This is a genomic window from Nonomuraea sp. NPDC048826 (assembly GCF_043198225.1).
Lineage (GTDB): Bacteria > Actinomycetota > Actinomycetes > Streptosporangiales > Streptosporangiaceae > Nonomuraea.
On sequence record NZ_JBICUQ010000011.1, the window covers coordinates 291169 to 344630 of the forward strand.

A 53462-nucleotide genomic window follows, 5' to 3' on the forward strand; every position below is an offset into this window, starting at 1 on the left:
CCACGCCCGCGCGTTCGAGGCGTTCGCCGCCGACCACGCCGACCTGCTGGGCCTCAGTCCTCGGTGAGCGCGATGAGGATGTGCTCCATGCAGGCGTGCCCGGCCCGCTCGGCGGCGGCGGCGTCACCGGCCGCGATGGCGCGGGCGATCGCGTCGTGCGGGATGTAGGTCTTGTTGAGTGAGGTGCCGGCCGCGGTGATGCTGACCCGCAGCGCCGCCGAGAAGTCTTCGTACAGGTCGATGAGCACCCGGTTGTGTGTGGCGTACGCGACGGCCATGTGGAAGGCCAGGTCGGTCTCCACGAACCGGGTCGGGTCGTCCTGCTCCCAGGCGCGGTCGCGCTCGGCCAGGGCCGCCTCGATGAGCCTGATGTCCTCGTCGGTGCGCCGGGTGGCGGCCAGCCGGGCCGCCTCCACCTCCAGCGCGCGCCGGACCTCGAAGATCTCCAGCTGCTCGGCCTGCCGCAGCCGCCTGAGCATGGCCCCCGACAGCTCGCTGGTCGCGCGGACGTACGTGCCGTCGCCCTGACGGCACTCCAGCAGACCGGCGTGAGTCAGCGCGCGTACGGCTTCACGAACGGTGTTGCGCCCGACCCCGAGCTGCTCCGCGAGCACCGTCTCGGTCGGGATCTTGCCGTTCATCTGCCACGTGCCGGTGGTGATCTGCTCCTTGAGCTGGTCGATCACCTGGTCGACGAGCGAAGCCCGCTGCGCCGTACGCAGACTCACAGTCCGCCTCCTCTGGGGAAACCAATCATCCTATGAGTCAATGACTGGTGAACCCCAGTGTATTCCAGACTCGGGATGCCCGAGTCTGGAACCCCCCAAGATCAGCGGGCGATGGTCGCGTCGACCGGCAGGCCCGCCATCATCGAACGAACCCCGGCTGCTTCCAGGGCCTTACGATACGCGGCGGTCTGCTGCGACCTGTCACCGACCTGGCCATACAGATCGCCCAGCTCACGCCAGCACCTGGCGACGGTCCGGTCGGTGCCGTACGCCTGGTGGCCTGCTCCGTCGAGGACGATGCGGGCGGCGTTGAGGTGGTCGGCCGGGCTCGCCTGGCGGGCCACGGCGAGCGTGGCACGCACCAGATGCGCCTCGGCCGCGGCGGTGCCGCCACCGAGCAGCCCCAGCGCCTCGCCGGTCAGCGTCTCGGCCCGCTCCGGCTGAGCCGCGCGCAGCATGACGCGGGCCAGCACGATGAGGGCCTCGCCGCGCTCGTGCTCGCGGTGGGCCGACGCGAACACGCGCTCGGCCGCCGACGAGAACCGCTCCGCCTCGTCGACGGGAGCCCAGTCGAGCCGGGCCCAGCGCATGGCCGCACGGGCCGCCTGGAGTGCGATCCGCTGGTCGCGACCGGCGTCGATGGCGTCGTCGGCCAGGCGCACGGCCAGCGCGGAGTCCTCTCCCGCGGCGGCCGTGGCGCTCGCCCGCCACAGGGCTCGGACCTCTCCGGAACGGTCCATAATCTCGCCCAAGCCAGCGACGTCGAGGACCCTCTTGACGAAGGCGAGCTCGGCGGAGTCGCCCGTCCGGTCGGAGTGCGCCTCGACCAGCGCGAGTGCCAGGTCGGTGGCGATCTCGCCCTGCTCGATCGACATCCGCTCGGCCTGCTCCAGCGCCTTGGACGCCAGGTCGCGGGCCCGGAGCCGGTCGCCCGCCCGGTGGTAGCAGCGGCTCAGCGCGATGGTGATCGGCAGGTCGGCGAGGCGTTCGGGGTGAGCGGCTGCCTCCCTACGCAGCCGCTCGAAGGCCTCGACGGCCTGCCCGAGCCTCCCCTGAGCCTCCAGTGCGCGAGCCCTGCCGAAGCGGGCCTGCGCCGTCAGCATCGCGTTCTCCTCGTCGGCGACCTTGACGATCTCTGTGTAACGGTCGGCCGCTACGGCGGGGTCGCCGTGCTGCAGTTCGAGCTCGGCATGACGCAGGCCGAGCTCGGTGTCGATACGTTGGCGGGGCTCTATGCCATGCAGGAGGAACTCGGTCGTGCAGCCGAGTCTCTCGGCCAGAAGCCGGGCGACGACAGGAGTCGGCGTGCGCTTGCCCGACTCAATGAGTGAGACATAACTGTCCGACAGGTCGGGTCCGGCCAGCTGGGCCTGCGACATCCGCCTGTTCAGCCGCAATCCTCGGACGCGGTCACCGATGGTTCCCTGACTCGGCATCTCATCTCTCAAGGCGGGGAAGGGTCAACACTCCGCAATGATTGCATGAAGTAGCCGAATGGGGTATACCCGCGTGAAGAATTCTCTACCTGGAGATTAATCGTCGCTGTCGTCCTTGCCAGGGAAAAGCATCGAGCAGACCTCCAGGTACAGGGTCTCCGGGTACGGAATGTACTCCACCGTGGAGAGCGCCTGGTCCTGGCCGGCGGACTCCAGGATGAACTCGCCGTAGCCGAGCATGCGTCCCAGCAGAGATCGCTGGAAGCTCATGTCGGTGACCTTTCCCAGGGGCATCATCGCGACCTTGCGCGTGATCAGACCGGTTGTCAGAAGCATCCTTTTGGACGTGACGACGAAGTAGTCAACAGACCACTCGGCGACCTTCCAGACAAATCGGATCAGCAGCAGCAGCCACAACCACCAGACGACCACGAGGGCGGTGCCGCCTCCGCCCTCGCCGCTGAAGAACCGGCTGAGAAGCCCGGCGACGATCAGGCCGCCGAAGACCTCGGCGACGGGGCGGAGCAGCACGGCGGGGTGGCGCCGCACCATGATGACTTGTTGCTCGTGGGGGAGTAGGTAGCGGTTGACCGACGACGGCGCAGAGTCCCCGTGGGTCACAAGTCTCATGCGAGATTGTTCACGAACTGGGCCAGTGAGTCGGCCGCGGTGAACATGGTGTCGAACGCCCCTCTGACCGCGTCAGCGGCGTCAGCGGGCCGTGCGAACAGGTAGTACGCGACAAAACCGATGCCGCCGTATGTGAGGACCTTTTTGACCTGCACTGTCGCCTCCGTACCGACTTCCCACTCCACCCGCCGTATACACTACCCACCCCCAAGCCGGGGTAAAGGTGACACGACGAGCTAGTTTGGATCTTGCTTAGCCACGGTCGCTGGCCACCAGGGCCAGGACGTGGAGATGCTTGCGGGCGATCCGCTCGACCAGGTTGGGGTGGGCGTAGCCGGTGACCTCCAGCGCGCCGTAGTGGGCCGCCTCGACGCAGCGCGTCACGGTGGCCGAGGAGTGGACGCCGGCGAACTCCTCGCGCAGCGCCGCCTCGACCTCCGCGTACGGGCTCGACTCCGGCTCGGTGTGATCGTTCACGAGCACACCCCGGAGGTCAGACAAACGCTCATGGTGATCCCCCACACCCAGTGTCTTCCTGACTCTTCGTACCCATGCAATCACAGTATGTAACGAAGTGGCCACGTGGGGTGGGGAATTGGCGCAGGTCAGACGACGCCGTAGAGCCGGTCCCCGGCGTCGCCGAGCCCCGGCACGATGTAGCCGCTCTCGTTGAGCCGCTCGTCGAGCGCCGCCGTGACGACCCTGATGGGCTTGCCCGAGTTGGCGAACACCTTGTCCATGTACGCCAGACCCTCGGGGGCGGCCAGCAGGCAGATGGCCGTCACGTCGACCGCGCCCCGGTCGAACAGGAACTTGATCGCCGCCGCGAGCGTGCCGCCGGTGGCGAGCATCGGGTCCACCACGTAGCACTGCCGGCCGGACAGGTCGTCGGGGAGCCGGGTGGCGTACGTCTCCGCCTGCAGCGTCTCCTCGTCGCGGATCATGCCCAGGAACCCGACCTCGGCGGTGGGCAGCAGCCGCGTCATGCCGTCGAGCATGCCCAGGCCGGCCCGCAGGATCGGCACCACCAGCGGGTGCGGCTTGGCCATCCGCAGGCCGCGCGCGGGGGACACGGGGGTCTCGACCGTCACCTCGACGACGCGGACGTCCCGGGTGGCCTCGTATGCCAGCAGCGTCACCAGCTCGTCCGCGAGCCTGCGGAAGGTGGGGGAGTCGGTGCGGACATCGCGCAGCGCGGTGAGCTTGTGCGCCACGAGCGGATGGTCCACGACGAGGGTTTCCATAACGGACAACGCTATCTTGTGTGCTACGTACCAGCACGTCGTGGTCCCGGTTTTGATCACAATTTGGTCGGAGCGGCTCACGGCGGGCAGCCTGTTCTGGAACGATTGGAAAACTGGAGAGGCTCTGGGATCAGGGTCGGGTGGGGGATCGCGATGACAGACGAAGAGGCGCTCGATTTCGCCATCGTGGTCTATCGAGAGGATGACCGCTGGGATGCCGAGCTGCTCCCCGTCGCGCTCACGTCCGACCTGCAGGGGTTGATCAAGGCGCTCCGCCAGCAGCCGAGCGAGAGCGGCACGGTTGGCCTCGTGGCCGTGGGGGATGAGTTCTTCGTGGCGCTGCGGGTCCTGGGTGAGCGGGTCGATGTCTTCCTGTCCGACATCGCCGCCTCGTGGGACTTCCCGCTGGCCACGCAGGTGCTCGACTATCTCGACGTGCCCGTGCCCGACGAGCAGGAGCTCGACGAGATCCTCCAGGACGAGGACACCGCCCTGCCCGCCGGCGACCTGTCGATCTTCGCGGATCTCGGGCTCGACGAGATGGAGCTCGGCATCCTCTCCGGCGACGTCGACCTGCTGCCGGACGAGGTCCTGTCCAGCATCGCGGCGCGGCTCGGGTTCTCGGAGCCGTTCGAGCGCGCCATCGAATCGGTCTTCGACTGACTCTGGAGCGACATGGCGGCCAACACCTTCTCCGCGGCTTTCGTCCAGACTTCTGACGGTTGGAGCGGCGCCGAGGTCGACCTGACCGGCGTCGAGATCGTCGACGACTTCGGCGACGCCGTGACGGAGGCGCTCGGGCTGGCCGGTGACGAGCTGGCGCTGCTCTGCGTCGAGGTCGAGGACGAATGGTTCGCGATCGTGCGCTACCGCGACGAGGAGGAGCCCCGGGTCTTCCTCTCCGACGCCCACGCGATCCTGTCCGACCATCTGGGCGAGCTGTTCGCCGAGTTCGCCGGGGTCGCGCCCGACAAGGAGGGCAACGAGCTGGGCGTGCGCCCGGCCGGCGACTTCGAGCTGCTGAGCGACCTCGGCGTCAGCTCCGAGGAGCTGCTGGAGCTCAGCATGGAAGAGGGAATGCTGCCGGCCGACGTCATCTCGGTGCTGGCCGAGCGGATGGCGTTCGCCGACGAGCTCGACCGCCTGCGGTGACCTGGGCCGCCGCCATGCGGCTGGCGCTCGCCGAGGCGGCCGCCGCGGGCGAGCGCGGGGAGGTGCCCGTCGGCGCGGTGGTGCTGGGCCCGTCCGGCGAGTCGCTCGCCGCCGCGGGCAACGACCGCGAGTCCGCCGCCGACCCCACCGCGCACGCCGAGGTCCTCGCGTTGCGCGAGGCCGCCCGCCGCCGCCGCACCTGGCGGCTCGACGGCTGCACCCTCGTCGTCACGCTCGAACCGTGCACGATGTGCGCGGGCGCCGCCGTCCTGTCCAGGGTCGACCGGATCGTGTACGGGGCCGTCGACGAGAAGGGCGGGGCCGTGGGCTCCCTGTGGGACGTCGTCCGCGACCGCCGGCTCAACCATCGGCCCGAGGTCGTCATGGGGGTGCTCGCCGAGGAGTGCGCGGCCGTACTAAAGAGGTTCTTCGGCACTCGCCGGATCCGGTAAGCTCGTCGACGGTGGTGTCGCCTAGTGGCCGAGGGCGCACGCCTCGAAAGCGTGTGATGGGGCAACTCATCCGTGGGTTCAAATCCCACCACCACCGCCACCCGGAAGGCCCCCGCACCGAGCGGGGGCCTTTCGCCGTTCAGCGCAGCGCCCACTCGCCCTTCTGGTCGGCGAAGCCGCTGTTGAGCCCGAACTGGAACGTCGCGGGTTCGGCCCCGTCGGGCAGCTCGAACACGATCAGCCCCTTGCGCTTGTCTCCGGCGCTCACCGTCACGCTCCCGGCCAGGGACTGCCCTTCCCGCACGTCGTGGTAGGCCGGGCTGTGCTGCTGGTCCTCCGCGTCGATCAGCCGTGCCCCGTTGTACGGCGCGTCCTCGTACGGGCTCTGCGCCTGGTTGGCGAGCGTCACCTGGACGGCGACCAGCCGGTGGCCTGCCTTGGGCTTGATGTACTCGTTCTCCGGTGTCGCGGGCGCGATGAGCTTCTCGACCGTGACGGCCACCTCGGCGCCCTCGAAGCCGGTGAGCGTGAGCGTCTCCCCCAACGCGGCCTTGCCGCCCTGCACGGGCTGCTCGTCGCCCGACGGTTCCGGCGAGGGGTCCTGTGACGGATCCTGCGTGGGCGCCTCGTCCTCGGGGGTCGCGGTGTCCGTCGCCACCGGGGTGCGGCCGGCGTCGGAGGAGGCCAGTGTCAGGAGCACCGCGGCGCACCCGCCCAGCAGCAGCAGCGGCAGTCCGATGGCCAGCACCAGGATCAGCGCCAGGTTGGACTTGCGCGGAGGGGGCGGCGGTGGCGGCCCGTATCCGCCGTACCCATAAGGCGGTTGCTGTCCGGGTGGTGGTCCTGGGGGATATGACACGTGATCTCTCCCGCGTGTGGGGTGAAAGGTGCTGGAGAGACGCGCGAACGGGCCATCCGGTTTGCCGGTAAGAAAAGAAAAAGGCCGCGATTAGCGGCCTTTTTCACTAACTAGGTAGTTCGAGAACTCGCGCATGCAAGATGGACCGCTGATGCAGCGCCGCGCGCAGCGCCCGATGCAGACCGTCTTCCAGATACAGCTCGCCCTGCCACTGCACCACATGCGGAAAGAGATCACCGTAGAACGTCGAATCGGCGGCGAGGAGCGAGTGCAGGTCCAGCATGGCCTTGGTGGTGATCAACGAGTCGAGCCGGACCTGCCGCGGCGGTATCTGGGCCCAATCGCGGTTGGACAATCCATGTTCGGGATAGGGCCGTCCGTCGCCGACCATCTTGAAGATCACCCCACCGATTTTAGGAGAGATTCCGCACGCTTGCGCTCTCCGCGCTGCTCATCCCAGCTCGGAGCCCTCGCAACGGCCCGGATTCCCGGTGTCGTAGCCGAGCTGGAACGCGGCCATGCGCTGCTTCGAGCTGCCGTGCGTGAACGACTCGGGATCCACCCGGCCGCCGCTGCGCTGCTGGATCCGGTCGTCGCCGACCGCGGCCGCCGCGTCGAGCGCCTCGGCGATGTCGGTCTGGGTGAACTCCTTCTCGTAGAAGCCGCCTTCGTACGCCTTCTTCGCCCACACCCCGGCGAAGCAGTCGGCCTGCAGCTCCACCGCCACCGAGCTGCCGGACTCCAGGGCGCCGAGCAGGTTCTGCACGTGGTGACCGTACTCGTGGGCGATCACGTACGCCTGCGCGAACGGGCCGCCCTTGGCCCCGAAGCGCGACTGCAGGTCGTCGAAGAAGGTCAGGTCCAGGTAGACCCGCTGGTCGCCGGGGCAGTAGAACGGGCCGACGGAGGAGTCGGCCGCGCCGCAGGCGGTGCGCACACCGCCGGAGTAGAGCACGGTCTTGGCCGCGCGGTACTCGGCCAGCTCGGTCTTCCAGTAGTCCTGGATGCTGTTGACCACGCCGACGACCTGGCACTTCTCGCTCTGGTCGGCGTCCTTGCCGGTGCGGCACTCCTGGGCCAGGTTGGCCGGCGGCTGCTGCTGCCCGGGCTCGGTCCCCCCGCCGATGTTGTTGAGCACGAAGACCAGGACGAGCGCGATCAGGCTGACGATCCCGCCGCCCCCGACGACCATGCCACCGGGAAACCTGCCGCCGCCGCCTCCACCGCCGCCGCGATCCTCCACCTGTGAGGCGTCGAGGTTGACATTGTCCTTGAAGTCCATCGCCGGAGGTCCTTCCCTGGAGGGTGCTCTACTGCTTCCCCCTGGACAAGGCATGATTCCTCGACCGCCCCTGACGGTCCCGGCATGATTCTCAGGGCAGGTCTCAGGGACTCACCTGAGGACGGCCGGGCCCCGGGTCACGACAATCGGGACATGAACCTGAGACGAGCGGGAGTGATCGCGGGTCTGCTGGGGCTGGCGGCGATGACGACGGCGTGCGGGATCGGCGGCCCCAGGAACGCGGACACGGCCTCCTACGAGGTCACCGACACGGTGAACGCACTCCAGGTCGAGGCGGACTCCGGCGCGATCGAGGTGATCGAGTCGGACCGTGAGGGCGTGCACGTCACCGAGGCCCTCACCTGGAGCAGCGACCGGCAGCCCGAGACCAGCCACGAGGTCAAGGACGGCACCCTGGTGCTCGCCTTCGCCTGCCCGACCGGACTGGGCGCGTTCCACTGCGAGGTCGGCTACAAGGTCGAGGTGCCCCGAGGGGTGCGGGTCAAGGCCGGGACCGACTCCGGCGCGGTGACGCTGCGCGGCCTGTCGGGCGAGGTGGACGCGACCTCCGACTCCGGCCGGATCGAGGCCACCGAGCTGACCGGCAAGAAGGTCGTCGCCCAGACCGACTCGGGCGGCATCACCCTGTCCTTCAAGGCGCCGCCGGACACCGTCGAGACGCAGTCCGACTCCGGGTCGAGCGTCGTGCGCGTGCCCGGGGGCCCGTACGCCATCACCGCCACGACCGACTCGGGCGGCAAGCGGATCGACGCCGCCCACGACGCGGGCGCGCCGCGCACGATCAGCGTGCGCAGCGACTCGGGCGCGCTGGAGGTGCTTCCTGCCTGAGCCGCGGCCCCAGTATGTGCGCAACCGCAACTGCTCAGTCATCTCCGGGTAACACAAGGGGTGAAGGCTGGCCGCGATCACCCGTCTGGGGAGGCGACCGCCATGGACATCGACCACTCGAGCATGGAGAGCAGCGGCCAGGCAATATACGCCGAGGGCGGTGACATCGGCCGCAAGATCGGCCGGCTCCGCACGGAGCTGGAGCCGCTCATCCCGTACTTCGGCAACCCGGAGAGCGACGAGGCCGCAAGGATCTTCCGCAAGGGCGCCGACGGCCACCCCGGCTTCGACAGCGCCTACGCAGACCTGGGCACGGCCATCGACAACATCGTCCAGGCCTACCGGAGCATCGGGTCCGCCGTCGTGGCCATGAGCAAGAACGTCAAGGCGGCCGACTGGGCGAGCATGGTCGACCAGAACGCGTCCGTGCGTGACGTGGTCGCCTACGGCAAGCGCGAGGACGACGAGATCAGCGTGCCCACCACCCCCGTCGAGCGAGCCTGAGAGGGGACGCGCATGGCCGTCGGTCTCGCCACCAAGGTGGCCCTGGGCGGCATGGCCGGGGCCGGCCTCGCCGGGGCGCTGGCGCCCGAGGTGCTGTTCGGCATCTCCTATCTCGAAGGCGACCCGGCGATGATCCGCCGGGCGGCAGACGTCCTGGACGACATGGCCGACGCCGTCGACGAGCACTTCCGTGAGGCGAACGAGGCCGCCAAGACCGTCTGGGAGAAGAGCGCGGACCCGGCGGTCGACGAGTTCAAGAAGTTCTGGGAGAACGAGTACGGTCCCGCGATGCTCGCGATCTCCCTCAAACACCGCAACGCGGCCAACGCCTGCCGGGCGTACGCCGACATGATCGAGAAGGTCAACCACGCGCTGCGCGTGCTGTGCTGGATCCTGACCGTCGACATGATGTACACCATCGGCTATCAGGTGTTCACCTGGAAGCTCTTCCAGGCCATCATGAAGCGGCAGGCGATCCTGCTCAAGCTGAGCGCCCACCGGTTCGTCACCATGCTGCTGCCCATGTTCGCCTACTGGGTGGCCGACAGCGTCGCGTACGCGACGGGCGAGGTGGTGCTGCCCCTGGCGCTCAACCAGGTGGGCGGCATCAAGACCGATCTGTCCGGCAACGACGTCAGGTCGGCCGGCTACAACCTCACGGCCTTCCGCGAGCACTTCGTCGCGAACATGGCCTTCAACGGGGTCATCGACGGCTCGATGGCGCTGATGGCGAAGGTGCCAGGGCTGCGGGCCGTCACCACCAACGTCCGCCTGCCGAACGGCAAGGAGCTGAACACGGGCAACTTCCTGCCCCGGCTGGCCGCCTCGACGACGTACTCCATGACCCTGGACGCCCAGCACGGCGACAACCCCCTGCCCGGCACCGAGCACGGGCTGACCGAGCAGGAGATGTACCAGAAGTTCATCGTGCACGGCACGCGCAGCCTGATCCCGCGGCTCTAGCCCGCCGGCTCACTCGCCGAGGTACGGGCGCGTCACCTCCATGAGGCGGCGCGCCGCGTCCTCCGCCGCGCGCCGCGACAGGTCCATGATCGTGTCGGCCAGCTCCCGCGAGCCCATCCGCATGGCCCGCGGGTCGATGTGCAGCGCGGTGAGCTGGCCGGACGCCGAGACCCGTACCTGGATCCTGTCGTCCTGGGTCGCCGCCCGGCCGACCACCTCGCCGACCTGGCCCATGACGTCGGAGAACTCCTGGGAATTGGCCCGGAACTCCGTCATGAGGCGGTCGAGTTCGGGGTCGCCGGTGGGCTGCTCGCGTTCGGGCATGAGGCATTGTCCTGCCCCGGGATGTCCGGCGTGCTACGAACGTGAAACCGGCGACCTCCTGATCACGCGCCGACGTAGTCCGCGAGGTGCTCGCCGGTGAGCGTGGAGCGGGCGGCGACGAGGTCGGCGGGCGTGCCCTCGAAGACGATCCGGCCGCCGTCGTGACCGGCGCCGGGGCCGAGGTCGACGATCCAGTCGGCGTGCGCCATGACCGCCTGGTGGTGCTCGATGACGATGACCGACCGGCCCCCGTCGACCAGCCGGTCGAGCAGGCCGAGCAGCTGCTCGACGTCGGCGAGGTGGAGGCCGGTGGTCGGCTCGTCCAGGACGTACACAGGACCGGGGCGCGCGGCCCGCGAGCCCGAGCGCGGCGGCGTCTCGGCCAGGTGGGTGGCCAGCTTGAGCCGCTGCCGCTCACCGCCGGACAGCGTGGTGAGCGGCTGGCCCAGGCTGAGGTAGCCGAGCCCGACGTCGGCGAGCCGGTCGAGGATGGCGTGCGCGGCGGGCGTGCGGGCCTCGCCCGCACCGAAGAACTCCCTGGCCTCGGTCACCGGCATCGCGAGCACCTCGCTGATGTCGCGCCCGCCGAAGCGGTAGTCGAGCACCGCGGCCTGGAACCGCTTCCCCTCGCAGTCTTCGCAGGTGGTGGACACGCCGGCCATTATCCCCAGGTCGGTGTAGACGACCCCGGCGCCGTTGCAGGTGGGGCAGGCGCCCTCGGAGTTGGCGCTGAACAACGCCGGCTTCACGCCGTTGGCCTTGGCGAACGCCTTGCGGATCGGGTCGAGCAGGCCGGTGTACGTGGCCGGGTTGCTCCGGCGTGAGCCCTTGATCGGGCTCTGGTCGACGTAGACCACTCCCGCGTCGGCGGGGATCGAGCCGTGGATCAGCGAGCTCTTGCCGGAGCCGGCCACGCCGGTGATCACGCAGAGCACCCCGAGCGGGAGGTCGACGTCCACGTCGCGAAGGTTGTGGCGGTTGGCGCCGCGGATCTCCAGCGCCCCGGTGGGGGTGCGCACCGCCGGCTTGAGCGACGCCCGGTCGTCGAGGTGGCGCCCGGTGACCGTGCCGCCGGCCCGCAGGCCCTCGACGGTCCCCTCGAAGCAGATGGCGCCGCCCGCCGTGCCGGCGCCGGGGCCGAGGTCCACGACGTGGTCGGCGATCGCGATCGTCTCCGGCTTGTGCTCGACGACCAGCACCGTGTTGCCCTTGTCGCGCAGCCGCCGCAGCAGGTCGTTCATCCGCTGGATGTCGTGCGGGTGCAGGCCGATGGTCGGCTCGTCGAAGACGTACGTCACGTCGGTGAGCGCGGAGCCGAGATGGCGGATCATCTTCGTGCGCTGGGCCTCGCCGCCCGACAGCGTGCCCGCCGGCCGCTCCAGCGAGAGGTAGCCCAGCCCGATCTCCACGAACGAGTCGAGCGTGTGCAGCAGCTTGCCGAGCAGCGGCGCCACCGACGGCTCGTCGAGGCTCCGCACCCAGTCGGCCAGGTCGGTGATCTGCATCGCGCAGGCGTCGGCGATGTTGACGCCGCCGATCTTCGAGGATCTGGCCTCCTCGCTGAGCCGGGTGCCGTCGCACTCGGGACAGGTGGTGAACGTGACCGCCCGGTCCACGAACGCCCGGATGTGCGGCTGCATCCCCTCCCTGTCCTTGGAGAGGAACGACTTCTGGATCTTCGGGATCAGGCCCTCGTACGTGAGATTGACGCCGTCGACCTTGACCTTGACCGGCTCCTTGTAGAGGAAGTCCTGGAGCTCCTTCTTGGTGTACTCGCGGATCGGCTTGTCCGGGTCGACGAAGCCCGACTCGGCGTAGACGCGCACCGTCCAGAAGCTGTCGGACTTCCAGCCGGGGATGGTGAACGCGCCCTCGCTGATCGACTTGGAGTCGTCGTAGAGCTGGCTGAGGTCGATGTCGGAAACCGTGCCCCGGCCCTCGCAGCGCGGGCACATGCCGCCGATGCGGGTGAAGGTCGCCCGTTCGGTCTTCCGCGCGCCGCGCTCGACCGTGATCGCGCCGCTCGCCCGTACGGTCGGGACGTTGAAGGAGAAGGCCTGCGGCGAGCCGATGTGCGGCTCGCCGAGCCGGCTGAACAGGATGCGCAGCATCGCGTTGGCGTCGGTGACGGTGCCGACGGTGGAGCGGGGGTCGGCGCCCATCCGCTGCTGGTCGACGATGATCGCGGTCGTCAGCCCGTCGAGCACGTCGACGTCCGGGCGGGCCAGGCTCGGCATGAAGCCCTGGACGAAAGCGCTGTAGGTCTCGTTGATCAGCCGCTGGGACTCGGCGGCGATGGTGCTGAACACCAGCGAGCTCTTGCCCGAGCCGGAGACGCCGGTGAACACCGTCAGCCGGCGCTTCGGGATCTCGACGCTGACGTCCTTGAGGTTGTTCACCCGCGCGCCGTGCACGCGGATCAGGTCGTGACTGTCGGCGGCGTGCGACTCGGGCGACCGCGTTTCCGTTCTCGTGCTCATGCCTATCGCTTCTCCATCTGTTCCGCTCGGTCGCTCGGGTGGCATCGTCGGCTTCGAGCGGTCTTGTTCTGTTCGGGGGGTCTGACTACCCTTTCAGCCCGCTTCCTGGATGCGGATCATGTTGCCCGCGGGGTCGCGGACGGCGCAGTCACGCACCCCGTACGGCTGCTCGGCCGGCTCCTGGATGACCTCCACGGAGTTGGCCCGCAGCCGCTCGAAGAGACCGTCGAGGTCGGTGGTGGCCAGGACGACCCCGGCGTACGTGCCCTTGGCCATCATCTCCGAGATGGTACGACGCTCGTCCTCGGTGAGCCCCGGGTCACCGCTGGGCGGCTGCAGGACGATGGACGTGTCAGGCTGGCCGGCGGGGCCGACCGTGATCCAGCGCATCCCGTCGTAGCCGACGTCGTTGCGCACCTCGAAGCCCAGGACGTCGCGGTAGAAGGCCAGCGAGGCGTCGGGGTCGTCGTGGGGAAGGAAACTCGCGTGAATGGTGATGTCCATGTCCCTCACGCTAAGCGCGGCACGGTGAACGGTGCTTCTCGATTCCTGATCGGGTTGACAACCGTGCCGGTCAACATTCAAGGGTCTCGGCGCCGAGGAACGTAGCGTCCGTGGGGAAGGTGAGACCGGTGATGCTGCTCGCCAGCGCGAATGAGGCCTCGATCCGATGCTCGATGCCCGGGCCGTCGAGGTCGTGGCCGGGATCCAGCCCGACCTCGCGCATCTTCGCGACGAACCGGTCCGGATCACTGCCTGCCCGGTGGTTCGGGCACATCGGATCGAATGAGACGACCGGCACGCCGTCGACGATGTAGGCGAAGGTGTCCTGGGCGTAGTCGTGACGGCAGACCGACACGACCTCGGTTCCACGTGAAACCCTGCCGTAGATCGAGGCGTCGACGGCGAGCTGCCATCCGCCCGGCTCGACCACCACGGTCCAGTCGCCGACCCTGGCCGCGCCGATGAACCCGGCCGCGTCCTCCCTCATCGTGTCCGCCGAGCGCTCGTCCAACTCGTCGAACGTCACCTCTTCCATGGTGTCCTCGTCCACTCCGAACCGGCGCAGGACCTCCTCGGGTGAGACGTCGCGGACGAAGGACACACAGAAGATCTCGCCCAACGTGTCGTATCCGGGAAAGCCGGGGGTCTCCGCCATGGTGCGCTCCTCGGGTCGGGGGGTGAGCGGCATCATGGCAGCCCCCACCGACAGACCGCGGGGTCTCAGGCAGGCGGCGCCAGCCGGCCCACCCGATCGAGAAGCGCATCGTCCGCGTCACCCACGAGCACGCCGTTGCTCACCGAAGGCCGGCAACGGGGAAGGATCCGCACCCAGGCCGGCGGTCCCTCCGCATAACCGAAGTGCAGAAGGAGCATCTCCCGTCGTCTGCCGTCGACTTCCGTGCACGTGTTCCCGCCCGGTCCGGCGTCCAGCGCGTTCAGCTCCGCCGCCAGCGCACGCGCCTGCTGCTCCCCATGCTCCAGCCCGCGAGACGGGCGGGGCGTGGAGCTTCCCCTTTGTTCTTGCCGGCAGACCAGCACCTTGATCGCGCCGTCGGGCGCCATCTGCTCACCCTGTCCCCGCCGTCCCGTCGCGGGGTCACAAGGATTCCTGGGCGGGGGGAGCGTCCAGGTCCCGGTGCGGTAGGCGGCGGTGATGCCGGGCCCGATGGAGGAAGCGCTGACGACTGTGCCGTTGGTGGTCGTGACGCAGGAGTTGACCTCTTCGGCACTGCCCACCCACAGCGTCCGGCCATCGGGGTAGGTGAACCGGATGAGGTAGTTGGTCATCGGTCCGCCCACCAACGTGCACGTGTTCTCGACACGATCAGTGGTGACCGGGAGATACCCCAGGTCGCGGGCCATCGACGCGGCCTGGTCGGTCAAGATTCGTGATCCGGCCAGGGGTTCCCCGCCCGGCTTCGCGTTCTGCCCGGGGTAGGCGCAGATCAACGCGCTCGCCGGTCTCCCGGGCACGAGAGAGTCCTCGGCCCCGTCGACGTCGGCGGCTTCCGGGACCCAGCGGCCGATCTCGTCACTGTCCCATCGCTGCGGACACGGGGCCGGCGCCGGCGGCGCGGGCTCGCGGACCGTGTCCCGGACCAGGACGACGCCGGCGGGAAGCAGGACCGCCGCCACGACGACGCTGATCCAATGGAGGGGCCTCACGCGTCTATGACGTGGTGGGTCCGCCACCGGTTCACCGAACGCGATCTCTGCCCCTTCGACGATGGGGATCAGCTCGGGACCCCGAGGGGTTGCCCCTATACACGCCTTCCAAGTCTGTTGACCTTCGTTCACCGCCGGTCATCAGGGTCTCCAGCTGCGGCAGCGGCTCTCGGCGAACGCCTCCGTACGGGATGAACTGAGACGGAATCGAGCCTGCCTGGCGCAAGATCTGCTGTAACACTCTTTTCTGTGACCAGAGACCGGCCCGGCCGTATCAGCCCCGGCGATATCTACGAGGACTGCGCTTTCCACCCCGTACTCTGCACCTTCAACGATGACGATCAGATCGCGGGGATATCCCTGATCGACGCCTCCATGCCGCGCGCCTGCTCCGTCGGCTTCTGCGGAGTGATCAAACTTTCCATCGATGACGTCATCGCCGCGCGCGCCGACTGGCCTGCCTACCTCGCTCGACGCAAGGCCGAGTTCGAGCAGGAATCCGGCTCAGAAGCCTGACGAAGCCGCCTGGCGCTGCAGCAGACCACCGGTCGCCCCGTCAGCCCCTTCTGGCCCTTGGAGTTCCGAGCGAACCGTGATGGCTGGTCCAGCGGCGGCGTGGCTCGCCGGTGCCGGCAGGTGACTGACAGCATCCTGAACACGGTGGCCAGGCAGGTCGGCGGCCTGCTCCGGGAGGCAGGCGAGGAGGGTCACGAGCTTCCAACTGAGACAGGAAACGACGAAGGGGCCGACTGGGTAGGGTCGGCCCCTTCGCGTAACTGCCTCAACCAGGCGCGGAGGATGGGGGATTTGAACCCCCGAAGGGTTGCCCCTTACACGCTTTCCAAGCGTGCGCCCTCGGCCACTAGGCGAATCCTCCGCCGACGAGCTTACCGGACTCCTCGGGGTCCCGGGACCACCATTTTGGTGGCAGCGAGCACTGCCGGGTGTGGATAGACTGTCCCCGGACCCCTCGCGCGGCGTCATCCTGTGAACCTCCCCAGGGCCGGAAGGCAGCAAGGATAAGCGGGCTCTGGCGGGTGTGCGAGGGGTTCCTTCGTTGGGAGCCCCTCGCAGGCGGGATGGTCGTATGAGCCTTGCGCTGTACCGCAAGTACCGACCCGGCACCTTCGCGGAGGTCAAGGGTCAGGAACACGTCACGGACCCGCTGCGGCAGGCGCTGCGCACCGGCCGCATCAACCACGCCTACCTGTTCAGCGGCCCGCGCGGATGCGGCAAGACCTCCAGCGCGCGCATCCTGGCCAGGTCACTCAACTGCGAGAAGGGCCCGACCCCCGACCCGTGCGGCGTGTGCGAGTCGTGTGTGGCGCTCGCTCCCACCGGTCCCGGCCACCTCGACGTCATCGAGATCGACGCGGCCTCGCACGGCGGCGTCGACGACGCGCGCGACCTGCGCGAACGCGCGTTCTTCGCCCCCGTGTCGGCGCGCTACAAGATCTACATCATCGACGAGGCGCACATGGTGACCCGCGAGGGTTTCAACGCGCTGCTGAAGCTCGTCGAGGAGCCGCCGCCTCACCTGAAGTTCATCTTCGCGACGACCGAGCCGGAAAAGGTCATCGGCACCATCAAGTCGCGTACGCACCACTACCCGTTCCGGCTGATCCCTCCGGCGACGCTGCGCGCCCTGCTGGAGGAGATCCTCGTCGCCGAGGACGTCCCCTACGAGCCGGCCGCGCTGCCGCTGGTCGTGCGCGCCGGAGCCGGCTCGGCCCGCGACTCGCAGTCCATCCTCGACCAGCTCCTCGCCGGCGCGGGCGACGACGGCATCACCTACGCCCGCGCCGTCTCCCTGCTCGGCTACACCGACGCCGACCTCCTGGACGAGGTGGTCAACGCGTTCGCCGCCCGCGACGGCGCCCTGGTCTTCCAGGCAGTCAACCGGGTCATCGAAGGCGGCCACGACCCGCGCCGGTTCGCCTCCGACCTGCTCGAACGCTTCCGTGACCTGGTCATCCTGGCCAACGTCCCCGAGGCGGCCACCAACGGCCTGCTCGACCGTCCTGCCGACGAGCTGGAACGGCTCGTCCAGCAGGCGTCCTCGATGGGGCCCGCCGAGCTGACCCGCGCGGCCGAGATCTTCAACGCCGGGCTGACGGAGATGCGCGGCGCCACCTCGCCGCGCCTGCTCCTGGAGCTGATGTGCGCGCGGGTCCTCCTCCCGGCCGCGGAGCAGGGCGAGGCCGCGCTGCTGGCCCGCCTGGAGCGCCTCGAACGCGGCAGCGCCGTCGCGGGCATGGCCGCCCGCGCGGTCCCGGCCGCTCACGCTCCTGCGGGTACGGGGAATGCGCCCGGAAGCTCCGGTACGGGACACGCGGGTGGTGGCGTTGCCCCGGCTCCCGGCTACCCGGAGAGCGTGGCCTCGGCGGGGGGCGGGGCAGGCTCCGCGCCCGGCACGGTGGTCACCCCCAGCGGGCAGGCGTTGGACGCCGCGGTGGCGGGTGGTCAGGCGCAGGACCGGTCCCAGCAGGGGCGAGCCGGACAGGCCGCCGGTGAGGGGGCGGGGCGACGGGCCGACGACGACTGGCCCGAGCCGGTCCGGCCGGGCAGCGGCGGTCCGGGCGCGCAGTCCGCGGGTGCTCCCGGACAGCCCCAGAGCGGGTCTTCTTCCGCGCCTGGCCAAGTAGAGGGCGGGTCCTCGCAGGCCGCGTCCGGTGGTCCGGCTCATGGCGGGCCGTCGCATTCCGGGTCGGGTCAGGTTCATGGCGGGCCGTCGCAGGCGGCGTCCGGTGGCCATGGCGGGCAGCCGGGTGGCGGGTCGGCCACGGCGGGGCTGCAGCAGCAGTGGCCCGCGGTGCTGGCCGCGCTCAAGCAACGCAGCATCGTCGTGTGGGCGAACGTCAGCACCAACGCCCAGGTGGTCGGCGTCGAGGGCAACCTGGTGACGCTCGGGTTCACCCAGATCGGCGCGATGAAGAACTTCACCGGCGGCGGCAAGGACGCCGTCGTGGCCACGGCCCTCGCCGACGTGCTGGGGGGCACGTGGCGGGTCGAGGCCGTGGTCGGCAACGGGCCGCCGCCGTCTCGCGGTGGTCATCCGGGCGCTCCCGCCGGGCCGTACGGGGGTTCCCAGGGTCCTGCGGGCGGGCAGCAGAGTGGTGAGGCACGCCAAGGGGGTGGTGCCGGGCCGTCCGCTGACGACGGCCCCGGACCGCATGGCGGCTCCGGGGGCGACGGTGCTTCCATCGGGCGGCTCGGGGGTTCGGCCGGGGTCGGCGGGGCTGTGACCGCTGTCGGCGCACAGCCGGTCGGGGCTCAGGGCGCGATGGCCGGTGGCGCTGCCGCCCAGGGTGGGATGACCGGTGGCGTCATGGCTCCCCAGGGCGGGGCGGTCGATGGCGGCGGTCCGGCTGGGGCCGCAGGCGGCGGTTCTGCCGGGGTGGCCGGCGGCGGTCCTGCTGGGCCGGCCGGTGGTGACGGTCCCGCCGGAACTGCCGGTGGTGCCTTGCCCGGCCGGGGCGGGGCCGCTGGTGGCGTCGGGACGGCTGGTGCTCAGGGCGGTGTCGGGTCGGTTGGCGCTCAGGGCGGTCTGGGGTCGGCTCATGCTCAGGGCGGGGCCGCGGGCGGTGCACCAGGTGGGCTCGCTGGGACGGGAGGCGTTCAGGCGGGCGGTGGGTCGCAGCGGCCTACGACGGATGAGTCCTGGCCGTCGGCACCTGACGATCCCGGGCTCGGTTCCCCGCCCACGCCGGATCCCTCGCAGGCGGTTCCCGCCGGAGGGATGGCCGGGGCTGGGCTGGCCGCGGCTCGGTCGGCGGCCAGGGCGGCGGCTCAGGCGGGCCCTCGGGTTCCGGCCGCTCGGCAGGGAGGCGGCGGCTCGGCCGGATGGCCCAGCGCCATCCCGAAGCGAGGCCCCGCGGCCGACGCAGACGAGGTGGACCCGCTCAACGACGCCGACGCCGACGTGGACGAGCTCTCGGGGATGGCACTGCTGGAGCGCGAACTGGGCGCCAAGGTCATCGGAGAGATCGACCACACCTGAAGCCCCGGTTCCGGGCGGGGGAGTTCGGCCACACCTGAACCGGCGGTTCCAGGCGGGGGAGATCGGCCATACCTGAGCCCGCGGTCCCGGGAGGGGGGCTGAGGACATCTGACCCCGGTCCTCGGCTCGGGTTTCTTTGCGGCCGAGCCGTCCGCGGGTGGGGCGATGGTGACGGACGTGCGGCGACTTCATGTGGTTCGCGGGACCGGTGGGTGCTCGTGGCAGGCTGGTGCGGGTGCTCGCGGCGTCTCGGGCGGCGGGATGTGACCAGGCCGTACGGCTGGGGTGGCGTACTCGACTGCGGCGTGCGCGGGAGGCCGTGCGGCGGGCTGGCTGTGCGTGGAGGCGAGTCGGGGCGTCGCGGGGAAGGCTCCACCGGCGCAAAGGTCGCAAGGTCGCGGGGAAGGGCTCAACGGGCACAAGGGGTGCCAAGGCGCCGTTATGGGGTGTGTGCGCGTGGGGTGTGAACGGCGGGCCGGGTGTGGGCGTGCCGAGGGGGTGTGAAGCCCGGTGTGAACCTCGGGTGTGAAGGTCCGGCGGATGCGTCAGGGGGCGCGGAGGCGGGCGCGGGCGGCAGCCGCTCTGGGGTCCGCCTGAGGGAGGCTCAGGGCGAGGCGTTCGAGGAGCTGGAAGTCCTCACGGCCGTTCGCCGTCTGCGCGTACGCCCACAGGTCGCCGGGCGAGCCGCGCTGCAGGAGGCAGGTGCGGACCTGGACCTCCAGCTCGTCGCGTTCCCGGCGGATCTCGGGCGACTCGGAGCGGGGCAGCAGGGGGCCGGGGTAGGCGCGGGCCAGGGAGGCGGGGTCGTCGGCGGCCAGGAGGCGGCGCAGGTCCAGGAAGTCGGCCTCGACGGGGCAGGTCAGGTGGTACGGCTTGGCGCCGATCGGCACCTCCAGATGGGTGCGCAGGCGGTGCATCTCGGCGCGGATGGTGACCGGGTTGCCGTCGTCGCCGTACAGGTGGAAGGAGAGCTGCTCGGCCGTCAGGCCGCGCGGGTAGAGCGCCAGGATGGCGAGGATCTCGGCGTGCCGGAGGGAGAGCAGCACCGTGCGGCCGTCGACGATGGCCGTCGGCGGGCCGTCGCCGAGGAAGGTGAGGGCGAGCGCCGACGGGCCGGAGGTCTGGGTGGCGCGCAGCAGGTAGCCGTCGGAGAACGGCTCCAGCTGGGCGACCCGCCCGTCGCGCAGGATCATGCGTTCGCCGGCGGCGGGGAGCTGGACGCGCGGCCCGAGGTGGCCGCCGGGGTCGCCGGCGATGACCCGGCCGCTGGCGGAGAGCAGGACGGCGGGGGCGCGGAGCGACTCGTAGCGGCGGCGCAGCGACTCGTCACGCTCGTGCATGCGCAGCGCGAGCTGGGTCTCGGCCAGCTTCGCCGTGGCGTTGACCAGGGCGACGGTGGCCGGGTGGAGGCTCGTCGCGGTGCCGCTGACGTCGACGCAGCCGAGGAGCCCGCCGGTCTCAGGGTCGAGGATGGGGGCGGCGCTGCAGGACCAGACGTGCAGCACGCGCATGAGGTGTTCCTCGGAGTAGACGTGCACGGGCCGCCGCAGCGCCAGGGCGGTGCCGATGCCGTTGGTGCCCGCGGCCTCCTCGGCCCAGCGGTGGCCGTCGGCGAGGCCGACCTCGTCGGCGCGGTCCATGGTGGCGGCGTTGCCGTCGCGCCACAGGATCCTGCCGTCGTGGTCGGTGAGGATCATGATGTGCCCGCCCTCGTCGGCCACGGTGCGCAGGGTCTGCGTGATGAGCGGGAGCAGCGGCCGCAGGGCGTGGGACTCGAACAGGCCCTGCACCCGCACGGGGTTCTGGCCGGCCGGGGCGCCCGGCGCGTCGGGGTCGATGCCGGCTTCCAGCGAGCGTCGCCAGGAGTCGCGGATCAGCTTGCGCGGGCCTCCGGGGATCGGGGCGGCGGCGGTCATGACTTCGTGCGCGGCCCGCAGGCGGCGGGAGTATGCGTCAAGGTGAGCGTAACTCATCGGCCACTCCAAGTAATCGTCCCCCTAAGGGAGCATCCGTGCTGGGGTGCCGCCCGCGCAAGCGGTTCGGGGGATTGCTGAGGGTGATTGAACGATAGCAACGTGTGTGCAACCTAGCTCGGGATAGCGTTTCTGGGTACCGCGTCGGCGTGGTGCGGCCGCTCCGGTCGACGCGACTGGCCGGGTCCCGGACGCTGGAGGGGGGCCGGGACCCGGCCAAGATCATGCCCGGAATCATGGTTCACGGGCGAAACACCTGTATGCCTCCAGTACATGCCGAGGCCCAAACACCGTAGGCTCGTGGCAGTCAAGAACGCGGAGCCACGAGGAGCGCACGACGGTGAACCCAGGGGATGTCAACCTGCAGCAGCTGCTGGAGCAGGCCCAGCTCATGCAGCAGCAGCTCGTGAGTGCCCAGCAGGAGCTCAACGACGCGCAGATCGAGGGCTCGGCCGGCGGCGGGATGGTCACCGCCGTGGTCAACGGCTCGGGCGAGCTGCTCGAGCTCAAGATCGATCCGAGTGTCATCGACGCCGGAGACCCGCAGGACACCGCCGACACGATCGCCGACCTGGTGATCGCCGCGGTGCGCGACGCCATCAGGGCGGCCGGAGACCTGCAGCAGGAGAAGCTCGGCCCGCTGGCCCAGGGGCTGGGCGGCGGCGGCCTCGGCCAGTTGCCAGGGTTCTAGCGATGTACGAAGGGGTCGTCCAGAACCTGATCGACGAGCTGGGCCTGCTGCCCGGCGTCGGTCCCAAGAGCGCGCAGCGCATCGCCTTCCACCTGCTGGCGGCCGACCCGGCCGACGTCAGGCGGCTGGCGCACGCGCTGCTGGAGGTCAAGGAGAAGGTCCGGTTCTGCCGGGTGTGCGGCAACGTGGCCTCCGAGGAGGAGTGCCGCATCTGCCGCGACCAGCGCCGCGACACCCATGTGATCTGCGTGGTGGAGGAGTCGAAGGACGTCGTCGCGATCGAGAAGACGCGCGAGTTCCGCGGCACCTACCACGTGCTCGGCGGGGCCATCAGCCCGATCGACGGCGTCGGCCCCGACGACCTGCGGATCCGCGAGCTCATGACCCGGCTGGCCGACGGCCGGGTGACGGAGCTCATCCTCGCCACGGACCCCAATCTCGAGGGTGAGGCGACGGCTACCTACCTCGCCCGTCTGGTCAAGCCGATGGGCATCAAAGTGACACGACTGGCCAGCGGTCTGCCCGTGGGCGGTGATCTCGAGTACGCCGACGAGGTGACCTTGGGCCGCGCGTTCGAAGGACGGAGGCTGCTGGATGTCTGACGAGTGGGGAGTGCTGGCGGAGGAGATCGCCGGCCACGCTCAGAACTACGTGGACGGCCTGGAGAGGGTCGCGGGCGGCGAGGGGGGCGACGCCATCTGGTCGCTGCTCCTGGTCGAGGTCGCCCAGGTCAGCCTGGCGGGCGCCAAGCTGGGGGCCAACCGCGACGTGATCCTGTCGGGCAACTACGAGCCGCCGCTGAGCGAGGATCCCGACATCGACGAGGTCCGCACCGCCCTGGCCGAGCGGCTGGGCCCGGTCGACGACTACGCCGAGGTGTTCGACCCGTACAAGGACACCGGAGTGACTCCCTACCGTCTCTCCGACGACCTGACCGCGGTCGCCGCCGACCTCATCCATGGGCTCCGCCACTATCAGGCCGGTCGGCCGCACGAGGCGCTGTGGTGGTGGCAATACTCCTACTTCAACACCTGGGGCAACCACGCGGGCGCGGCCATGCGCGCGCTGCAGGCCCTGGCCGCGCATTCGCGGCTCGACGTGGCGGAAGAGGTCACGACCGGGTAGGTGTCCACATAGTGGTTGGCGCATCTGTGGCATGAGACGTCCCAAGTAGACTGGGCTTTCACAGTCCAGACCGGGAGACTCTCGTGGCCCTCGTTGTGCAGAAGTATGGTGGTTCGTCCGTCGCTGACGCGTCCTCCATCAAACGCGTCGCGCAGCGGATCGTCACGACGAAAAAAGCCGGCGACGACGTCGTCGTGATCGTCTCCGCCATGGGTGACACCACCGACGAGCTGCTCGACCTGGCCGAGCAGGTGTCGCCGCTGCCGCAGGGCCGCGAGCTCGACATGCTGCTGACCGCCGGTGAGCGCATCTCGATGGCGCTGCTGGCGATGGCGATCGCCAACCTCGGCCACGAGGCGCGCTCGTTCACCGGCTCGCAGGCGGGTGTGATCACCAACTCGACCCACGGCAAGGCGCGCATCATCGACGTGACGCCCAGCCGCATCCAGGAGGCCATCGACCAGGGCCACATCGCGATCGTGGCCGGCTTCCAGGGCGTCTCGCAGGACACCAAGGACATCACCACGCTCGGCCGCGGCGGCTCCGACACCACCGCGGTCGCGCTGGCGGCGGCGCTCGAGGCCGACGTGTGCGAGATCTACACCGACGTCGACGGCATCTTCACCGCCGACCCGCGCATCGTGCCGGCCGCCCGGCGGATCCCGCGCATCTCGTACGACGAGATGATGGAGATGGCGGCCTGCGGAGCGAAGATCCTTCACCTGCGCTGCGTCGAGTACGCTCGCCGTTTCCACCTGCCGATTCACGTACGCAGCTCATACAGCACCAGGGAAGGCACGTGGGTCGTCTCCGACCCCTACTCCGAAGGAACCGAGATGGAGCAGCCGATCATCTCCGGCGTGGCGCACGACCGGAGCGAGGCCAAGATCACTGTTGTCGGGGTTCCCGACAAGGTCGGTGAGGCTGCCGCGATCTTCAAAACCCTGGCCGACGCCGAGATCAACATCGACATGATCGTGCAGAACGTCTCGGCCGCGGCCACGGGCCGCACCGACATCTCCTTCACGCTGCCCACCACCGACAGCCAGGCCGCGCTCGCGGCGCTGAAGAAGATCCAGGCCAGGATCGGCTTCGAGTCGCTGCTCTTCGACGACCAGATCGGCAAGGTGTCGCTGATCGGCGCCGGCATGCGTTCCCACCCCGGCGTCACGGCCACGTTCTTCGCGGCACTCGCCGACGCGGGGGTCAACATCGAGATGATCTCCACGTCGGAGATCCGGATTTCCGTCATCGTCGGCCAGGACGACGTGGACTCGGCGGTCGCCGCCGCCCACCACGCCTTCGACCTCGACGCCGACCAGGTCGAAGCCGTTGTGTATGGAGGTACTGGACGATGAGCAGGCCCACCCTGGCCCTGATCGGCGCGACCGGCGCCGTGGGCACTGTCATGCGCGACATCGTCTCGACGCGTGACGACATCTGGGGCGAGATCCGCCTGGTCGCCTCTCCCCGCTCGGCGGGCAAGGTGCTGCGGGTCCGCGGCGAGGACGTGGTCGTGCGGGCGCTCGCGCCCGAGGTGTTCGACGGTGTCGACATCGCCATCTTCGACGTGCCCGACGAGGTGTCGGCCGAGTGGGTGCCGCTCGCCGCCGAGCGTGGCGCGATCGTCATCGACAAGTCCGGCACGTTCCGCATGGATCCCGACGTCCCGCTGGTCGTCCCGGAGGTCAACCCCGCCGACGCGCGCAACCGTCCGCGCAACATCATCTCCACGCCCAACTGCACCACCCTGTCGATGATGGCGGCCATGGGCGCCCTGCACGCCGAGTACGGCCTCCAGGAGCTCGTGGTGGCCTCCTACCAGGCGGTGTCCGGGGCCGGCGTGGCGGGCTCGGCCCGGCTCTACGACGAGGTCGAGGCGCTGGCCGGCGACCGGTCGATCGGCCAGGCGGCGGGCGACGTGCGCAAGGCGCTGGCCAACAAGCTGCCCGACGAGTCGCCGTTCCCGGCGCCCGTCGCGTTCAACGTGGTGCCGTGGGCCGGCTCCTACAAGGACGGCGGCTGGGCCTCCGAGGAGCTCAAGCTCCGCAACGAGTCCCGCAAGATCCTCGGCATCCCCGACCTGAAGCTCTCCGCGACCTGTGTCAGGGTGCCGGTGATCACCACCCACTCGCTGGCCGTGCACGCCCGGTTCGCGCGTGAGATCACCGTGGCCGACGCGCACCGGGTCCTGGAGGCGGCGCCGACGGTGGTGCTGATGGACGACCCGGCCAACGGCGTCTTCCCCACCCCGGCCGACGTGGTCGGCACCGACCCCACCTACGTGGGCCGGGTCCGCCAGGCGATCGACTTCCCCAACACGCTCGACCTGTTCGTCTGCGGTGACAACCTCCGCAAGGGCGCGGCGCTGAACGCGGCCGAGATCGCGGAGCTGGTCGCCACCGAGTTCTGACACGGTCGACGGCCGGGGTGCGGGCCCTGTCACCGGAAGAGGATGTCCCAGTGGTCACCCTCGTCGGCGTAGACGGTGCCTGACGGCGAACGGTACAACCGGGCGCCGTCCCCCCGCACCCCGGCCGGGTCGGCGATCTTCTTGATGTGCCGGTCGATGCACTTGTTGTGCCCGATGTCGAGCTTGTGACCGCTGCCGTGGCTGTAGCGGCCGGGCGCGTGCCCGGTCTCGGTGCCGCCGGTCACGGTGACGGGGCAGCCGCTGCGCTTCTTGAGCGCGACCACGCGCTGCACGGTCGCGGTGCGTACGGAGTCGAGCGAGGTGCAGTGGCGCACCCGCCGGTCGGCGCAGCGGCCTGACGAGGTCCAGCGCAGGCCCGCCTCCTTGAGGCGGCGGGCGGCGTGGCGGTGCGACAGGGTGACCGTCGCCTGCCGGGGCTTGGCCCGGTGCAGTTTCACCTTGGCCCGGCCGGCGCCCCGCGCGCGGTCGCCGGCCTCGTCGAGCGCCTCGTACACGCGGTGCTCGGCCGCGGGCCGGTCGTACCGGCCGGTTTCGCGGGCCTGCCCGGCGTACTCCCGGTGCTCGTGGCGCGGGACCGCCGAGCGGGCGCCGCCGTACGGGCGGTACCCGTACGCGTCGTCCATCTCGTCCATGACGTCCATGTCGTCCATGACGTCGTCGGTTGTCTCAAGGCCGGCGATCCAGCGGGGAGCCGGGAACGCGTCCTCGATGTGCATGGCCGATCCGGACTCCTCTCCCGGGTCCTCCCCGGGTGTGGTCGGACTGGCGGAGGCGGCGGTGGCCATGGCGATTATGGAGATTTCGATAGCAAAGAGCGCGACCACGCAGAGCCGCACTGTCCTACGTATCCACATGTCTGTGCCTATTCGCGGAATAGCCCTTCCGCTGGAAACATCAATCCCACGGTTCACGCGGGATGACCCCTGTCGCACGGGCATCTTTGCCCTGTGTCTCCGATCACCGTGCGGGTTCATGACCTAACCCGGCATCAAGCCGTAAAGTGACGAACGTGTCCGAAGCCCGAAACCGTGGATCGGAGAGCACCCGGGAGGTCATCGTCGCGACGGCCCTGCGGTTGTTCCGGGAGCGTGGCTTCGAGGCGACGACGATGCGGGCCATCGCGGCCGAGGCCGGGGTGTCGGTGGGCAACGCCTACTACTACTTCGACAGCAAGGAAGCGCTGATCCAGGCGTACTACGACCGCGCCCAGGCGGAGCACGAGCAGGCCTGCCGCGCGTTGCTCGCCACCGAGACCGCCTTCGCCGCCCGGCTGAGCGGCGTGCTGCGGGAGTGGGTGCGGGTCTCGGAGCCGTACCACGCGTTCGCGGTCAAGTTCTTCAAGCACGCGGCGGAGCCGACCAACCCGCTCAGCCCGTTCAGCGCCCAGTCCTCGCCGGCCCGCGAGGCGTCGATCGCCATCTACCGCCAGGTGGTGGAGGGCGCGACCGACCGCATGGACGCCGAGCTGCGCGAGGAGCTGCCCGAGCTGCTCTGGCTGCTGTCCATGGGCATGGTGCTGTTCTGGGTGCACGACACCTCTGAGGGGTGCGCGCGCACGTACCGGCTGATCGAGGTGACCGTGCCGCTGGTGGACCGGCTCGTGGGGCTGTCGCACCTGCCGGGGCTGCGCGGGATCACCAAGGACTTCATCGCGGCGGTGCACGAGCTGCGGGCATAGGCGTACGACATACCGGTTGGTATGGTGCGGTTCATGACGCAGAACTGGGGCATGACCATCCCCTTCTACGACCGTTCACTCGCGGCGTCGCAGGAGCTGATCGAGGAGCTGCCTTCGCTCGGGTACACCGACCTCTGGTCGGCGGAGGTGAACGGCGCCGACGGGTTCACGCCGCTGGCCCTGGCCGCGCAGTGGGCTCCCGGGGTGCGGCTCGGCACCGCCATCGTGCCGGTCTCGACGCGCGGCCCCGGCCTGCTGGCGATGTCCGCGGCGACCGTGGCCGACCTGGCGCCGGGGCGTTTCGTGCTGGGCATCGGCTCGTCCTCGCCGGCCATCGTGGAGCGCTGGAACGCGATGGAGTTCACCAAGCCGTACGCCCGCACCCGCGACACGCTGCGCTTCCTGCGGGCGGCGCTGGCGGGCGAGAAGGTCTCGGAGACGTACGAGACGTTCACCGTCAAGGGGTTCAAGCTGGAGCGCGCGCCGAAGGTGGCGCCGAAGATCGTGCTGGCCGCGCTCCGGCCCCGGATGCTGCGCCTGGCCGCCGAGGAGGCCGACGGCGCGATCACCAACTGGCTCTCCCCGGACGACGTGCGCAAGGTGCGCGCCGAGATCCGGCCGGAGACGGAGCTGATCGCCCGCTTGTTCGTCTGCGTCAGCGAGGACGCCGACGCGGTACGCGAGCGCGGCCGCTGGATGCTGGCCAGCTACCTCACGGTGCCCGCCTACGCGGCCTTCCACGACTGGCTGGGCCGCGGCGAGGTGCTGCGGCCGCTGCACGAGGCGTGGGCCGCAAGAGACCGCAAGGCCGCGCTCCAGGCCATCCCGGACGAGGTCGTGGACGCGCTCATCGTGCACGGCGACGCGGCCACCTGCCGGGCCAGGATCCAGGAGTACGTCGACAACGGGCTCGACACGCCCGTGCTGGCGCCCATCCCGGGCGAGACCCCGATCGCCCAGGCGGTCCGCGACCTCGCGCCGAAGGGCTGATCCCATGGACGTGCTGGGGCTGGACGCGACCGCGCAGGCGCAGGCGGTCCGCGACGGGCAGGTGTCGCCGCGCGAACTGGCCGAGGCCGCCATCGCCGCCGTCGAGGCGCTCGACGGCGAGCTCAACAGCGTGGTGTACCGCAGGTTCGAGCGGGCGCTGGAGGAAGCGGACGCGCTCCCGCCCGGCGCCCCGTTCCGCGGCGTGCCGATCCTGCTCAAGGACCTCGGCTGGGAGCAGGCGGGCGAGCCGTACGGGGCGGGCTCGCGGGTGTACGAGAGCGTGACGATCGCCCGGGACTCCTACGGGGTCGACCGGCTGCGCGCGGCCGGGTTCGTCCTGCTCGGGCGGACCAACACCCCCGAGTTCGGCACCACCATCACCACCGAGCCGATCGCGTACGGGCCCACCCGCAACCCCTACGATCCCGCGTACACCGTGGGCGGGTCGAGCGGCGGGTCGGCGGCGGCGGTCGCGGCCGGGATGGTCGCGCTGGCCACGGCGAGCGACGGCGGCGGGTCGATCCGCATCCCCGCGGCGGCGTGCGGCCTGGTGGGGCTCAAGCCGTCGCGCGGGCGCGTCAGCAACGGGCCGTCGATGGGCGACGCCTGGAACGGCTTCTCCACCTCCGGCTTCGTCACCCGGACGGTGCGCGACGCCGCGGCGGCGCTCGACCTGATCGCCGGGTTCACGCCCGGCGACCCGTACGACGCGCCGCCGCTCCCCGGGCCCCTCGCGGCGGAGGCGGGCCGCGATCCCGGGCGGCTGCGGATCGGGTTCGTCACCGACCACCCCCTGCCGCAGGTGCCCGACGTGGCCGAGCCGGCGCAGGCGGTCACCCGGGCCGCGGCGCTGCTGGAGTCGCTGGGACACCACGTCGAGCCCGGTCACCCCGAACCGCTCGGCGACCCCGGGTTCGCGCCCGCCTTCGGCGCGATCGTGGCGGCCAACGTGGGGGCGACGGCCGAGGCCGTAGGCCTGATCAGGGGCAAGCCGGTCGAGCTCGACGAGCTGGAGCCGCGCAACGCCGCCCTGGTCGACGCCGCCAGGCGGCTGGGCGCCACGTCCTACATCCTGGCCGCCCAGTGGATCGACGGCTACCGCAGGCGGATGGCGTCCTGGTGGGCGGAGCACGACCTGCTGCTCGCGCCCACGCTGGGTGTGGCGCCGTTCCCGCTGGGCTGGATACCGCCCGACGACCCCGCGCTCGCGCAGGAGAGGACCGCGCACGCCGTGGCCTTCACCGCGCCCTTCAACGCCACCGGCCAGCCGGCGATCTCGCTGCCGCTGCACCGGACGGCCGGCGGGCTGCCCGTGGGAGTCCAGCTGATCGCGGCGCCGGGCCGGGAGGACCTGCTCGTCAGGATCGCCGCCCAGGTCGAGGCTGCCGCGCCGTTCGAGCACGGAGCGATGCGGCGATCGTGAGGAACCAATCCCCCCGGATGACACGTTATGTCGTGAGAGACGGGGTAAGGGGATCTCATGATGGCGAAAGCAGCACGGGCGGCGGCGGCGTGGCGCACGTACCGCGAAGTGACCAAGCCGGGCTCGCCGGGGCTCATGACGAGAGTACGCGCGATCCCGCGCATGATCGGCGCCGCGATGCGCGGTCGCTACGAAGGGCTGGGCAAGGGCAAGCTGGGGCTCATGGCGATGGGCGTGGTCTACATGATCTCGCCCATCGACCTGGTGCCCGACTTCCTCGTCCTCATCGGCGTGGCCGACGACTTCGGGGTGTTCCTCTGGCTGATGGCCTCGCTGCTCGGCGAGAGCGGGAGATACGTCGACTGGGAGCGCAAGGTCATCACCGGTCGCGTGGAGGCCCTGCCGCAGGAAGGCTAGATCTCCTCCATCCGCAGCCAGGCACGTGACGGGAGCGGGTGACCGAACAACCGGGCGGCGTTGCCGTACGCGACCCTGGCGATGTCGGCGGGCGGCAGCGGGCCGAGGTTGCGCGCGACCGCCTGCTGCGTGTCGGGCCAGGTCGAGTCGGAGTGCGGGTAGCCGCTCTCCTGCAGCACGTGGTCGAGGCCGACCGCCAGCCGCACGCCCGACAGCGCGTGGTCGTTGAGCGTGCCGAAGAAGAAGTTGCGGCGCAGCACCTCGCTGGGCTTGAGCCCGCCTTCCCACGACGTCTCGCCGCCCGCCACCGGGTGGTCGAGCGCGTAGTCGGCCCGCTCGGCCAGCATCGGGAGCCAGCCCACCCCGCCCTCGACGATGAGGATGCGCAGGTTGGGGAAGCGCAGCGGCAGCCCCGACCACAGCCAGTCGGCGCACCCGAACATGGCGCTGGTCGGCATCAGCGTGGTGATCGCCTCGATGGGCGTGTCGGGCGACGGCACCGGCGACCAGCCCGACGAGCCGGTGTGGAGGCAGACCACGGTGCCGGTCTCCTCGCAGGCCGCGAAGAACGGGTCCCAGTGGCCGCTGTGGATCGACGGCAGCCGCAGCCGGGTGGGGAACTCGGGGAACACCACGGCCTTGAAGCCACGCGCCGCGTTGGCCCTGATCTCCTTGGCGGCCACGTCGGGGTCGGGCAGCCAGGGGAGCTGCAGGCCGATGATCCGCTCGGGGAAGGTGCCGGCCCAGACGTCGATGTGCCAGTCGTTGTAGGCCTTGACCAGGGCCAGCCCGAGCTCTTGGTCGCGGGTCCTGGCGAAGGCCATGCCGGCCTGGCCGGCCACCGTGGCGGGGAAGCACAGCGCGGCCCAGATGCCGGCGGTGTCCATGTCCTTGACGCGGGCCTCGATGTCGTAGCAGCCAGGGCGCATGTGCTCGAACCTGACCGGGTCGAGCGTCCACTGCTCGCGGGGCAGACCGGCGCCCACGTCGAGCCCCGCGCACGGATAGGTGGCCCCGCCGTAGCGCCACACCTGGTGACCGGCCTCGGTCTCCACCACCTTGGGCGCGACGTCGGCGTATTTCTCCGGCACCCTGTCCTCGAAAAGGTCAGGTGGCTCGATCAGGTGATCGTCGGCGGAAATGATCACGTAGTCGCGCCGCCTCGGCTCTGGGTCGGGAAGCAGCGGCGTAGTCACGCAGGTAACCGTACGACGGCGGGATAACGCCGAACAAGCTGCGACGTATCCGTTGGGTCTCCGTGCCGGATCACGAGCCGTCCGGGCGCAGGGATCCGGGTCTCCGACGGCTCACCGGGGGCCCGGAGTCGCCGAGAGGGGGACGCGGACGACCCCGGGCCGAGGGGGTCCGCTGTGCAAGGGTGCCGCTCCCTGCGAACCCCGGCGCCGCACCTACCCGCCGGGCCCCGATCCAGTCAGCAGATGCTCGCGGAGTTCGCCGATGACGCCGGGGCCGAGCCCGATCGTCTCCGTCACGTACCCCTCGACGGAGCCGTGGCGGGCGCACAGGTCGGTCAGGAACATCCGCATCGCCTCCGCCGGGGCCAGCCCGAACCCGGGCCAGACCGTGCCGCCGGGGTGACGGGCCTGCCAGGCGGCGATGAACCGCTCGGTGGCCAGGCCGGTCAGCGCGTAGTCGGCGACGATGTCGTCGTCGGCCACGCCCAGCAGGGACAGCACGATCGCCGAGAGCAGGCCGGTGCGGTCCTTGCCGGCGGCGCAGTGGATGACCACCGGGGCGCAGTCGGCGCGGGCGATGGTCTCCATGGCCGTGCGCAGGTTGTCGACGCCGTCCTCGGTCACCTCGAGGTAGCGGTCGGCCAGGTAGCGGGCCACGCCGAGGTCCTCGTCGAAGACGGCGACGTCCCAGCGGCGGCCCTCGATGGGCAGGTTGTGGTAGGCCAGCCCGTGCTCCTCGGGCACCCGGCCGTACTTCTCCGCCTCGAAGGGATGGCGCAGGTCGATGACGGTGCGCACACGCAGCGCCCGGAACGTCTCGATGTCGTCACCGGCCAGCCAGCCGAGCGAGTCGGCGCGGTAGAGGCGCTGCCAGCGGACCGAGCGGCCGTCGGCGGTGGCATATCCGCCAACGTCACGAAAATTGTGGATATTGGCGAACTCGATATGCCGGATCACGTTCAACACCTTAATCGGTGCGAACTTCCTCCTTCTCGGGGACGGACTCCTGCGCCTTCCTGTCGGCCACCTCGCGCTTGATGAGCAGCGCCCAGCCGCCGATCGCGATGCCGATGAACAGCCACCACTGCACCCCGTAGGCGAGGTTGAGCCCGCCGCCCGAGCCCACGTCGGGCTCGGGCACCGGCTCGGGGGCGGCGGCGCTCGGGGGCTCCTGATCGGTCAGTTCGACGTAGCCGTCGAGCAGGGGATAGGTCAGGGACTTGCCGATCGAGGCGGGGTTGATCAGCAGCACCTGCCGGGGAGGGAGCCCGGGCCGCTCCCTGACGCCGCTGTTTTCCTCGGTCTCGCTGAGACGTAGCCTCCCGGTGACAGTTACCTCACCCGTGGGAGGCGGGGGCACCTCGGGATACTCGTCGGCGCTCGCGCCCGCCTTGACCCAGCCCCGGTTGATCAGCACGGCGTGGCCGCCGCCGGTGACCAGGGGAGTGATCACGTAGTAGCCCGGCCGGCCGTTCTGCGGGCGCCTCCGGACGACCAGCTCGTGCGCGGGATCGTACGTGCCGGTGACCGTGACGTTCTTGAACCGGTCGGACTCCGCGGCCGGCCCGCCCGGCCGGACGAGGGTCTCCAGGGACACCGGCGCGCTCTCCATGTTGCGGGTGACCAGGTCGCTGTTGGCCGAGCGCTCCTCGAAGCGCCCGAACTGCCACTGCCCCAGCAGCACGAAGGCGGGGATCACGAGCAGCACGACGACGTGGAGCGCGACCCAGCGGGGCGTCAGCAGGAACCGGTACACGCTACAAGGGTAGGCAGCGCGGCAGGTGCTCCCGCACGCGGCTCAGGCGGTCTTCCGCGCTGCTCCGGGCAGAGGCGTGACGTCGCGCGGGCCGCCCACCTCGTGGCCCTCGGCGCAGCGGAGGTACTGCTCGACGGGCGCGCCGCAGTCGCGGTGGGTCAGCAGCGTCGGCGGGCCCTCGTCGTCCGAGAGGTACTTGTCGCCCCAGTGCATGAGCGCGACCAGCAGCGGATAGAGGTCGCGGCCCTTGTCGGTCAGGCGGTACTCGTCACGCTGGCGCTGGCCGGGCTCGCGGTAGGGCACCTTGCGCAGCAGCCCCTCCTCGACCAGGCGCGTCAGCCGGGCGCTGAGCACCTGTCGTGGCGCGCCGGTGTGCGCCTGCATGTCGGCGAACCGTCGTACGCCGCTGAACGCCTCACGCAGCACCAGGAAGGTCCATTTCTCCCCGACGACGTCCAGGGTGCGCTCGATCGAGCAGTTGTCCACCCGGAAAGGCACGATCATGCCGCACATTCTACCTGAGTTCGATTGACAGACTCAGGGGCGGAGGAGGAGTCTGGGTTCATGTCTGGAACTCAGCTCTACGGGGTGCTGATCCGTCCTGGCCGCCGCGACGACACCGAGCGCGTCCGGCGCTTCTTGGCGGGCCTGTCGCTGCACACCCAGACGTTGCGCTTCTTCGCCGGCGTCGGCAGGCCGGCGGCGAGCCTGGTACGCGCGCTCACCGAGGTGACCGAGGCCAGGGACGTGCTCGTCGCCGTGCACGAAGGGGAGATCGTCGGCCACGCCATGAGCTACCGGGGCGGCGTGGCCGACGTGGAGATCGCGGTCGTGGTCACCGACCAGTGGCAGGGGTTCGGCCTCGGCCCCGAGCTGGTGAACCGGCTGCTGGCCAGGGCCGTCGTGCGCGGGGCCACCACCGTCGGGATGGACGTGATGGGGGAGAACCGCCGGGTGCTGGGCATGATCCGCAAGATCTGGCCGGACGCGGCGATGAAAGTGTCCGCCGGATCGGTGGAGGTGACCGCTATGATCCCAGAGGCCCTGATATTTGCGGAACAAGGTTCTGGTGGCTCACCATTGACAGCGTGAAGAGTGCCAAGAACGGACGCGACGGCCGGACCCGGATCATCGAAGGGGCCCTCCGCCGATTCAGCCAGGATGGGGTGTCGGCCACCACCCTGGCCAGCCTCCGTGACGAGAGTGGTGTGAGCGTCGGAAGCTTTTACCACCACTTCGCGAGCAAAGAGCATGTCTTCGGCGTGCTCTACGCCGAAACCCTCCGGGCCTACCAGGAGGAGTTCGTCGCCGAGCTGAGGCGTCACGACGACGCCCGCTCCGGCGTGGAGGCGGTCGTCGCCTTCCACATGCGCTGGTCCGGTGAGCACCCCGAGCGGGCCAGGCTGCTCGTGAGCGAACGCCCGCCGCGCAAGCAGGAGCCGGGCGGGGCCGAGGTGGCCGAGGCCCGGCGCGAGTTCTTCCGGCAGGTCTCCGACTGGTGGCGGCCCCACATGCGCAACGGCATGCTCCAGCCCGTCTCCCCGACCATGTGCTACGTGCTGTGGCTCGGGCCGGCGCAGGAGATGTGCCGGCTCTGGTTCGCCGGCGCGCACACGCCCAGCGACGAGGAGGTCAGGGGCCTGGCCGAGGCCGCCTGGCACAGCCTGCGCCAGCGCGACGACGCCTAGACCGTCAGGGGAGCCGTCGCGCCAGCCTCAGGCGGGTTGCCGCAGGCGCGTCCGCACTCTCCAGTTCGACGTGTGGAGCGAGATGTCGAGCCGCAGGTCCCCCCGCTGGCGGCGCAGCCCCGGCACGCGGATGCGGCCCTGCACGTCGAAGCGGCCGCCCCGCGGGTAGCCGAACCCCAGCTCGCCGGGCAGCACCCGGAGGTCGTCGCGGTTGCCGCAGCGCGGGCACGTCCACGACACCAGGTCGAGCCCTCGGTTGTAGTCGGAACAGGCGCCGAAGTACTCGTCGGGAGCGAAGCGGGCCTCGCAGGCCAGGCAGGGGATGAACACGGGATCCGCTCCTCTTCGAACGGCAGGGGAGAGCCATCCAAGAAATACCGTGCGGCACTTGTGTCTCGCTTGGAGAATGCCGACTTACCTCGGTAACAGTATGATCACTGACAGTATCGGATCATGCGTGTTGGTTCGCGGTGAAAGGATGGTGTCGTGGAACGACTGCGCGATCATCTCCTCGAGACCGGATACACCGTGGACGGCGTACGCGAGCGGCTGGGCGACGTGGCGGCCTCCGCGCTCGCCCGCGAGGAGCTGGTTCCCGCCCTGCGGGCGACCGTCGGCGACGACCCGCTCGGCGCGCTGGTCCGGCTCTGGTGGCTGGGCGTCCCGGTCGAGGCCGCGCGCCTGCCCGCGGCCGTGCTGGAGTCCGGACTGGTGAGCGCTCAAGGTGACAAGGTCCGCGCCGACGTGCACCTGCAGCCCTGGGAGAGCGACGGCTACGTGGTCTCCGACCGCAAGGTGCGCCCCGGCGACCCCGCGCTCCGCCCCGATCACGTGGTCGGCGCGGGCGGCGCGTCCGCCAACCTCGCCCAGCTCGTCACCCGCCGCCCCGCCGACCGCGCGCTCGACCTCGGCACCGGCTGCGGCGTGCAGGTGGTGTCGCTGGCCGGCCGGGCCGCCCACGTCACCGCCACCGACGTGAACCCCCGGGCGATCGAGCTGGCCCGGCTGAGCTGGCGCCTGTCGGGCATCTCCGGCGTGGACGCCCGCGTCGGCTCGCTGTACGAGCCGGTCCAGGACGAACGCTACGACCTGATCGTGGCCAACCCGCCGTTCGTGATCTCTCCGGGCGGCGCCCTGACCTACCGCGAGACCGGCGCCGAGGGCGACGCCTTCTGCCGCGATCTCGTACGGGAGACGCCGCGTCACCTCGCACCCGGCGGTCAGGCGCACTTCCTGGCCAGCTGGCTGCACGTGGAGGGGGAAGACTGGCGCGACCGGGTGGGCGGCTGGCTGCGCGAGGGCGGCTGCGACGCCTGGGTCGTGGAGCGCGACGTGCAGGACCCGGCCGAGTACGTCGAGCTGTGGCTGCGCGACGCGGCCGAGCAGGGCACCCCCGGATACACCGAGCGCTACGACCGGTGGCTGGCCTGGTTCGAGGAGCACAAGGTCGAGGCGGTCGGGTTCGGCTGGATCAGCATGCGCAACACCGGCACGCTCGACCCGGTGGTCCGCGTCGAGCAGCTCACCCACCGGGTGTCGCTGCCGGTCGGCGACTACGTGGACGGCGTGCTCGACGCGATCGCGGCCGCCCACCGCGTCCAGGACCTCCCCTCGGCGCGGCTGCGCACCGCCGAGGGCCTGCTGGACGAGCGGATCGGGCTGCCGGGGGCCGAGGATCCGATGCGCATCGTGCTGCGCCAGACCACGGGGCTGCGCCGTACGCGCGAGGTCGGCACCGTGGAGGCCGCTCTCGCGGGGGTGTGCGACGGCGAGCTGGCGCTCGGGCCCCTGCTCAACGTCATCGCCGAGCTGGTCGGCGACGGCGCCGCCCCCCAGACCGAGGCCATCCGCCCCCTCATCGCCGAGGGCTACTTCCTCCTCTGAACACCTCCTCAGAGGTTCCGCCCCTCCCGTTGATCGGGCGTTGATTGGTTGTTGACCGGCGTGGTGGAAGCTTCTGACATCGACACGGCCCTGGGGGGTTCGAGGACCGTGTCGGGTCCGGCCGGTCGCCGTTGTGAGGCGGCTAGCCGCCGCGCGGAGCATCCGGATGACCGGGCCCCCTGGCGACGCGCGGTGGTCAGGCGGCCGGCCGGGCCGATCCACCTGTACGGACCACGGGGGTTCGTGACCGACTCCCAAAGGACAGCCTTGTTTAACCATGTGTGGATGACACGTCTGGACGACGAGCTGTACTCAGGACTCGACGACGTTCCCGCCGACGGGGATGGTCCCGAGCAGGCTCCTGACGTCGTCGGCCTCGGGCGCGCCGAGCCGGGTGAAGAGGTCGAGGGCCTGCCGTAGGCACTCGGCGCTCCTGGAGGCGCTGCCCAGCCCTTTGAGCGCCCGTCCCAGCACCGTGAGCGACAGCGCCTCCCCGTACGGATGACCGATCTCGCGGGAGACGATCAGCGCCTGTTCGGCGTGGCGGACGGCGTCGTCGTAGCGTTCGGCGGCGATGAACGTCTCGGCGAGCCGCGAGCACACCCGCTGCTCCCACACCCGCTGTTTGCCGGCGCGGAAGAACGCCAGGCACTCGGCGTGGTGGTGGACGGCCTCGGTCAGCCGGCCCACCCGCGACAGCACGATGCCGAGGTGGTAGCGGGCCCTGGCGGTGCCGGCGCCGCTGCCGATCTCGGTGAACAGTGCCAGCCCCTTCTCCGCCGCCGCGATGGCGTCCTCGGGCCGGCCCAGGCCGAGATGGTCGCGGGCGGAGTAGCTGAGCACCAGCGCCTCGCCGGCCGGCACCCCGTTCTCGCGGTACCACCGCATGGCGGCGTCGAACCAGGTCAGCGCCTCGGTGTGGCGGCGCTGCCGGCCCACCACGACCGCCAGCGCGTTGAGCACCTCGCCGGTGACGATCTTCTCCTGGCGGGCGGCGGACAGCTCGTAGACCCGGGTGAACTGCTCCTCGGCCTCCGGCAGCCGGTTGCCGGCGAACAGCACCCGGCCCAGGACGTACCGGGCGCGCAGTTCGCTGCCCTGGTCGCCGAGCCGGAGCGCGGTGGCCAGCACGGCGCGGGTGCCGTGGTCGAACTCGCGGGTGTGGGTGCCGGACTCCAGCAGCGGTTCCATGGCCACCAGCAGGTCGCCCGCGGGCAGCAGCTGCTCCCCGGCGCGGGCGGAGGCGGCGGCCTGGTTGATGGAGGCGAACAGCGCGTCGCCCTCGACGATCAGCCAGGCGACGGACTCCTCCGCGGTGCCGAACGTCAGCCCGGTGCCGACCACCACCAGGTTGTCGGAGATCATGCTGCCCTCGTAGGCCAGCCGGTGCGCCGACTGGGTGGAGGCCAGGTAGAAGCCGAGCAGCCGGCGCAGCGCCAGCGTGCGGGCCTGCTGCCGTTCGGCCTTCTCCAGCTCCCGCCGGGCGAACAGCTTGAGCAGGTCGTGGAAGCGGTAGCGGCCGGGCGCGGGCGCCTCCACCAGGCTGGCGTCGACCAGCGACTCCAGCACGTCCTCGGCCTCGATCACGGTCGTCGACAGCAGCGCGGCCGCCGCCCCGACGGAGATGTCGGGCGCGGTGGGCAGGGACAGCAGCCGGAAGGCGCGTTGCTGGGCCGGGTCGAGCTGGCCGTAGCCGAGCGCGAACGTGGCTTCCACGGCCAGGTTGCCGACCCGCATCTCGTCCAGCCGGCGCTGCTCGTCGGCCAGCCGGGGCACCAGCGAGGCCACCGTCCACGACGGGCGGGCGGCCAGCCGGGCCGCCACGATCCGCACGGCCAGCGGCAGGAACCCGCAGGCGGCGACCACGTCCATGGCGGCGCCGTGCTCGGCCGCCACCCGCTCGGGCCCGGCCACCGCGGCGAACAGCGACAGCGCCTCGTCGGGCTCCATCACGTCCAGGTCGACGAGCCTGGCCGACGGCAGGTCGGCGAGCTTGGACCGGCTGGTCACGATGGCCGCGCAGCCCGGCGAGCCCGGCAGCAGCGGGCTGACCTGGGCGGCGTCGCGGGCGTTGTCGAGCAGCACGAGGATGCGCCGGTCGGCCAGGATCGACCGGTAGAGCGCGGCCCGGTCGGCGGGCCCTTCGGGGATGACGTCGGCCGGGATGCCCAGCGCGCGCAGGAACGAGCCCAGCGTCGAGGCGGGGTCGGCCGCCTCGTCGGTGTAGCCGCGCAGGTCGGCGTAGAGCTGACCGTCGGGGAACAGCTCGCCGGTTGCGTGGGCCACGTGCACGGCCAGCGCGGTCTTGCCCACGCCGCCGATGCCGCAGATCGCCACGACCGGCACGCCTTCGGCCGACGACTGGGCCGACAGCAGCGAGCGCAGCCGCCCGGCGATCTCCCTGCGCCCGGTGAAGTCGTTTACGGCCGCCGGGAGCTGGGCGGGCCTGGGTAGTTCGAGTGCCGGCTCCGCCTCGGGCTCCGGCGTCTCCTGGGCGTCCTCCGCGGGGGCGGGGGCGGCCAGGGCGGGGTCGGCGGCCAGGATGCGCTGGTGCAGGGCCGTCAGCTCGGGCCCCGGCTCGACGCCGAGCTCGTCGATGAGCGCCTGGCGGGTCTCGGTGAACACCGCGAGGGCGTCGCCCTGCCGCCCGCACCGGTAGAGGGCGAGCATGAGCTGGGCGCGCAGCCGTTCGCGGAGCGGGTGGTCGGCGGTGAGCGCGACCAGCTCGGCCACCACCGAGGCGTGGTCGCCCAGCTCCAGGTCGACGTCCATGAGCGCCTCGATGACGCCCAGCCGCCGCTCGATCAGCCGGTCGCGCTGGTGCTCGGCGTACGGGCCGACGGCTCCGGCCAGCGGCTCGCCCTCGAACAGGGCGAGCGCGGACCGCATGCGTTCGGCGGCGACGGGCAGCCGGCCGGCCCGGCGGGCGGTCTCGGCCTCGGCGACGGCCCGCTCGAACCGGGTCAGGTCCAGCGACCCGGGCGGCAGCCGCAGCGCGTAGCCCTTGCCGACGGAGGTCAGCAGCTCGGGGCGCGAACGGGCGGGCCGGTCCGGCTCCAGCACCGTACGCAGCCGGGAGACGTAGGTGCGCAGCGCGCCCAGCGCGCGCGGCGGCGACTCCTCACCCCAGACGGCGTCGATCATCTCGGCCGGGGTGACCGCGTGCCCCTCCTTGAGCAGCAGCATGCCGAGAATGGAACGCTGCAAGGGAGTGCCCAGGTCGAGCTCCTGCCCGTGGCGCCACGCGCGGACGGGACCCAGCACGGCGAACCGAAGCCCGCCCTCGACGCCCTGACCAGCCATGCCGCCTGTCTCCACAGCAATGGATCGATTTGGTACCAAATAATAGATCCATCCTGGGCCCCCACCTAGGAAGGTACCGATTCGTTAATTCTCCCGTTGATCCCCCGTTGATTCCCTGTTGAGCCTTCGAGGCCACTCTGGAGGAGATACGAGGTGTGGTCCGCGGGGGCGGCCGCATCCGAGCGGGATATGAGCCGAGACGTCGGAGGCCCCGCCCTGGGGGGACAGGGCGGGGCCTCCGCACGTATGGGGGATGAGGGTCAGACCAGCGCGGGGCGCGACTCGGGCACGCTGAGCGAGAGCTCCGTGAGCCCGAGAGTCAGATGATCCAGGCTGGCCCTGATCCACGGGAGCTGGAGGGGGTCGTCGCTGTCGAGCGCGGCCGTCCGTTCCTCGCTCGTCTCCCCGTACAGCAGGCTGACCGCGACGCGGACCCGGGCGGCGGCCGGGTCGTCGCCGAAGGCGTGACCGGGCAGGACGCCGATGCCGTGCTTGTCGAGCAGGGCCCGGGTGACCTCGGCGGAGCCGCCGAGCCCGAGGTGGCCCAGGTCGGGATAGAGGTAGAAGCCGCCCTGGGGGGCCGGCACGGACCCGCCGATCGCCACGAACCGGTCGCGGACCGCGTGCGCGACGGCGCCGTGCAGGCGGCTGCTGCGGGCGATGCGCTCGGCCAGCTCGGGCGGGTCGGTGAAGGCGTACGCGGCCGCCTCCTGCACCGGCGCGGCCGGCGCCGACCAGATCTCGCTGGCCACGGCGAGCAGGCGCGCGCGCAGGTCGCCGGCGCCGTCGGGGAGCCGGGCCACGCCGATCCGCCAGCCGCCCAGGGCCAGGCTCTTGCTGAGCCCGGTGGTGATCAGCGTGCGTTCGGGCGCGAGGTCGGCCGGGGAGGTGTAGACGAGCGCGGGGTCGTGCAGCAGGTCGCGGTAGATCTCGTCGGAGATGATGAGCAGATCGAGCTCGCGGGCGACCTCCACCAGGCGGCCGATGGTCCGCGGCGGGGCGAGCATGCCGGTCGGGTTGTCCGGCAGCGTCACCAGGACGGAGCTCACGGTCCTGCCCTGGGCGCGGGCGGCCCGCACGGCCTCGGCGACCCGGTCGGGATCCGGCACGCCGCCCTCACCGGGGGGAGCGGGCACCATGATCGGGCGGGAGCCGACCAGGTCGGCCTGCGCTGCGTAGCTGACCCAGCTGGGCATGGGCAGGACGACGTCGCCGCCGATCGCCAGCAGCAGCCCGTACAGCAGCGATTTGCTGCCGGGCCCGCAGACGACCTGCTCGGGGTCGGTGAGGAGCCCCCGTCGTGTCCAGTAGCCCGCCGCCGTCCCGCGGAGTCCGGCCGCCCCCGCGACCGGCCCGTAGCCGTTGCGATCGGACGCGGCGACCAGCTTTCCGCGCAGCGCCGGGTGGACGGGCAGACCGGCCTCACCGAAGGCCAGGTTCAGCACGCGTTCCCCGGCGCGTCGTCTTCGTTCGATGTCCTCGTTCGCCGCCAGGGTGGCGGAGAGTGTCACTGCCATGGTTGTCACGTTCCCAGGGTGGTTGGATGAAGGCATCAGTACAAGCGAGGCTTGTTGTGGGTAGGCATAAGGAAGTCTGATGCTTGATTTGCGGCGATTGACGGTGATCTGCGAGTTCGCCCGCCGGGGGAGCATCGCCGCGACGGCCGAGTCTCTCGGCTACAGCCCTTCGGCGGTCTCCCAGCAGCTCGCAGCCTTGGAACGGGAGACCGGCACCGCCCTCATCGACCGTACGGCCAGAAGTGCGGAACTCACCGACGCCGGTCGGCGGCTCGTGGCCCACGCTGAACGCATCCTTTCGATGGTGGAAGAGGCGGAATCGGACCTGTCGGCCCACGCGGGGAGTCCCGCCGGGCGCGTCGTCGTCACCGCCTTCCCCACAGCGGCGGTCGCATTCGCCCCGGCACTCGCCCGCTCGCTCCGGCGCCACACCGGACTCACGCTCCGCCTGCGGCAGAGCAGGTCCGGACGGGGCATGCGGGAAGTGCAGTCGGGCGAGGTGGACATCGCGCTCGTCGACGACTGGTACGGGCTCGCCGCCGCCAGCGAGAACCTGCGCGTCTTCCCGCTGCTGTCCGACCCGCTCGTGCTCGTGGTGCCGCGCCGGCACCGGCTCGCCGACCCGGAAGTGCCGCTCGACCTGCGCGAGCTGCGTGACGAGCCGTGGATGGCCACCCCGGACGGCGAGCCGTCCCGGCTGGCGGTGGACCGGCTGCTGGTGGACGTCGGCGGCACCAAGCCGGTCCCGTGGGAGTTCGAGGGCCTGGGAACGATCCTGTCGCTGGTGGCCAAGGGCATCGGCATCGCGGCCGTGCCCGCGCTGGCGCTCGCGGCAGGGGTGCGCGGCCTGTCGGTGCGCCACTTCCCCGGCAACCCGGTGGGCCGCGAGGTGCTCGCCGTGGCCCGCTCCTCCAGCGTGAACCGGCCGTCGGTCTCGGTGACGCTGCGCGCGATGCACGTCGCGGCCCGGCTCATCGCCGCCGACCTCGCCCACGTACGACTCGCGGCCCGGTAGCGTTTCCCCCCGTGCCGCCCACGTACGCCATCGAGCGCCTGCTGCAGTCCCAGCCGAGCATCCGCACGGTCGCGGGCGTCGACGAGGTGGGCCGGGGCGCCTGGGCGGGGCCGGTCACCGTGTGCGCCGTGGTCGCGGGCGAGGCGGAGCCGCCGGCCGGGCTGACCGACTCCAAGCGGCTCAGCGCGGCCAGGCGCGAGACGGTGGCCGCCGAGCTGGGGTCGTGGGCGGCGGGCGTCGGGTTCGGCGAGGCGTCCCACCTGGAGATCGACGGGCTGGGCATGACCGAGGCGCTGCGCAGGGCGGCCAGACGGGCGCTGGAGGCGCTGTCGGTCAGGCCGGACGCGGTGATCCTGGACGGCAAGCACGACTACATCGGCCCGCCCTGGCGGGTGCGGCTGGAGGTCAAGGGGGACGCGGCCAGCGTGTCGGTGGCCGCCGCGTCGGTGCTGGCCAAGGTCCGCAGGGACGCCTACATGGCGGGGATCGGGTGCGTCGAGTACGGGTTCGCCGACAACGCCGGCTACCCGTCACCGCTCCACCAGGAGGCGCTGGCCAGGCTCGGGCCGACGCCGCACCACCGGCTTTCCTGGTCCTATCTCGACGACCTGCCCGCGTGGCGGCATCTGAAGCGACACCGGGATCCGTCCGTGGGGGAGGGTCAGGTCAGCCTCTTCGGCTGACATCATCGGAGAGGTGCGCATCGGCGTCTTCCTCATCGCGGCGGGCTTCCCCGGCCGGGAGCCGGGGCGGGTCCTGGCCGACACCGTCGAGCTGGTCGTGGCGGCGGAGCGGGCCGGGTTCGACGAGGCGTGGATCGCCGAGCACCACTTCATGTCCTACGGCGTCTGCCCGTCGCCCACCACGCTGGCCGCGGTGGCGATCGGCAGGACCTCGCGCATCGGGCTCGGCACCGCGGTGAGCGTGCTGTCGACCCAGCACCCGATCGCGCTGGCCGAGCAGGCGGCCATGCTGCACCACCTGTCGGGCGGCCGGTTCACGCTGGGGGTGGGCAGAGGCGGGCCGTGGGTGGACCTGGAGGTGTTCGGCACCGGTCCGGCGCGGTTCGAGCGGGGGTTCCCCGAGTCGCTGGACCTGCTCGTCGCGGCGCTGGCGGGCGGGCCGGTCAAGGCCGATGGCGAGTTCTTCGCCTTCCGCGAGGTGACCGTGGTGCCGGCCGCCCGGATGCGGCCCGTGGTGGCCTGCACCTCCGCCGGCACCGCCGCGCTGGCGGCCGACCGGGGTCTGCCGATGCTGCTCGGCCTGCACGTCGGCGACGCCGACAAGGCCGCCATGGTGCGCGGCTACGCCGAGCGGGCCGGGGGAGCCGACCCCGGACACGTGGCGGCGGCGGTGGCGCACGTGGCCGACAGCACCCCGCGGGCGGTCGAGGAGCTGAAGCGGGCGATGCCCGCCTGGCTGGAGCCGGGGCTGGCCGGCTACGTCGCGGTGGACGGCGCGCCGCGCCCGCCCAGGGACGTCGGCGCGTACGTGGATCTGCTGACCCGCATCCATCCGGTCGGCTCCGCCGACCTGTGCGTCGAACGGCTGACCCGCACGGCGCACGCCACCGGCATCGGGAGATTCCTGCTCATGGTGGAAGGCGCGGGAGACCGGGAGCGGGTGCTGGAGAACGTGCGGCGGCTGGGCGCGGAGGTGCTGCCCCGCCTCCGGCAGGCGGACCCGCCCGCCGGAGGCGCGCGGAGCTAGCAGTCGACGAGCTCCGGCTTCTGGTTGAGGATCTGCGCGCGCGGCGTGACGAACTCGCGCAGTGCCTCGTCGGCGGACGGCGCGAACACCGCCACCCGGTGGCAGTTCTGGAAGGCGAGGCGCACGCCGAAGTGGCGCTCCAGGGCACCGCGCATGGCATCGCTGGCCAGGCAGCGCAGGAGCTCCCCGCGCGCCTGCTCGTCCGGCGGCGGCACCTGATTGTCGGCGAACTCGGCTCCGGTCTTGTCTCGCTGCTCGACCAACTCGCTGATCACCGACCAGGCGTAGGGCAGGGAGTCGCGCACGCAGGCCACGAAGGCCGCGTCGTCGACGTCGCCTGTCCGGGCCCGGTCGAGCAGATCGTTCGGAACGGTCAGCGACATGCTGTCTCCTTTCAGGAAGAGCATCGCCCTTTGACGCTAGGTGAGCATCCGGAAACGCTCCAGATGACCAGAGGGCGACAGTCGTGTGGTCATGGTCCGTAGACGAACTCGGGGTCGATCTGCTCGCTGAGGTCGACGCCCGTCTTGGCGTTGGCCCACGCCTTGGCGTTGCGCAGGTGGAACTCGGCCGTCTGCCTGCCGAACCTGGGCCAGTCCTTCTCCTGCTCGTCGAGGTGCTTGAGCAGCACGGCGAGCGCGTCGGCGTTGGCCGGCTCCAGGTCGTCGAGGGTGAACGGGCGGCCCTGCTCCATCGCGCGTACGGCGGCGGAGTGGTCCATCCAGGTGAGCAGGGCGGATCCGACGTGCTCGCGCAGGAAGTCGACGTCGGACGGGCCGTGCACCTTGTTGCCGACGACGGCCAGGGCCACGCCGTAGTCGGCGGCGTAGTCGCGGTACTGCTTGTAGACGCTCACGCCCTGGCGGGTCGGCTCGGCGACCAGGAAGGTCAGGTCGAAGCGGGTGAACAGGCCGGAGGCGAACGAGTCGGAGCCGGCCGTCATGTCGACCACGGCGTACTCGCCGGGGCCGTCGACGAGGTGGTTGAGCAGCAGCTCGACCGCGCCGACCTTGGAGTGGTAGCAGGCGACGCCGAGGTCGCCCTCCTCGAACGGGCCGGTCGCCATGAGCCGGATGCCCTCGGGGGTGGTGACCGCGTGCTCGTAGGCCGCGAGGTCGCGGAAGCGGAGCAGCCGGGAGCCGCGGCCGGGCGGGGTCGTCTTGACCATGGCGTCGGCCGACGGGATGCGCGGGTTGTCGCCGCGCAGCAGGTCCTTGATCTCGGTCAGGTGGGCGCCCAGCGGCTCGGGCGGGCGGTCGAGGCCGAGCACCAGGGCCAGGTGCTGGTTGATGTCGGCGTCGACGGCGACCACCGGGGCGCCTCGGCTCGCCAGGTATCTCGCGAACAGCGCCGACAGCGTGGTCTTGCCGCTGCCACCCTTGCCGACGAACGCCACTCTCACGGTTTGTCCCTCCTGATCACGATTATGAAAACCGTTTCCATTCCGCGACTCATCATGTCACAGGAGCCGGTGGTGTGAGGAGGGAATAGAGTGTCGTGTCGGGTCGCTAAAATGCAGAAATATTGATAATCGGGCGGCGTTCTCCCCTAATGCGCAGAAAACCGGTTTCAGACCGTGTAACTTCCGCTGTGGTCCGGACGTCGGGGAGTCTCCGTGTGAGCGCATCCCGCGCGCGCGTGAGGCCAGGTCAGGATGGCCGGGTGAATGGGTCCGCGAAGAGCGGGCAGCAGGCAGCCGGGCCGAATCATGCCGGGAGATGAGCATGGGCGAGGAGACAGCGCTACGCTGCCCCATCACCGCCGATCTTGCTTTGCTGCGCGATCACGTACGGTCCTTCGCGACCTCCCAGGGGCTGACCGGCGCCCGCCTCGACGACCTCGTGATCGCCGTGAACGAGGCGGCCGACAACACGCTCGAACACGGCGGCGGCTCAGGCACGCTGCACGCCCGAGCCGACGACCGGGGCATCTGGATCGACATCACCGACACGGCGGGCACGCTCACGGCCGGCCACCTCTACCGGCAGGGCGCCGATCCGCCCCCCGCGGCCTCCCGCGGCTACGGCCTGTGGATCATCCGCAAGATCTGTGACGAGGTCCGCCTCGAACGGTCCGAGGACACCGTCGTGCTGCGCATGAACGTCCGCTTCCCCGTGACGGGCAAACCGGAGGACGAGGCGACGGCGAACGGCGCCGACACGCCGCCGGGGGCCTACCGGGCCTGAGGATCAGCGCCGCCAGCGGGCCGCCTGTGCCAGCGTCTCGTACGGCGGGAACCGGTCGACCAGGTGCCTGACCGTCAGCAGCCGGGCCAGCGCGCCGTGCACGCCGATCAGGCGCAGCGCCCCACCCGCGCCCTCGGCCTCCAGCTGACCGGCGATCAGCGGCCACAGCCCTCGGGAGTCGCAGAAGAGGAGCTGACCGGTGTCGACCACCAGCCGGAACTCCTCCCGGTCGAGCAGCCCGTCGAGCGACAGGCTGAGCGCCTGCCGGGTGCTTCGGTCGAGCTCGCCGTCGAGGGAGACGACGCTGTAGCCGGAATGCCGGTCGACGGCGATCGATAGTCGAGTCATGAAAGTCCAGAACGGGCAGGGGGCGTCATCCCCGGACCCTACCCAGGAAAGCGCCCTCCTCCCCTCGGTAAGCAACATGTGGCCGGGCTTACCCGCAGGTCTTGTCGAGGGTCACCGGGTCCTCGGGGGACGCGGTCGGGGTCGCCCCGCCTGCGGCCGTGGTCGCCGGCCTGCGGGTCACGGGCCTGAGCGCCTCGGTGACCTTGTGCCGGATGAGCCGCCAGTCCGGGTCGGCGGTGCTGATCAGCGGCGGTACGAAGTTGAGACTCCGGATCGGGGTGTCCCGCACCTTATGCGCCAGCTCGACCAGGGCGGGGAGCAGATCCTGCGGGACGTCCGTGGAGATGGCCCGCTTGGTGGCCGTGGCCAGGCCCTCGAAGCTGTTGAGCAGCGTGAGCGGGTCCGCCTGCCTGGCCACCGCGTTGATCAGGCACTTCTGCCGGCCCATGCGCACGTAGTCGTCGCTGTCGGTGCGGGAGCGGCCGTACCAGAGCGCCTCCTCGCCGCTCAGCCTGCGGGTGCCCGCCTGGAGCAGCCCCTCGCGGTACTTCCCGTACACGATCGGCTCCTCGACGGTGATCCGCACGCCGCCCACGGCGTCGATCATCTCGGCGAAGCCTTTCATGTCGACCATGGCGTAGTAGCGGACCGGGATGCCGAGCACGCCGCTGACCGTCTCCTTGAGCAGCGCCGGCCCGCGCCGTCCGGTCGCCACGCCGGGCACCAGCTCCGGGTGGTCCTCGGCGTACTGGAAGACCTCGTTGAGCAGGCCGGGGGTGCTGCCGCCGTCGCCGGTGAAGCCGTACGGGAACCGGTCGCGGGCCGGGCCGGCCGGCAGCGGCACCTCCTCCAGGTTGCGCGGCAGGCCGAGCAGCGTGGTCGCGCCGGTGGCGGTGTCCACGCTGGCCACGGTCATGCTGTCGGTGCGCACCCCGGGCCGGTTCGGCGCCGAGTCGGCCCCGACGAGCAGGAAGTTCACCCGCTGCGCGCCGCTCCACGGGTCCTCGGCCACGACCGGGCCGCCCATGTTGCCGGCGAACAGGTGGTGCACCAGGTCGCGTGACACGTACGCCATCCGCGCCGCGTACGCGGTCGGGGCCAGCACCAGCGCGCACAGGGAGACGGCCAGGCCGGCGGCCAGGGCCCGGGCCGGGATCCCCGACGCGGCGGGCCGCACCAGCATGTACGACCAGATGATCACGGTGACCCAGGCGACCGCGACGGCCGCGAGGATGAGCGCCAGCCCCGTCATCCACCCCGGCTGCACGGCCAGCGACAGCAGTTGCGTGCTGAACGCGGTGACCACGGTGAGGATCGCGGCGATCAGCAGGATCTGCGCCGACATGAGGACGAACGCGGTCCGATGGCGGTGGGTCGCCAGATGGGCGACCCCCCACAGCAGGGCGGACCCCAGCGTCAGCCCGAGGCTGGGGCCGAGTCCGAAGTCACGCTCCCGGTCTGTCATGCCTGGTCAAACCCCCCAGTGTGCGCCGATCCCACCAACGCTAATGCGGTTTGCGGCTGATTGACCGTGTCCACGACCGAAGGCGGGTCAACATGAGGTCAAGAGAGTCTTTGCGTTATAACGTGAATGTGGCCAATCGACGCGGAAAGTACGGGTTCGACGCACCCTGGGCGCTGACCGGTCTCCTTCTCGGCGCCCTGCTCCTGCTCGCGCTCATGGCCGCCTCCGCCGCCGCCGGCATCCTCATGGCCGCCGTCATCTTCCTCCTCGGCGCGCTCTACACGCTCGCCAGCGCGGCCAGCCACCTGCACACCACCCGGCGCGGCAAGTTCGCCGTCTGGCGCGCCGAACTGGACCGGCTCGACGGCCACGAGAACGTGCTCGACCTCGGCAGCCGGCGCGGCGCCGTGCTCCTGCGCGCCGCCGAACGGCTCGACTCCGGCCACGCCACCGGCGTCGTCGACGCACGCCGCGGCGCCGACCGGTCCGCCATCCGGGCCAACGCCGAGGCCGAAGGCGTCTCCGGCCGCGTCGGCCTGGTGACCGCCGACCTGCGCGCGCTGCCCTTCGGCGACGAGGAGTTCGACGTCGTCGTCTCCGCCCTGGCCCTGCACGACCTCCCCGACGCCGCCGCCCGCGAGCAGGCCCTGCGGGAGGCGTACCGGGTCGTCCGCCCCGGCGGGCTGATCCTCGTCGCGGACTTCCGGCACGCGCCCGCGTACGAGGCCGCGCTGCGCGAGGTCGGCGCCCGCGACGTGCGCTGCCGCGACCTCGGCTGGCGGTACTGGTACGGCGGCCCGTGGTTCACGACCTGCATGGTCGAGGCCCGCAAGTTCTAGCCGGGTTTGACGGCCCGGCGACGGGTAACCGAAGGTGCTCATGAGCGATGTCGAGACCGGCACCATCACCACCAAGGTGCCCGCACGGCTGGACCGGCTGCCGTGGTCACGCTGGCACTGGATGATCGTCATCGGGCTCGGGACCGTCTGGATCCTCGACGGGCTCGAAGTCACCATCGTCGGTAACCTCTCCGCCCAGCTCGCCAAGCCGGGCAGCGGCCTGGACATCACCCAGGAACAGGTCGCCGGTCTCGCCGCCGCCCTCTACGTCGCCGGGGCCTGCTCGGGGGCGTTGTTCTTCGGCTGGCTGACCGACAAGTTCGGCCGGAAGAAACTCTTCATCATCACCTTGATCGTCTACCTGGCGGCCACGCTCGCCACGGCGTTCTCGTTCAGCGTGTGGTGGTTCTTCCTGTTCCGGTTCCTGACGGGGTTCGGCATCGGAGGCGAGTACGCCGCGATCAACTCCGCCATCGACGAGCTCATCCCCAGCAAGCACCGCGGCCGCATCGACATCCTCATCAACGGCAGCTACTGGCTCGGCGCCGCCGGTGGCGCGCTGCTCACCGTGCCGCTGCTGAACAACCTGCCCGTCAACATCGGCTGGCGGGTCGCCTTCGGCCTCGGCGTCGTCCTCGGCCTGGCCATCCTGCTCGTCCGCAGGCACGTGCCGGAGAGCCCACGCTGGTTGTTCATCCACGGCCGGGGTGACGAGGCGGAGAGCATCGTCCGCGGCGTCGAGGAGGAGGTCCACCGCGAGACCGGTCGCGAGCTGCCCGAGCCCGGCCAGGCCATGACGATCCACACGCGCAAGTCGATCGGGTTCATCCGCATCGCGCACACCATGGTGGCCCTCTACCCGACCCGGACCGTGCTGGGGCTGTCGCTCTTCATCGGGCAGGCGTTCCTCTACAACGCGATCACCTTCGGGTACGCGCAGATCCTGTCGACGTTCTTCCAGATCGACACCCACACCGGCTACTACTTCGCCGTCATCGCCGTCGGCAACTTCCTCGGCCCGCTGATCCTCGGCCCGCTCTTCGACACCGTCGGCCGGGTGCCGATGATCTCGGCCACCTACATCGGCTCCGGCCTGCTGCTGCTGGGCACCGCCTGGATGTTCAACGAGGGCATGCTCACGGCCGTCACCCTCACCGCCTGCTGGTCGGTGGTGCTCTTCGTCGCCTCGGCCGGGGCCGCCTCGGCCTACCTGACGGTCAGCGAGATCTTCCCGATGGAGACCAGGGCGATGGCCATCGCCTTCTTCTTCGCCATCGGCACCGCGGCCGGTGGCATCGCCGGCCCGCTGATCTTCGCGAACCTGGTGGCCAGCGGGGTGCCGGGGGACACGGCGATCGCCTTCGCCATCGGGGCCATCCTGATGATCCTGGCGGGCATCGTGGAGCTGATCTTCGGGGTGAAGGCCGAACGGCGCGGCCTGGAGGACATCGCCACCCCGCTGTCCGCCGCCGGCCTGGAGAAGGCCACCTGACGACGACTGTCCTGCCCGTCTATCCTGGAGCCCAGGCGTACGAGGACGCCTCCGGGTCCGCGGGCAGGACAGAGTCCACCTCGCCGCACGACCCCGATCTTCCCGCCGACGCTCTCCTCCGGCCTGGTACGCGGACCACCGGACCGCCAGGGAGACGTCATGGATCTTCCCGCCCGCCCTGACCTGGCCCAGCTGCGCCGCCAGGCCAAGGAACTGCTGCGCGCGGCCAGGGCCGGCGAGCCCGCCGCGGCCGCCCGGCTCGCGGCGATCACCGAACAGCCCACGCTGAGCGCCGCCCAGCTCGCGATCGCCCGCGCGTACGGCTTCCCCGGCTGGACCGCGCTGAAGACCGAGGTCGAACGGCGTGACCTGCTCAACCGGCGCGATCTCGACGGGCTGAGGGCGCTGCTGGCCCGGCAGCCGGGTCAGGCCGCCCAGATGATGCGCGGCTGGCGCGACCATCCCCGGGGCGCGGGCCCGCTCGGCTACCTCGCGATGCTCCGCTTCGACGCCGCCCGGCTGGGCCTGGCCGGGCCGCTGCCCGGCACCGGCGCCGCCGCCCGCCTGCTGATCGAGGCGGGTGCGCCGGTGGACGGCCTGCCCGGCGACCCGGAGACCCCGCTCATCACCGCCGCCAGTTACGGCGACGCCGAGGTGGCCGCCGTGCTCGTCCGGGCCGGAGCCGATCTGGAGGCCACCGCCGCACCGGACGCGGGCGGCGTCCCCGGCGGCACGGCCCTGGTGCACGCGGCCGTCTTCGGCATGACCGAGGTGCTGGACGTGCTGCTCGCGGCCGGCGCGCGGGTCGGCGGTCTCGCCGAGGCCGCCGCGGCCGGAGACCTGTCAGGCCGGTCACCCGCCGACGCCCCGCTGATCGAGCGCGTCCGGGCCCTGGCCATGGCCGCCGACCACGAGCGGCTGGGCGTGATCGACGAACTCCTCGACGCGGGCACGCCCGTCGACGCCGAGGACCACGCCTACCGCCGTCAGGCGCTGCGCCTGGCGGCGGCCAACGGCCGGGCGGCGAGCGTGGCGCACCTGCTGCGCCGCGGCGCCGACCCCCGGCTGCGCGACCCGGTCGAGCAGCGCACCGCCCTGGAGTGGTGCCGCCGCGGCCGCCCCGGCGAAAGCCCCGGGCACGACAGGGTCGAGGCCCTGCTCCGTGAGGCCCTAGGGTGATCGTCCGTGGAGAGACACATCGCGTTCGACCGGCTGCGCAACTTCCGGGACCTCGGCGGCTACCGGGGAGCGGGCGGCCGGCTCGTACGGTGGAGACGGTTGTACCGGTCGGACGCGCCGGTCCGCCTGGCGGGACGCGACCTGGAGAGGTTCCGTGAGCTGGGCGTCCGCACGGTGATCGACCTGCGGTACCCGTGGGAGATCGAGAAGCACGGGCGGGTGCCCGAGCAGGACGGCCTGACCTATGTCAACCTCAGCGTCGAGCACCGGCCCTACGACCAGGCGGAGATTTCCCCGGACGTCGACCCGTGGCGCTACCTGGCCGACCGCTACGCCGAGGTCGCCGTCGACGGGGTGGCCGAGCTGCGCCGGACGCTGGAGGTCGTCGCCACCGCCCCCGGGCCGCTGCTGTTCCACTGCAAGTCGGGCAAGGACCGGACCGGGATGGTGGCCGCCCTGGTGCTGTCCCTGCTGGACGTGGCCGAGGACGACATCGTCGCCGACTTCGCGCTGACCGAGCTGGCCACCGATCACCTGCTGGCCGTCTGGCGCGCCGCCCACCCCGGCCGCGAGCCGCGCTGGCCGGGGTACGGGCGGGCGCCGGGCGACATCATGCGCCTGTTCCTGGATGATCTGGCCGAGACGTACGGGTCCGTCCACGCCTATGTGACGGACCGGCTCGGCCTGGACAAGGAGTTGATCAGCCGGATGCGGGGCGAGCTGCTCGAACCCTGACGGCGCCCGGCCTGGCCCGGAGAGTGATTGCTCGTACACTGAAAGTAATCAGATGGGTGTCCCCGGGTCAGGAGAGGGCAGGGGTCAGGGCTTCGATGAATGCGGACTCCCAGGACGGCCGAGATTTCCGGTCCGTCGACGATGAGCTGGAGCGGGTGAGCAGCCACGCTGACCTGGTGCGGGTGCTGGCCGAGCAGTTCGCCCGGGCCGACGCGTCCCTGCGGGAGCTGCAGGCGCGGGCCGACAAGGCGGGCGGGGCCCGGCTGCCGCGGGCGACCTGTGCCGACATGCTGGCCGGTCGGCGCTTCCCGAAGAAGGCGGTGATGCTGGCCTTCCTGCACGCCTGCCGGGTTCCCGCAGCGCGGATCCCGGCGTGGGAACGGGCGTGGGAGCGGGTGCGCGTCACCCGGATGGCCTACGGGGAGGACGCCAAGACAGATCTCCCGGCCGCCCAGGAGCCCGCCGGGCCCCCGGCCGGCCCAGGCGACCTCGCGACGGCCCGGCCGCTGCGCCGGGTCGTCGCGTCGGTCAGGGGGCGGGGGCTGCGCCAGGCGGCCGGGGCCACCGCGATCATCTCCGTGGCGACGTGGGGCGTCATCGCCGCACTGCCGACCGGCGGGCCCGAGGAGCCCGGCCGCGTGCCGGACCCCGGCCACGTCGTCACCGACGACGGCCGCGCGTTCCCCCGAGGCGGGTCGAGCCGGTTCACCGTGACCGTCGACCCGGCCAACACCGCCGTGCGGCTGACCCGGCGCCTGGACGTGGGCGTCGCCCTGCAGCACGCCACCATCACCGTGAACGGCCGGCCGGCGGCCGAGTGGCGTCCGCTGCTGGGCGAGAGCACCTACAAGTGGCGCAACCAGATCGTCGAGCTCCCGCCCGACCTGACCGCGGGCCGGAGCTCGCTCACCATCGTCAACACGTCGGTGTCCTCGTCGGGCTACAACGAGTTCCACTACATCGTGGAGCAGCGGGTGGGCGGCGTCTGGTCGGTCGTCGACATGGTCGACATCGGCCCGGAGCACACGGCCAGCGAGGCCGCCCACGACTACAGCAACGTCGGGGAGGACTGGGCGGAGTCCCAGACCTTCGCCTACCCGCCCCGCCGGGAGGACTGGGACGTCAGGTGAGACGTCACGGCCACAGGACGTACTTACCCACCACGCCAGGAGGTCCTCACCCATTTCAAGATCTTCGACGGCGGGTCGCGGATCTGGCCCCGCTGTCACCAACGTCCGTGGTCAGTACACCTAGGTCGTGTTTCATAAGGCATTGAGCCACTGGTTGATCGCAGCGATGATGACGACGGCTTCGTAGCGTACGGCGAGCTTGTCGTAACGGGTCGC

Annotated in this window: 56 protein-coding genes, 2 tRNA genes, 1 other RNA gene and 1 pseudogene (1 of these 60 running past the window's edge); 32 read left to right on the forward strand and 28 right to left on the reverse strand. The window is 71.1% G+C overall.

Translation table 11 applies throughout. The annotated features are described in order from the left end of the window. Positions 1-67, forward strand: partial view of an NAD(P)H-binding protein gene (locus ACGFI7_RS36150; protein WP_393412753.1) — the final stretch only. The gene continues 761 nt to the left of window position 1, outside the view; the window shows 67 of its 828 coding nt (coding positions 762-828); its start codon lies beyond the left edge, outside the window; the stop codon is at positions 65-67. On the opposite strand, the gene ACGFI7_RS36155 is transcribed toward ACGFI7_RS36150, so the two are convergent. The 6 genes from ACGFI7_RS36155 to upp form a co-directional block, all read right to left on the reverse strand. Next, positions 54-728, reverse strand: a complete 675-nt coding sequence (locus ACGFI7_RS36155; RefSeq protein WP_393412755.1) for a FadR/GntR family transcriptional regulator — start codon at positions 726-728, stop codon at positions 54-56. The two genes, ACGFI7_RS36150 and ACGFI7_RS36155, sit on opposite strands and share 14 nt — an antisense overlap. 101 nt (positions 729-829) lie before the next feature. Next, entirely contained in the window at positions 830-2164 is a 1335-nt protein-coding gene (locus ACGFI7_RS36160) for a helix-turn-helix domain-containing protein (RefSeq protein WP_393412757.1), read from the reverse strand. Positions 2165-2260: 96 nt separating this feature from the next. Continuing rightward, entirely contained in the window at positions 2261-2794 is a 534-nt protein-coding gene (locus ACGFI7_RS36165) for a PH domain-containing protein (RefSeq protein ID WP_393412759.1), read from the reverse strand. Then, on the reverse strand, positions 2791-2949 hold the full coding sequence (locus tag ACGFI7_RS36170) for a hypothetical protein (protein ID WP_364292885.1): 159 nt from the start codon (positions 2947-2949) through the stop codon (positions 2791-2793). The genes ACGFI7_RS36165 and ACGFI7_RS36170 overlap by 4 nt, the downstream gene beginning before the upstream one ends. Before the next feature lie 97 nt (positions 2950-3046). Continuing rightward, positions 3047-3271 (reverse strand): hypothetical protein, encoded by a 225-nt coding sequence (locus ACGFI7_RS36175; protein WP_393412761.1) that lies wholly within the window; start codon positions 3269-3271, stop codon positions 3047-3049. A 128-nt stretch (positions 3272-3399) separates the two neighbouring features. Continuing rightward, positions 3400-4038 carry a uracil phosphoribosyltransferase gene (upp, locus tag ACGFI7_RS36180; protein ID WP_393412763.1) on the reverse strand — a complete coding sequence of 213 codons (639 nt, stop codon included), beginning with the start codon at positions 4036-4038 and terminating at the stop codon, positions 3400-3402. A gap of 153 nt (positions 4039-4191) precedes the next feature. Here upp and ACGFI7_RS36185 point away from each other — a divergent pair, with 153 nt between their 5' ends. From ACGFI7_RS36185 to ACGFI7_RS36200, 4 genes are all read left to right on the forward strand, one after another. Continuing rightward, positions 4192-4701, forward strand: coding sequence for a tRNA adenosine deaminase-associated protein (locus ACGFI7_RS36185; protein ID WP_393412765.1), 510 nt, complete (start codon positions 4192-4194; stop codon positions 4699-4701). A 12-nt stretch (positions 4702-4713) separates the two neighbouring features. Beyond that, positions 4714-5190, forward strand: coding sequence for a tRNA adenosine deaminase-associated protein (locus tag ACGFI7_RS36190; RefSeq protein WP_393412767.1), 477 nt, complete (start codon positions 4714-4716; stop codon positions 5188-5190). 14 nt (positions 5191-5204) lie between these two features. After that, a complete protein-coding gene (gene tadA / locus ACGFI7_RS36195) occupies positions 5205-5642 on the forward strand; it encodes a tRNA adenosine(34) deaminase TadA (protein WP_393412871.1) in 438 nt (145 codons plus the stop codon). Positions 5643-5652: 10 nt separating this feature from the next. Continuing rightward, a tRNA-Ser gene (locus ACGFI7_RS36200) sits at positions 5653-5742 on the forward strand. Between the two features lie 39 nt (positions 5743-5781). Here the strand turns inward: ACGFI7_RS36200 and ACGFI7_RS36205 are convergent. The 3 genes from ACGFI7_RS36205 to ACGFI7_RS36215 form a co-directional block, all read right to left on the reverse strand. Next, positions 5782-6501 (reverse strand): DUF4352 domain-containing protein, encoded by a 720-nt coding sequence (locus ACGFI7_RS36205; protein WP_393412769.1) that lies wholly within the window; start codon positions 6499-6501, stop codon positions 5782-5784. 106 nt (positions 6502-6607) lie between these two features. Next, positions 6608-6904 (reverse strand): type II toxin-antitoxin system VapB family antitoxin, encoded by a 297-nt coding sequence (locus tag ACGFI7_RS36210; RefSeq protein ID WP_270154174.1) that lies wholly within the window; start codon positions 6902-6904, stop codon positions 6608-6610. A 48-nt stretch (positions 6905-6952) separates the two neighbouring features. Continuing rightward, on the reverse strand, positions 6953-7783 hold the full coding sequence (locus tag ACGFI7_RS36215; RefSeq protein WP_393412771.1) for a neutral zinc metallopeptidase: 831 nt from the start codon (positions 7781-7783) through the stop codon (positions 6953-6955). Positions 7784-7936: 153 nt separating this feature from the next. On the opposite strand from ACGFI7_RS36215, the gene ACGFI7_RS36220 reads away from it, so the two are divergent. The 3 genes from ACGFI7_RS36220 to ACGFI7_RS36230 all read left to right on the forward strand — a co-directional run bounded on the left by ACGFI7_RS36220 (position 7937) and on the right by ACGFI7_RS36230 (position 10099). Next, positions 7937-8632, forward strand: a complete 696-nt coding sequence (locus ACGFI7_RS36220) for a DUF4097 family beta strand repeat-containing protein (RefSeq protein ID WP_393412773.1) — start codon at positions 7937-7939, stop codon at positions 8630-8632. Positions 8633-8734: 102 nt separating this feature from the next. Then, positions 8735-9136, forward strand: coding sequence for a hypothetical protein (locus tag ACGFI7_RS36225; RefSeq protein WP_393412775.1), 402 nt, complete (start codon positions 8735-8737; stop codon positions 9134-9136). 12 nt (positions 9137-9148) lie between these two features. Beyond that, positions 9149-10099 (forward strand): hypothetical protein, encoded by a 951-nt coding sequence (locus ACGFI7_RS36230; RefSeq protein WP_393412777.1) that lies wholly within the window; start codon positions 9149-9151, stop codon positions 10097-10099. Between the two features lie 9 nt (positions 10100-10108). Here ACGFI7_RS36230 and ACGFI7_RS36235 read toward each other — a convergent pair whose 3' ends face one another. From ACGFI7_RS36235 to ACGFI7_RS36255, 5 genes are all read right to left on the reverse strand, one after another. Next, positions 10109-10423, reverse strand: coding sequence for a YbaB/EbfC family nucleoid-associated protein (locus ACGFI7_RS36235; protein ID WP_393412779.1), 315 nt, complete (start codon positions 10421-10423; stop codon positions 10109-10111). Positions 10424-10485: 62 nt separating this feature from the next. Continuing rightward, positions 10486-12903: an ATP-binding cassette domain-containing protein gene (locus ACGFI7_RS36240; RefSeq protein ID WP_393412781.1), complete on the reverse strand. Its 2418-nt coding sequence runs from the start codon at positions 12901-12903 to the stop codon at positions 10486-10488. Positions 12904-12996: 93 nt separating this feature from the next. Next, entirely contained in the window at positions 12997-13407 is a 411-nt protein-coding gene (locus ACGFI7_RS36245) for a VOC family protein (protein WP_393412783.1), read from the reverse strand. Between the two features lie 70 nt (positions 13408-13477). Continuing rightward, positions 13478-14062, reverse strand: a complete 585-nt coding sequence (locus ACGFI7_RS36250; protein WP_393412785.1) for a DUF6461 domain-containing protein — start codon at positions 14060-14062, stop codon at positions 13478-13480. A gap of 65 nt (positions 14063-14127) precedes the next feature. Next, on the reverse strand, positions 14128-15042 hold the full coding sequence (locus ACGFI7_RS36255) for a hypothetical protein (protein ID WP_393412786.1): 915 nt from the start codon (positions 15040-15042) through the stop codon (positions 14128-14130). Positions 15043-15321: 279 nt separating this feature from the next. Here ACGFI7_RS36255 and ACGFI7_RS36260 point away from each other — a divergent pair, with 279 nt between their 5' ends. Next, positions 15322-15588: a hypothetical protein gene (locus ACGFI7_RS36260; protein WP_393412788.1), complete on the forward strand. Its 267-nt coding sequence runs from the start codon at positions 15322-15324 to the stop codon at positions 15586-15588. Positions 15589-15864: 276 nt separating this feature from the next. On the opposite strand, the gene ACGFI7_RS36265 is transcribed toward ACGFI7_RS36260, so the two are convergent. Beyond that, positions 15865-15949: transfer RNA gene (locus ACGFI7_RS36265), tRNA-Ser, on the reverse strand. An 83-nt stretch (positions 15950-16032) separates the two neighbouring features. On the opposite strand from ACGFI7_RS36265, the gene ffs reads away from it, so the two are divergent. Then, positions 16033-16131: signal recognition particle sRNA small type (ffs, locus tag ACGFI7_RS36270), an RNA gene on the forward strand. Positions 16132-16159: 28 nt separating this feature from the next. Continuing rightward, positions 16160-18088: pseudogene (locus tag ACGFI7_RS36275) on the forward strand (DNA polymerase III subunit gamma and tau); the annotation flags it as partial. A gap of 1529 nt (positions 18089-19617) precedes the next feature. On the opposite strand, the gene ACGFI7_RS36280 reads toward ACGFI7_RS36275, so the two are convergent. Next, positions 19618-21045 (reverse strand): GAF domain-containing protein, encoded by a 1428-nt coding sequence (locus ACGFI7_RS36280; RefSeq protein ID WP_393412790.1) that lies wholly within the window; start codon positions 21043-21045, stop codon positions 19618-19620. 340 nt (positions 21046-21385) lie between these two features. Between ACGFI7_RS36280 and ACGFI7_RS36285 the strand changes: the two genes are divergently transcribed. The 5 genes from ACGFI7_RS36285 to ACGFI7_RS36305 all read left to right on the forward strand — a co-directional run bounded on the left by ACGFI7_RS36285 (position 21386) and on the right by ACGFI7_RS36305 (position 25274). After that, the gene (locus ACGFI7_RS36285; RefSeq protein ID WP_393412792.1) at positions 21386-21736 is read left to right on the forward strand and encodes a YbaB/EbfC family nucleoid-associated protein; all 351 of its coding nucleotides are present in this window, start codon (positions 21386-21388) and stop codon (positions 21734-21736) included. A 2-nt stretch (positions 21737-21738) separates the two neighbouring features. Next, positions 21739-22338, forward strand: a complete 600-nt coding sequence (recR, locus tag ACGFI7_RS36290) for a recombination mediator RecR (RefSeq protein WP_393412794.1) — start codon at positions 21739-21741, stop codon at positions 22336-22338. Next, entirely contained in the window at positions 22331-22861 is a 531-nt protein-coding gene (locus tag ACGFI7_RS36295) for a DUF5063 domain-containing protein (protein ID WP_393412796.1), read from the forward strand. Before recR ends, ACGFI7_RS36295 begins: the two co-directional genes overlap by 8 nt. Before the next feature lie 83 nt (positions 22862-22944). Next, complete coding sequence (locus ACGFI7_RS36300; protein WP_393412798.1) at positions 22945-24219, forward strand: aspartate kinase; 1275 nt, start codon at positions 22945-22947, stop codon at positions 24217-24219. Continuing rightward, a complete protein-coding gene (locus tag ACGFI7_RS36305; protein ID WP_393412800.1) occupies positions 24216-25274 on the forward strand; it encodes an aspartate-semialdehyde dehydrogenase in 1059 nt (352 codons plus the stop codon). Before ACGFI7_RS36300 ends, ACGFI7_RS36305 begins: the two co-directional genes overlap by 4 nt. 29 nt (positions 25275-25303) lie before the next feature. Here the strand turns inward: ACGFI7_RS36305 and ACGFI7_RS36310 are convergent, their stop codons facing one another. Then, complete coding sequence (locus tag ACGFI7_RS36310) at positions 25304-26011, reverse strand: hypothetical protein (RefSeq protein ID WP_393412802.1); 708 nt, start codon at positions 26009-26011, stop codon at positions 25304-25306. Positions 26012-26304: 293 nt separating this feature from the next. Between ACGFI7_RS36310 and ACGFI7_RS36315 the strand changes: the two genes are divergently transcribed. The 4 genes from ACGFI7_RS36315 to ACGFI7_RS36330 are packed head-to-tail and all read left to right on the forward strand — an operon-like array spanning position 26305 to position 29803. Continuing rightward, a complete protein-coding gene (locus tag ACGFI7_RS36315; RefSeq protein WP_393412804.1) occupies positions 26305-26973 on the forward strand; it encodes a TetR family transcriptional regulator in 669 nt (222 codons plus the stop codon). Between the two features lie 33 nt (positions 26974-27006). Beyond that, a complete protein-coding gene (locus ACGFI7_RS36320) occupies positions 27007-27963 on the forward strand; it encodes an LLM class F420-dependent oxidoreductase (protein ID WP_393412806.1) in 957 nt (318 codons plus the stop codon). A 4-nt stretch (positions 27964-27967) separates the two neighbouring features. Next, a complete protein-coding gene (locus ACGFI7_RS36325; RefSeq protein ID WP_393412808.1) occupies positions 27968-29386 on the forward strand; it encodes an amidase in 1419 nt (472 codons plus the stop codon). A gap of 57 nt (positions 29387-29443) precedes the next feature. Continuing rightward, positions 29444-29803: a YkvA family protein gene (locus tag ACGFI7_RS36330; protein WP_393412810.1), complete on the forward strand. Its 360-nt coding sequence runs from the start codon at positions 29444-29446 to the stop codon at positions 29801-29803. Here ACGFI7_RS36330 and ACGFI7_RS36335 read toward each other — a convergent pair. From ACGFI7_RS36335 to ACGFI7_RS36350, 4 genes are all read right to left on the reverse strand, one after another. After that, the gene (locus ACGFI7_RS36335; protein WP_393412812.1) at positions 29800-30999 is read right to left on the reverse strand and encodes an amidohydrolase family protein; all 1200 of its coding nucleotides are present in this window, start codon (positions 30997-30999) and stop codon (positions 29800-29802) included. The genes ACGFI7_RS36330 and ACGFI7_RS36335 overlap by 4 nt on opposite strands. Before the next feature lie 213 nt (positions 31000-31212). Then, complete coding sequence (locus tag ACGFI7_RS36340; protein ID WP_393412814.1) at positions 31213-31956, reverse strand: tyrosine-protein phosphatase; 744 nt, start codon at positions 31954-31956, stop codon at positions 31213-31215. 10 nt (positions 31957-31966) lie between these two features. After that, positions 31967-32755, reverse strand: coding sequence for an SURF1 family protein (locus tag ACGFI7_RS36345; protein WP_393412816.1), 789 nt, complete (start codon positions 32753-32755; stop codon positions 31967-31969). Between the two features lie 42 nt (positions 32756-32797). Further along, positions 32798-33259 (reverse strand): winged helix-turn-helix transcriptional regulator, encoded by a 462-nt coding sequence (locus tag ACGFI7_RS36350; RefSeq protein ID WP_393412818.1) that lies wholly within the window; start codon positions 33257-33259, stop codon positions 32798-32800. Positions 33260-33319: 60 nt separating this feature from the next. On the opposite strand from ACGFI7_RS36350, the gene ACGFI7_RS36355 reads away from it, so the two are divergent. Further along, positions 33320-33847, forward strand: coding sequence for a GNAT family N-acetyltransferase (locus ACGFI7_RS36355; protein ID WP_393412820.1), 528 nt, complete (start codon positions 33320-33322; stop codon positions 33845-33847). After that, a complete protein-coding gene (locus tag ACGFI7_RS36360) occupies positions 33844-34443 on the forward strand; it encodes a TetR/AcrR family transcriptional regulator (RefSeq protein ID WP_393412822.1) in 600 nt (199 codons plus the stop codon). The genes ACGFI7_RS36355 and ACGFI7_RS36360 overlap by 4 nt, the downstream gene beginning before the upstream one ends. A gap of 27 nt (positions 34444-34470) precedes the next feature. Here the strand turns inward: ACGFI7_RS36360 and ACGFI7_RS36365 are convergent, their stop codons facing one another. After that, on the reverse strand, positions 34471-34773 hold the full coding sequence (locus ACGFI7_RS36365; protein WP_393412824.1) for a hypothetical protein: 303 nt from the start codon (positions 34771-34773) through the stop codon (positions 34471-34473). A 156-nt stretch (positions 34774-34929) separates the two neighbouring features. Here ACGFI7_RS36365 and ACGFI7_RS36370 point away from each other — a divergent pair, with 156 nt between their 5' ends. Next, positions 34930-36327 carry a methyltransferase gene (locus ACGFI7_RS36370; protein ID WP_393412826.1) on the forward strand — a complete coding sequence of 466 codons (1398 nt, stop codon included), beginning with the start codon at positions 34930-34932 and terminating at the stop codon, positions 36325-36327. A gap of 312 nt (positions 36328-36639) precedes the next feature. On the opposite strand, the gene ACGFI7_RS36375 is transcribed toward ACGFI7_RS36370, so the two are convergent. Further along, positions 36640-39630, reverse strand: a complete 2991-nt coding sequence (locus ACGFI7_RS36375) for a BTAD domain-containing putative transcriptional regulator (protein WP_393412828.1) — start codon at positions 39628-39630, stop codon at positions 36640-36642. A 260-nt stretch (positions 39631-39890) separates the two neighbouring features. Further along, positions 39891-41147 (reverse strand): pyridoxal phosphate-dependent aminotransferase, encoded by a 1257-nt coding sequence (locus tag ACGFI7_RS36380; RefSeq protein ID WP_393412830.1) that lies wholly within the window; start codon positions 41145-41147, stop codon positions 39891-39893. 79 nt (positions 41148-41226) lie between these two features. Here ACGFI7_RS36380 and ACGFI7_RS36385 point away from each other — a divergent pair, with 79 nt between their 5' ends. From ACGFI7_RS36385 to ACGFI7_RS36395, 3 genes are read left to right on the forward strand one after another with little or no spacing between them, the layout of a single operon-like run. Next, entirely contained in the window at positions 41227-42162 is a 936-nt protein-coding gene (locus ACGFI7_RS36385; protein WP_393412832.1) for a LysR family transcriptional regulator, read from the forward strand. A gap of 11 nt (positions 42163-42173) precedes the next feature. After that, the gene (locus ACGFI7_RS36390) at positions 42174-42845 is read left to right on the forward strand and encodes a ribonuclease HII (RefSeq protein WP_393412834.1); all 672 of its coding nucleotides are present in this window, start codon (positions 42174-42176) and stop codon (positions 42843-42845) included. 13 nt (positions 42846-42858) lie between these two features. Then, positions 42859-43872 carry an LLM class flavin-dependent oxidoreductase gene (locus tag ACGFI7_RS36395; RefSeq protein WP_393412836.1) on the forward strand — a complete coding sequence of 338 codons (1014 nt, stop codon included), beginning with the start codon at positions 42859-42861 and terminating at the stop codon, positions 43870-43872. On the opposite strand, the gene ACGFI7_RS36400 is transcribed toward ACGFI7_RS36395, so the two are convergent. Both ACGFI7_RS36400 and ACGFI7_RS36405 read right to left on the reverse strand, forming a co-directional pair. Beyond that, positions 43869-44255: an SCO5389 family protein gene (locus ACGFI7_RS36400; protein ID WP_393412838.1), complete on the reverse strand. Its 387-nt coding sequence runs from the start codon at positions 44253-44255 to the stop codon at positions 43869-43871. The two genes, ACGFI7_RS36395 and ACGFI7_RS36400, sit on opposite strands and share 4 nt — an antisense overlap. Positions 44256-44344: 89 nt before the next feature. Further along, positions 44345-45274 (reverse strand): ATP-binding protein, encoded by a 930-nt coding sequence (locus ACGFI7_RS36405; protein WP_393412840.1) that lies wholly within the window; start codon positions 45272-45274, stop codon positions 44345-44347. A 322-nt stretch (positions 45275-45596) separates the two neighbouring features. On the opposite strand from ACGFI7_RS36405, the gene ACGFI7_RS36410 reads away from it, so the two are divergent. After that, positions 45597-46058, forward strand: a complete 462-nt coding sequence (locus ACGFI7_RS36410) for an ATP-binding protein (protein WP_393412842.1) — start codon at positions 45597-45599, stop codon at positions 46056-46058. 3 nt (positions 46059-46061) lie between these two features. On the opposite strand, the gene ACGFI7_RS36415 is transcribed toward ACGFI7_RS36410, so the two are convergent. Both ACGFI7_RS36415 and ACGFI7_RS36420 read right to left on the reverse strand, forming a co-directional pair. Continuing rightward, a complete protein-coding gene (locus ACGFI7_RS36415) occupies positions 46062-46406 on the reverse strand; it encodes an STAS domain-containing protein (protein WP_393412844.1) in 345 nt (114 codons plus the stop codon). A gap of 88 nt (positions 46407-46494) precedes the next feature. Then, complete coding sequence (locus ACGFI7_RS36420; RefSeq protein ID WP_393412846.1) at positions 46495-47871, reverse strand: LCP family protein; 1377 nt, start codon at positions 47869-47871, stop codon at positions 46495-46497. A 128-nt stretch (positions 47872-47999) separates the two neighbouring features. Here ACGFI7_RS36420 and ACGFI7_RS36425 point away from each other — a divergent pair, with 128 nt between their 5' ends. From ACGFI7_RS36425 to ACGFI7_RS36445, 5 genes are all read left to right on the forward strand, one after another. Beyond that, positions 48000-48710 carry a class I SAM-dependent methyltransferase gene (locus ACGFI7_RS36425; protein WP_393412848.1) on the forward strand — a complete coding sequence of 237 codons (711 nt, stop codon included), beginning with the start codon at positions 48000-48002 and terminating at the stop codon, positions 48708-48710. A gap of 40 nt (positions 48711-48750) precedes the next feature. Next, positions 48751-50202 carry an MFS transporter gene (locus ACGFI7_RS36430; RefSeq protein WP_393412850.1) on the forward strand — a complete coding sequence of 484 codons (1452 nt, stop codon included), beginning with the start codon at positions 48751-48753 and terminating at the stop codon, positions 50200-50202. A gap of 159 nt (positions 50203-50361) precedes the next feature. Beyond that, positions 50362-51381 (forward strand): ankyrin repeat domain-containing protein, encoded by a 1020-nt coding sequence (locus ACGFI7_RS36435; RefSeq protein ID WP_393412852.1) that lies wholly within the window; start codon positions 50362-50364, stop codon positions 51379-51381. Positions 51382-51387: 6 nt separating this feature from the next. Beyond that, positions 51388-52116, forward strand: a complete 729-nt coding sequence (locus ACGFI7_RS36440; protein WP_393412854.1) for a tyrosine-protein phosphatase — start codon at positions 51388-51390, stop codon at positions 52114-52116. A 155-nt stretch (positions 52117-52271) separates the two neighbouring features. Next, on the forward strand, positions 52272-53246 hold the full coding sequence (locus tag ACGFI7_RS36445; protein WP_393412856.1) for a hypothetical protein: 975 nt from the start codon (positions 52272-52274) through the stop codon (positions 53244-53246). Positions 53247-53462: the final 216 nt, after the last annotated feature.

Excerpts from the sequence above, each read along its gene's own strand:
- ACGFI7_RS36430 (WP_393412850.1), top strand. The coding sequence starts at position 48,751 with ATGAGCGATGTCGAGACCGGCACCATCACCACCAAGGTGCCCGCACGG.
- ACGFI7_RS36415 (WP_393412844.1), bottom strand. The coding sequence starts at position 46,406 with ATGACTCGACTATCGATCGCCGTCGACCGGCATTCCGGCTACAGCGTC.
- ACGFI7_RS36215 (WP_393412771.1), bottom strand. The coding sequence starts at position 7,783 with ATGGACTTCAAGGACAATGTCAACCTCGACGCCTCACAGGTGGAGGAT.
- ACGFI7_RS36410 (WP_393412842.1), top strand. The coding sequence starts at position 45,597 with ATGGGCGAGGAGACAGCGCTACGCTGCCCCATCACCGCCGATCTTGCT.
- ACGFI7_RS36220 (WP_393412773.1), top strand. The coding sequence starts at position 7,937 with ATGAACCTGAGACGAGCGGGAGTGATCGCGGGTCTGCTGGGGCTGGCG.
- ACGFI7_RS36245 (WP_393412783.1), bottom strand. The coding sequence starts at position 13,407 with ATGGACATCACCATTCACGCGAGTTTCCTTCCCCACGACGACCCCGAC.
- ACGFI7_RS36310 (WP_393412802.1), bottom strand. The coding sequence starts at position 26,011 with ATGCACATCGAGGACGCGTTCCCGGCTCCCCGCTGGATCGCCGGCCTT.
- ACGFI7_RS36330 (WP_393412810.1), top strand. The coding sequence starts at position 29,444 with ATGATGGCGAAAGCAGCACGGGCGGCGGCGGCGTGGCGCACGTACCGC.
- ACGFI7_RS36400 (WP_393412838.1), bottom strand. The coding sequence starts at position 44,255 with ATGTCGCTGACCGTTCCGAACGATCTGCTCGACCGGGCCCGGACAGGC.
- ACGFI7_RS36250 (WP_393412785.1), bottom strand. The coding sequence starts at position 14,062 with ATGGCGGAGACCCCCGGCTTTCCCGGATACGACACGTTGGGCGAGATC.
- recR (WP_393412794.1), top strand. The coding sequence starts at position 21,739 with ATGTACGAAGGGGTCGTCCAGAACCTGATCGACGAGCTGGGCCTGCTG.
- ACGFI7_RS36380 (WP_393412830.1), bottom strand. The coding sequence starts at position 41,147 with ATGGCAGTGACACTCTCCGCCACCCTGGCGGCGAACGAGGACATCGAA.
- ACGFI7_RS36225 (WP_393412775.1), top strand. The coding sequence starts at position 8,735 with ATGGACATCGACCACTCGAGCATGGAGAGCAGCGGCCAGGCAATATAC.
- upp (WP_393412763.1), bottom strand. The coding sequence starts at position 4,038 with ATGGAAACCCTCGTCGTGGACCATCCGCTCGTGGCGCACAAGCTCACC.
- ACGFI7_RS36420 (WP_393412846.1), bottom strand. The coding sequence starts at position 47,871 with ATGACAGACCGGGAGCGTGACTTCGGACTCGGCCCCAGCCTCGGGCTG.
- ACGFI7_RS36385 (WP_393412832.1), top strand. The coding sequence starts at position 41,227 with ATGCTTGATTTGCGGCGATTGACGGTGATCTGCGAGTTCGCCCGCCGG.
- ACGFI7_RS36240 (WP_393412781.1), bottom strand. The coding sequence starts at position 12,903 with ATGAGCACGAGAACGGAAACGCGGTCGCCCGAGTCGCACGCCGCCGAC.
- ACGFI7_RS36185 (WP_393412765.1), top strand. The coding sequence starts at position 4,192 with ATGACAGACGAAGAGGCGCTCGATTTCGCCATCGTGGTCTATCGAGAG.
- ACGFI7_RS36305 (WP_393412800.1), top strand. The coding sequence starts at position 24,216 with ATGAGCAGGCCCACCCTGGCCCTGATCGGCGCGACCGGCGCCGTGGGC.
- ACGFI7_RS36160 (WP_393412757.1), bottom strand. The coding sequence starts at position 2,164 with ATGCCGAGTCAGGGAACCATCGGTGACCGCGTCCGAGGATTGCGGCTG.
- ACGFI7_RS36320 (WP_393412806.1), top strand. The coding sequence starts at position 27,007 with ATGACGCAGAACTGGGGCATGACCATCCCCTTCTACGACCGTTCACTC.
- ACGFI7_RS36235 (WP_393412779.1), bottom strand. The coding sequence starts at position 10,423 with ATGCCCGAACGCGAGCAGCCCACCGGCGACCCCGAACTCGACCGCCTC.
- ACGFI7_RS36375 (WP_393412828.1), bottom strand. The coding sequence starts at position 39,630 with ATGGCTGGTCAGGGCGTCGAGGGCGGGCTTCGGTTCGCCGTGCTGGGT.
- ACGFI7_RS36165 (WP_393412759.1), bottom strand. The coding sequence starts at position 2,794 with ATGAGACTTGTGACCCACGGGGACTCTGCGCCGTCGTCGGTCAACCGC.
- ACGFI7_RS36325 (WP_393412808.1), top strand. The coding sequence starts at position 27,968 with ATGGACGTGCTGGGGCTGGACGCGACCGCGCAGGCGCAGGCGGTCCGC.
- tadA (WP_393412871.1), top strand. The coding sequence starts at position 5,205 with ATGCGGCTGGCGCTCGCCGAGGCGGCCGCCGCGGGCGAGCGCGGGGAG.
- ACGFI7_RS36350 (WP_393412818.1), bottom strand. The coding sequence starts at position 33,259 with ATGATCGTGCCTTTCCGGGTGGACAACTGCTCGATCGAGCGCACCCTG.
- ACGFI7_RS36435 (WP_393412852.1), top strand. The coding sequence starts at position 50,362 with ATGGATCTTCCCGCCCGCCCTGACCTGGCCCAGCTGCGCCGCCAGGCC.
- ACGFI7_RS36355 (WP_393412820.1), top strand. The coding sequence starts at position 33,320 with ATGTCTGGAACTCAGCTCTACGGGGTGCTGATCCGTCCTGGCCGCCGC.
- ACGFI7_RS36295 (WP_393412796.1), top strand. The coding sequence starts at position 22,331 with ATGTCTGACGAGTGGGGAGTGCTGGCGGAGGAGATCGCCGGCCACGCT.
- ACGFI7_RS36190 (WP_393412767.1), top strand. The coding sequence starts at position 4,714 with ATGGCGGCCAACACCTTCTCCGCGGCTTTCGTCCAGACTTCTGACGGT.
- ACGFI7_RS36280 (WP_393412790.1), bottom strand. The coding sequence starts at position 21,045 with ATGAGTTACGCTCACCTTGACGCATACTCCCGCCGCCTGCGGGCCGCG.
- ACGFI7_RS36230 (WP_393412777.1), top strand. The coding sequence starts at position 9,149 with ATGGCCGTCGGTCTCGCCACCAAGGTGGCCCTGGGCGGCATGGCCGGG.